The 55,020-nt window shown below is 73.7% G+C and carries 60 protein-coding genes, 1 tRNA gene and 1 pseudogene; 38 read left to right on the top strand and 24 right to left on the bottom strand.

All coding sequences use genetic code 11. The features are described 5' to 3' along the window. From Ae505Ps2_RS32475 to Ae505Ps2_RS05910, 3 genes and pseudogenes are all read right to left on the bottom strand, one after another. Positions 1-390: pseudogene (locus Ae505Ps2_RS32475) on the bottom strand (IS5/IS1182 family transposase); the annotation flags it as partial. 287 nt (positions 391-677) lie between these two features. Continuing rightward, on the bottom strand, positions 678-1,025 hold the full coding sequence (locus tag Ae505Ps2_RS05905) for a hypothetical protein (RefSeq protein WP_020628222.1): 348 nt from the start codon (positions 1,023-1,025) through the stop codon (positions 678-680). Positions 1,026-1,361: 336 nt separating this feature from the next. Then, positions 1,362-1,946, bottom strand: a complete 585-nt coding sequence (locus Ae505Ps2_RS05910; protein WP_233147680.1) for a hypothetical protein — start codon at positions 1,944-1,946, stop codon at positions 1,362-1,364. A gap of 103 nt (positions 1,947-2,049) precedes the next feature. Between Ae505Ps2_RS05910 and Ae505Ps2_RS05915 the strand changes: the two genes are divergently transcribed. Then, entirely contained in the window at positions 2,050-2,655 is a 606-nt protein-coding gene (locus tag Ae505Ps2_RS05915; RefSeq protein WP_075309531.1) for a TetR/AcrR family transcriptional regulator, read from the top strand. A 139-nt stretch (positions 2,656-2,794) separates the two neighbouring features. Here the strand turns inward: Ae505Ps2_RS05915 and Ae505Ps2_RS05920 are convergent, their stop codons facing one another. Then, a complete protein-coding gene (locus tag Ae505Ps2_RS05920; protein WP_337819457.1) occupies positions 2,795-3,643 on the bottom strand; it encodes an alpha/beta hydrolase in 849 nt (282 codons plus the stop codon). Positions 3,644-3,658: 15 nt separating this feature from the next. On the opposite strand from Ae505Ps2_RS05920, the gene Ae505Ps2_RS05925 reads away from it, so the two are divergent. After that, positions 3,659-4,084: a helix-turn-helix domain-containing protein gene (locus Ae505Ps2_RS05925; protein WP_075309527.1), complete on the top strand. Its 426-nt coding sequence runs from the start codon at positions 3,659-3,661 to the stop codon at positions 4,082-4,084. A 16-nt stretch (positions 4,085-4,100) separates the two neighbouring features. Here the strand turns inward: Ae505Ps2_RS05925 and Ae505Ps2_RS30955 are convergent, their stop codons facing one another. Then, a complete protein-coding gene (locus Ae505Ps2_RS30955; RefSeq protein ID WP_139320136.1) occupies positions 4,101-4,487 on the bottom strand; it encodes a hypothetical protein in 387 nt (128 codons plus the stop codon). A 75-nt stretch (positions 4,488-4,562) separates the two neighbouring features. On the opposite strand from Ae505Ps2_RS30955, the gene Ae505Ps2_RS05935 reads away from it, so the two are divergent. Both Ae505Ps2_RS05935 and Ae505Ps2_RS05940 read left to right on the top strand, forming a co-directional pair. Next, positions 4,563-5,111 (top strand): hypothetical protein, encoded by a 549-nt coding sequence (locus Ae505Ps2_RS05935; RefSeq protein ID WP_139318894.1) that lies wholly within the window; start codon positions 4,563-4,565, stop codon positions 5,109-5,111. Next, a complete protein-coding gene (locus Ae505Ps2_RS05940) occupies positions 5,108-6,133 on the top strand; it encodes an amidohydrolase family protein (protein WP_075309521.1) in 1,026 nt (341 codons plus the stop codon). Before Ae505Ps2_RS05935 ends, Ae505Ps2_RS05940 begins: the two co-directional genes overlap by 4 nt. A 124-nt stretch (positions 6,134-6,257) precedes the next feature. Here the strand turns inward: Ae505Ps2_RS05940 and Ae505Ps2_RS05945 are convergent, their stop codons facing one another. Then, positions 6,258-6,812, bottom strand: a complete 555-nt coding sequence (locus tag Ae505Ps2_RS05945; RefSeq protein WP_198932231.1) for a TetR/AcrR family transcriptional regulator — start codon at positions 6,810-6,812, stop codon at positions 6,258-6,260. Between the two features lie 63 nt (positions 6,813-6,875). Here Ae505Ps2_RS05945 and Ae505Ps2_RS05950 point away from each other — a divergent pair, with 63 nt between their 5' ends. Continuing rightward, complete coding sequence (locus tag Ae505Ps2_RS05950) at positions 6,876-7,844, top strand: SDR family NAD(P)-dependent oxidoreductase (RefSeq protein WP_075312656.1); 969 nt, start codon at positions 6,876-6,878, stop codon at positions 7,842-7,844. A gap of 16 nt (positions 7,845-7,860) precedes the next feature. Here Ae505Ps2_RS05950 and Ae505Ps2_RS05955 read toward each other — a convergent pair whose 3' ends face one another. Further along, positions 7,861-9,558: an FAD-dependent monooxygenase gene (locus Ae505Ps2_RS05955; protein ID WP_212567611.1), complete on the bottom strand. Its 1,698-nt coding sequence runs from the start codon at positions 9,556-9,558 to the stop codon at positions 7,861-7,863. Positions 9,559-9,692: 134 nt separating this feature from the next. On the opposite strand from Ae505Ps2_RS05955, the gene Ae505Ps2_RS05960 reads away from it, so the two are divergent. From Ae505Ps2_RS05960 to Ae505Ps2_RS05970, 3 genes are all read left to right on the top strand, one after another. Beyond that, complete coding sequence (locus tag Ae505Ps2_RS05960) at positions 9,693-10,115, top strand: nuclear transport factor 2 family protein (protein ID WP_075309517.1); 423 nt, start codon at positions 9,693-9,695, stop codon at positions 10,113-10,115. Next, a complete protein-coding gene (locus Ae505Ps2_RS05965; RefSeq protein ID WP_075309515.1) occupies positions 10,112-10,738 on the top strand; it encodes a VOC family protein in 627 nt (208 codons plus the stop codon). Before Ae505Ps2_RS05960 ends, Ae505Ps2_RS05965 begins: the two co-directional genes overlap by 4 nt. Before the next feature lie 70 nt (positions 10,739-10,808). Beyond that, positions 10,809-11,642 (top strand): fumarylacetoacetate hydrolase family protein, encoded by an 834-nt coding sequence (locus tag Ae505Ps2_RS05970; protein WP_075333989.1) that lies wholly within the window; start codon positions 10,809-10,811, stop codon positions 11,640-11,642. A gap of 147 nt (positions 11,643-11,789) precedes the next feature. Here the strand turns inward: Ae505Ps2_RS05970 and Ae505Ps2_RS05975 are convergent, their stop codons facing one another. Beyond that, entirely contained in the window at positions 11,790-12,377 is a 588-nt protein-coding gene (locus Ae505Ps2_RS05975; protein WP_075309513.1) for a TetR/AcrR family transcriptional regulator, read from the bottom strand. Between the two features lie 337 nt (positions 12,378-12,714). Here Ae505Ps2_RS05975 and Ae505Ps2_RS33150 point away from each other — a divergent pair, with 337 nt between their 5' ends. The 12 genes from Ae505Ps2_RS33150 (at position 12,715) to Ae505Ps2_RS06030 (ending at position 23,898) form a co-directional block, all read left to right on the top strand. Further along, positions 12,715-13,542, top strand: a complete 828-nt coding sequence (locus tag Ae505Ps2_RS33150; RefSeq protein ID WP_233147681.1) for an MFS transporter — start codon at positions 12,715-12,717, stop codon at positions 13,540-13,542. Then, a complete protein-coding gene (locus Ae505Ps2_RS33155; protein WP_139318892.1) occupies positions 13,543-14,052 on the top strand; it encodes an MFS transporter in 510 nt (169 codons plus the stop codon). After that, positions 14,042-15,769, top strand: a complete 1,728-nt coding sequence (locus Ae505Ps2_RS05985; protein ID WP_075553473.1) for an FAD-dependent oxidoreductase — start codon at positions 14,042-14,044, stop codon at positions 15,767-15,769. Before Ae505Ps2_RS33155 ends, Ae505Ps2_RS05985 begins: the two co-directional genes overlap by 11 nt. Next, positions 15,766-16,362 (top strand): VOC family protein, encoded by a 597-nt coding sequence (locus Ae505Ps2_RS05990; RefSeq protein WP_075309509.1) that lies wholly within the window; start codon positions 15,766-15,768, stop codon positions 16,360-16,362. The genes Ae505Ps2_RS05985 and Ae505Ps2_RS05990 overlap by 4 nt, the downstream gene beginning before the upstream one ends. Positions 16,363-16,998: 636 nt before the next feature. Continuing rightward, positions 16,999-17,820 carry an ABC transporter ATP-binding protein gene (locus tag Ae505Ps2_RS05995; protein ID WP_060713942.1) on the top strand — a complete coding sequence of 274 codons (822 nt, stop codon included), beginning with the start codon at positions 16,999-17,001 and terminating at the stop codon, positions 17,818-17,820. Beyond that, entirely contained in the window at positions 17,817-18,572 is a 756-nt protein-coding gene (locus Ae505Ps2_RS06000) for an ABC transporter permease subunit (RefSeq protein ID WP_075553474.1), read from the top strand. The genes Ae505Ps2_RS05995 and Ae505Ps2_RS06000 overlap by 4 nt, the downstream gene beginning before the upstream one ends. Continuing rightward, positions 18,569-19,426 carry an ABC transporter permease subunit gene (locus Ae505Ps2_RS06005; protein ID WP_139318891.1) on the top strand — a complete coding sequence of 286 codons (858 nt, stop codon included), beginning with the start codon at positions 18,569-18,571 and terminating at the stop codon, positions 19,424-19,426. The genes Ae505Ps2_RS06000 and Ae505Ps2_RS06005 overlap by 4 nt, the downstream gene beginning before the upstream one ends. A 32-nt stretch (positions 19,427-19,458) precedes the next feature. Next, complete coding sequence (locus tag Ae505Ps2_RS06010) at positions 19,459-20,508, top strand: ABC transporter substrate-binding protein (protein WP_075309505.1); 1,050 nt, start codon at positions 19,459-19,461, stop codon at positions 20,506-20,508. 24 nt (positions 20,509-20,532) lie between these two features. Continuing rightward, positions 20,533-21,957, top strand: coding sequence for an allantoinase AllB (gene allB / locus Ae505Ps2_RS06015; RefSeq protein WP_083695380.1), 1,425 nt, complete (start codon positions 20,533-20,535; stop codon positions 21,955-21,957). Continuing rightward, the gene (locus Ae505Ps2_RS06020; RefSeq protein WP_075309501.1) at positions 21,954-22,829 is read left to right on the top strand and encodes a hypothetical protein; all 876 of its coding nucleotides are present in this window, start codon (positions 21,954-21,956) and stop codon (positions 22,827-22,829) included. Before allB ends, Ae505Ps2_RS06020 begins: the two co-directional genes overlap by 4 nt. Beyond that, positions 22,826-23,473 (top strand): GntR family transcriptional regulator, encoded by a 648-nt coding sequence (locus Ae505Ps2_RS06025; RefSeq protein WP_075309499.1) that lies wholly within the window; start codon positions 22,826-22,828, stop codon positions 23,471-23,473. Before Ae505Ps2_RS06020 ends, Ae505Ps2_RS06025 begins: the two co-directional genes overlap by 4 nt. A 74-nt stretch (positions 23,474-23,547) precedes the next feature. Beyond that, on the top strand, positions 23,548-23,898 hold the full coding sequence (locus tag Ae505Ps2_RS06030) for a gamma-glutamylcyclotransferase (RefSeq protein ID WP_249265222.1): 351 nt from the start codon (positions 23,548-23,550) through the stop codon (positions 23,896-23,898). Between the two features lie 223 nt (positions 23,899-24,121). On the opposite strand, the gene Ae505Ps2_RS06035 is transcribed toward Ae505Ps2_RS06030, so the two are convergent. From Ae505Ps2_RS06035 to Ae505Ps2_RS06060, 6 genes are all read right to left on the bottom strand, one after another. Next, positions 24,122-24,198, bottom strand: a tRNA-Thr gene (locus tag Ae505Ps2_RS06035). 54 nt (positions 24,199-24,252) lie between these two features. Beyond that, entirely contained in the window at positions 24,253-24,759 is a 507-nt protein-coding gene (locus tag Ae505Ps2_RS06040; RefSeq protein ID WP_075309495.1) for a 2'-5' RNA ligase family protein, read from the bottom strand. Next, positions 24,752-25,903, bottom strand: coding sequence for a DNA polymerase III subunit delta' (locus Ae505Ps2_RS06045; protein WP_083695382.1), 1,152 nt, complete (start codon positions 25,901-25,903; stop codon positions 24,752-24,754). The genes Ae505Ps2_RS06040 and Ae505Ps2_RS06045 overlap by 8 nt, the downstream gene beginning before the upstream one ends. Then, a complete protein-coding gene (locus Ae505Ps2_RS06050; protein WP_083695383.1) occupies positions 25,900-27,225 on the bottom strand; it encodes an MFS transporter in 1,326 nt (441 codons plus the stop codon). Before Ae505Ps2_RS06050 ends, Ae505Ps2_RS06045 begins: the two co-directional genes overlap by 4 nt. Positions 27,226-27,301: 76 nt before the next feature. Further along, positions 27,302-27,928 (bottom strand): hypothetical protein, encoded by a 627-nt coding sequence (locus Ae505Ps2_RS30965; RefSeq protein WP_139318890.1) that lies wholly within the window; start codon positions 27,926-27,928, stop codon positions 27,302-27,304. Between the two features lie 95 nt (positions 27,929-28,023). Further along, positions 28,024-30,414: a penicillin-binding protein gene (locus Ae505Ps2_RS06060; RefSeq protein ID WP_249265223.1), complete on the bottom strand. Its 2,391-nt coding sequence runs from the start codon at positions 30,412-30,414 to the stop codon at positions 28,024-28,026. A gap of 155 nt (positions 30,415-30,569) precedes the next feature. Between Ae505Ps2_RS06060 and Ae505Ps2_RS06065 the strand changes: the two genes are divergently transcribed. Both Ae505Ps2_RS06065 and Ae505Ps2_RS06070 read left to right on the top strand, forming a co-directional pair. Next, positions 30,570-30,932 (top strand): WhiB family transcriptional regulator, encoded by a 363-nt coding sequence (locus Ae505Ps2_RS06065; RefSeq protein ID WP_082375646.1) that lies wholly within the window; start codon positions 30,570-30,572, stop codon positions 30,930-30,932. 18 nt (positions 30,933-30,950) lie between these two features. Further along, the gene (locus tag Ae505Ps2_RS06070; RefSeq protein WP_075309489.1) at positions 30,951-31,628 is read left to right on the top strand and encodes a class I SAM-dependent methyltransferase; all 678 of its coding nucleotides are present in this window, start codon (positions 30,951-30,953) and stop codon (positions 31,626-31,628) included. Positions 31,629-31,630: 2 nt separating this feature from the next. On the opposite strand, the gene Ae505Ps2_RS06075 is transcribed toward Ae505Ps2_RS06070, so the two are convergent. Next, a complete protein-coding gene (locus Ae505Ps2_RS06075) occupies positions 31,631-32,074 on the bottom strand; it encodes a MarR family transcriptional regulator (protein ID WP_020626607.1) in 444 nt (147 codons plus the stop codon). Between the two features lie 92 nt (positions 32,075-32,166). Here Ae505Ps2_RS06075 and Ae505Ps2_RS06080 point away from each other — a divergent pair, with 92 nt between their 5' ends. Further along, the gene (locus tag Ae505Ps2_RS06080; RefSeq protein ID WP_043280967.1) at positions 32,167-32,430 is read left to right on the top strand and encodes a hypothetical protein; all 264 of its coding nucleotides are present in this window, start codon (positions 32,167-32,169) and stop codon (positions 32,428-32,430) included. Positions 32,431-32,432: 2 nt separating this feature from the next. On the opposite strand, the gene Ae505Ps2_RS06085 is transcribed toward Ae505Ps2_RS06080, so the two are convergent. Then, complete coding sequence (locus Ae505Ps2_RS06085; RefSeq protein ID WP_075333994.1) at positions 32,433-33,596, bottom strand: ArsA family ATPase; 1,164 nt, start codon at positions 33,594-33,596, stop codon at positions 32,433-32,435. Further along, positions 33,593-34,645: an ArsA-related P-loop ATPase gene (locus Ae505Ps2_RS06090; RefSeq protein WP_075554188.1), complete on the bottom strand. Its 1,053-nt coding sequence runs from the start codon at positions 34,643-34,645 to the stop codon at positions 33,593-33,595. Before Ae505Ps2_RS06090 ends, Ae505Ps2_RS06085 begins: the two co-directional genes overlap by 4 nt. A 165-nt stretch (positions 34,646-34,810) precedes the next feature. Here Ae505Ps2_RS06090 and Ae505Ps2_RS30970 point away from each other — a divergent pair, with 165 nt between their 5' ends. From Ae505Ps2_RS30970 to Ae505Ps2_RS06110, 4 genes are all read left to right on the top strand, one after another. After that, positions 34,811-34,981, top strand: a complete 171-nt coding sequence (locus Ae505Ps2_RS30970; RefSeq protein WP_020626603.1) for a DUF4177 domain-containing protein — start codon at positions 34,811-34,813, stop codon at positions 34,979-34,981. Further along, complete coding sequence (locus Ae505Ps2_RS06095; RefSeq protein ID WP_075309485.1) at positions 34,978-35,436, top strand: RidA family protein; 459 nt, start codon at positions 34,978-34,980, stop codon at positions 35,434-35,436. Before Ae505Ps2_RS30970 ends, Ae505Ps2_RS06095 begins: the two co-directional genes overlap by 4 nt. A 12-nt stretch (positions 35,437-35,448) precedes the next feature. Further along, positions 35,449-36,012, top strand: coding sequence for a hypothetical protein (locus Ae505Ps2_RS06100; protein WP_075309483.1), 564 nt, complete (start codon positions 35,449-35,451; stop codon positions 36,010-36,012). A 1,146-nt stretch (positions 36,013-37,158) separates the two neighbouring features. Beyond that, on the top strand, positions 37,159-38,871 hold the full coding sequence (locus Ae505Ps2_RS06110) for a hypothetical protein (RefSeq protein ID WP_075553475.1): 1,713 nt from the start codon (positions 37,159-37,161) through the stop codon (positions 38,869-38,871). 220 nt (positions 38,872-39,091) lie between these two features. Here Ae505Ps2_RS06110 and Ae505Ps2_RS06115 read toward each other — a convergent pair whose 3' ends face one another. Then, positions 39,092-39,985, bottom strand: a complete 894-nt coding sequence (locus Ae505Ps2_RS06115) for a Gfo/Idh/MocA family oxidoreductase (RefSeq protein WP_075333997.1) — start codon at positions 39,983-39,985, stop codon at positions 39,092-39,094. A 52-nt stretch (positions 39,986-40,037) separates the two neighbouring features. Here Ae505Ps2_RS06115 and Ae505Ps2_RS06120 point away from each other — a divergent pair, with 52 nt between their 5' ends. The 5 genes from Ae505Ps2_RS06120 to Ae505Ps2_RS06140 all read left to right on the top strand — a co-directional run bounded on the left by Ae505Ps2_RS06120 (position 40,038) and on the right by Ae505Ps2_RS06140 (position 43,907). Then, the gene (locus tag Ae505Ps2_RS06120; protein ID WP_212567612.1) at positions 40,038-40,844 is read left to right on the top strand and encodes an NUDIX hydrolase; all 807 of its coding nucleotides are present in this window, start codon (positions 40,038-40,040) and stop codon (positions 40,842-40,844) included. Then, positions 40,841-41,629 carry an MBL fold metallo-hydrolase gene (locus Ae505Ps2_RS06125; protein ID WP_075333999.1) on the top strand — a complete coding sequence of 263 codons (789 nt, stop codon included), beginning with the start codon at positions 40,841-40,843 and terminating at the stop codon, positions 41,627-41,629. The genes Ae505Ps2_RS06120 and Ae505Ps2_RS06125 overlap by 4 nt, the downstream gene beginning before the upstream one ends. Positions 41,630-41,736: 107 nt before the next feature. After that, positions 41,737-42,489 (top strand): amino acid ABC transporter substrate-binding protein, encoded by a 753-nt coding sequence (locus Ae505Ps2_RS06130; protein ID WP_020628206.1) that lies wholly within the window; start codon positions 41,737-41,739, stop codon positions 42,487-42,489. Beyond that, positions 42,490-43,158, top strand: coding sequence for an amino acid ABC transporter permease (locus Ae505Ps2_RS06135; protein WP_020628207.1), 669 nt, complete (start codon positions 42,490-42,492; stop codon positions 43,156-43,158). Continuing rightward, positions 43,155-43,907 (top strand): amino acid ABC transporter ATP-binding protein, encoded by a 753-nt coding sequence (locus tag Ae505Ps2_RS06140; RefSeq protein WP_020628208.1) that lies wholly within the window; start codon positions 43,155-43,157, stop codon positions 43,905-43,907. The genes Ae505Ps2_RS06135 and Ae505Ps2_RS06140 overlap by 4 nt, the downstream gene beginning before the upstream one ends. Here the strand turns inward: Ae505Ps2_RS06140 and Ae505Ps2_RS06145 are convergent. From Ae505Ps2_RS06145 to Ae505Ps2_RS06160, 4 genes are all read right to left on the bottom strand, one after another. Next, positions 43,904-44,596 carry an HD domain-containing protein gene (locus Ae505Ps2_RS06145; protein WP_075309469.1) on the bottom strand — a complete coding sequence of 231 codons (693 nt, stop codon included), beginning with the start codon at positions 44,594-44,596 and terminating at the stop codon, positions 43,904-43,906. The genes Ae505Ps2_RS06140 and Ae505Ps2_RS06145 overlap by 4 nt on opposite strands. Next, complete coding sequence (locus Ae505Ps2_RS06150; RefSeq protein WP_075309467.1) at positions 44,593-45,855, bottom strand: MFS transporter; 1,263 nt, start codon at positions 45,853-45,855, stop codon at positions 44,593-44,595. Before Ae505Ps2_RS06150 ends, Ae505Ps2_RS06145 begins: the two co-directional genes overlap by 4 nt. A 41-nt stretch (positions 45,856-45,896) precedes the next feature. Continuing rightward, on the bottom strand, positions 45,897-46,571 hold the full coding sequence (locus tag Ae505Ps2_RS06155) for a Crp/Fnr family transcriptional regulator (RefSeq protein ID WP_020628211.1): 675 nt from the start codon (positions 46,569-46,571) through the stop codon (positions 45,897-45,899). A gap of 163 nt (positions 46,572-46,734) precedes the next feature. After that, positions 46,735-46,983, bottom strand: coding sequence for a hypothetical protein (locus tag Ae505Ps2_RS06160; RefSeq protein WP_043282623.1), 249 nt, complete (start codon positions 46,981-46,983; stop codon positions 46,735-46,737). Positions 46,984-47,335: 352 nt separating this feature from the next. On the opposite strand from Ae505Ps2_RS06160, the gene nth reads away from it, so the two are divergent. The 5 genes from nth (at position 47,336) to Ae505Ps2_RS06185 (ending at position 51,957) form a co-directional block, all read left to right on the top strand. Next, a complete protein-coding gene (nth, locus tag Ae505Ps2_RS06165) occupies positions 47,336-48,067 on the top strand; it encodes an endonuclease III (RefSeq protein WP_075312644.1) in 732 nt (243 codons plus the stop codon). Continuing rightward, entirely contained in the window at positions 48,064-48,735 is a 672-nt protein-coding gene (locus Ae505Ps2_RS06170; protein WP_075334000.1) for a TlpA disulfide reductase family protein, read from the top strand. Before nth ends, Ae505Ps2_RS06170 begins: the two co-directional genes overlap by 4 nt. After that, on the top strand, positions 48,732-49,478 hold the full coding sequence (locus Ae505Ps2_RS06175; RefSeq protein WP_233147684.1) for a CoA pyrophosphatase: 747 nt from the start codon (positions 48,732-48,734) through the stop codon (positions 49,476-49,478). Before Ae505Ps2_RS06170 ends, Ae505Ps2_RS06175 begins: the two co-directional genes overlap by 4 nt. Before the next feature lie 2 nt (positions 49,479-49,480). After that, positions 49,481-50,680, top strand: a complete 1,200-nt coding sequence (locus Ae505Ps2_RS06180; protein WP_075312640.1) for a MarP family serine protease — start codon at positions 49,481-49,483, stop codon at positions 50,678-50,680. Positions 50,681-50,751: 71 nt separating this feature from the next. After that, positions 50,752-51,957: an MFS transporter gene (locus Ae505Ps2_RS06185; RefSeq protein WP_075553476.1), complete on the top strand. Its 1,206-nt coding sequence runs from the start codon at positions 50,752-50,754 to the stop codon at positions 51,955-51,957. Here Ae505Ps2_RS06185 and Ae505Ps2_RS06190 read toward each other — a convergent pair. Next, positions 51,939-52,775: an MBL fold metallo-hydrolase gene (locus tag Ae505Ps2_RS06190; RefSeq protein WP_075553477.1), complete on the bottom strand. Its 837-nt coding sequence runs from the start codon at positions 52,773-52,775 to the stop codon at positions 51,939-51,941. The two genes, Ae505Ps2_RS06185 and Ae505Ps2_RS06190, sit on opposite strands and share 19 nt — an antisense overlap. A gap of 100 nt (positions 52,776-52,875) precedes the next feature. Between Ae505Ps2_RS06190 and Ae505Ps2_RS06195 the strand changes: the two genes are divergently transcribed. Further along, positions 52,876-53,718: a helix-turn-helix domain-containing protein gene (locus Ae505Ps2_RS06195; RefSeq protein ID WP_075309462.1), complete on the top strand. Its 843-nt coding sequence runs from the start codon at positions 52,876-52,878 to the stop codon at positions 53,716-53,718. Here the strand turns inward: Ae505Ps2_RS06195 and Ae505Ps2_RS06200 are convergent. After that, positions 53,708-54,982 carry an adenylosuccinate synthase gene (locus Ae505Ps2_RS06200; protein ID WP_075309460.1) on the bottom strand — a complete coding sequence of 425 codons (1,275 nt, stop codon included), beginning with the start codon at positions 54,980-54,982 and terminating at the stop codon, positions 53,708-53,710. The genes Ae505Ps2_RS06195 and Ae505Ps2_RS06200 overlap by 11 nt on opposite strands. Positions 54,983-55,020 lie beyond the last annotated feature (38 nt).

Raw genomic sequence — 55,020 nt, forward strand, 5'->3', positions numbered from 1 at the left:
CCACCACAGGTCGACCCCGGGGGTGAGGCCGAGCGCGCGGCACCGGTCGGTGGCGATCAGGGTGCCGTCGAGATTCACGTGGGTGTGCCCGGCTGTGCGGGCGGCGAGCAGGGCTCCGTGCAGGCCGGGTGCGGCCGCGGCGAGGACGTCGATGCCTTCGTGCAGGTAACGGTAGGCCGTTGCAGTGCTGATCGCGTTGTCACCGGCCGAACATCGGACCCGGGTAGCATCACAGAACCAGCGGATCACCAGCACTGCCTGGGCGAACGGGGTCAACGCCCGCCGCCGGGTGCCACGTCGACGGCGTTGAAGGACCAGGAGCCGCGCCAGATAGGCCACGGTGCGCTCCCCGATCGGGAGGACAGCGGTGTAGGTGACAGGATCAGACATGCAGGACCTCGGTGACGGTGTCGATCTGTGCTGGACCGAACCGATCTACCGGGGTCCTGCCCCGTTCCCGCTCATCTCACCACCCTCGGCGTGTCGCCACGACCTGCCACCCCGCTACTGAGAACACCTCACTCCCACGATGGGGTCGGATGTGATCGAGGCGAATCGCCCGGAACGCCACCCGAACCGGCGACGACGACCACGGCGGGTGCCCGCGGGCCCCACTCCGGACACGGACGTGCCCCGGAGCCGCGAAGGCCCCGGGGCACGTCAGCGAGAGGATCCGGTCAGTTGACCGAGTCGCCCGCGCCGGCCTCCTGGCCGCAGTTGTCCGACTGGTCGGTGACGGAGTCGCCCGACTTGGCCTTGCCCTCGCCCAGGATGCCGGCGCCACCGGTGAGGCCGTTGGCCGCAGCCGCGTCCTCGACCGGAACCTGGACACCCAGGACGTTGACCGGGATGTTGTTGTTGCACGCCTGGACCGGAACCTGGGCGTTGTTGCCGTTCAGGCCGGCAACGAGGCCCTTCGCGTCCTTGTCGATGACGCTGTCCGAGCCGGCGAACGCCAGCGGCGACAGGCCGATCAGGGCGACGGCGGACACGGCGGCGACGAAACCGGCCTTCTTCTTCTGCACAGTCTTCTCCTGGTGAGTCACGGATCCATGCGGATCCGGGCACGTGCCGGTCCGACGACAAAGGGGGGAGCCCGAACCGGCTGAGGAGAACGATAGGGGGCGGAAAGCGCACGGATCAACCCGGGAAACACCATCGTGGGGAACAATCACCGAGGGTCAGTTATTCACACGATACGGTTTCGTCGCCGAGTCGGCCGTTCTGCACGACGACGGTACGAAACCCGGCGCCCCGGCCTCCCGGCCGACGCCGACCGGCGGGTCGGGAACCGACGACACGTCCTGGACCCTGACACGGACGGCCGGCCCGTCGACCGTGTCACCGTCACCGTGTCACCGTCACGCGGACGCGACCCGGCCGAGCCTCAGCGCCGACACCAGGAAGAAGACACCACCGAGCAGGGCGTAGCCGGCGACCCCGGTCAGGGACGCCTCGCCGCCCGAGGCCATCAGCACGAACGAAGCGCCCGCGACGACCGAGAGGGACCCGCTCGCGATCATGGCCCCCTGGCCGCCCGCCGCGCGACGCCGCAGGGCGACGACGAGCTGGGCGACCCCGGCGACGACGGCCCAGGCACCCCAGACCCGCAGCACCGCCGGCACGCCCGAGCCGAGGACGACGACGAGCCCGACGGCCGCGAACCCGCCCAGGACGATCGTGGCGTACAGGCCCGGAGCCACCCCGGTCGCACGCGAGGAGCGGGCGTCGATCACGGCGGCGGCCACGTCCACCAGCGGGTAGAGCACCAGCAGCGCCGCGGTCAGCGGGCCGACCTCCGCCGCGTTCGGCAGCAGCAGCGCCGCCCAGAGCAGCGCGAACGCGAACCGCGCGAGGTACAGGCGCCGTAGGGCGACGGTGCCGTCGACCGGCCCCGGGCGGGGGGTCCGCACGGTGCGCCGACCGGTGGTGGGCGAGCTCGACATGATGCCTCCTGGAGGGAGAAAGACCGTTCTTCCTATGAACCCGAGCATGCACGCCTGACTCGCCATAAGCAAGACCGATCGTTCTTTCTGCTAACGTGGGGCCGTGGCTGCACCGACACGCACGACGTCCGGGGCCGGGCGCTCCGAGGCCCGCGAGCGGCTGCTCGCGACGGCGAGCGGGCTGTTCTACCGCGAGGGCATCCGGGCGGTCGGTGTGGAGCGGATCCTCGCCGAGACCCCCACCACGCGCGCCACGTTCTACCGGCACTTCCCCTCGAAGGAGGCGCTGGTCGTCGCCTACCTGCGCGGCGTCGACGCCCACACCCGCGCCGCCCTCCAGGACGCCGTCGCCTCGGCCGCCACCCCCGACGACGCCGTCCGCGCCGTCGGCGCCGCGCTGGTGGACGACCTGACCGGTGCGGACTTCCGGGGGTGCGCGTTCCTCAAGGCCGCGGCCGAGTTCCCCGACCCGGAGGACCCCGTGCGCCGGGTCGTCGCCGAGCACCGCAGCTGGTACGTCGCCAGCCTCACCGAACTGTTCGCCAGGGTCTTCGGGTCCGCACCGGGGCGCGGGCGACCCGAGCACGCGGCCCAGCACTTCCTGATGATGCGCGACGGGGCCATGGCCGGTGCCGACATCGACGGGGCGGGCCACGTCGGCGCCGCGTTCCGGCGCGGGCTGGAGGGGCTGCTCACGCTGACCCACTGAGGCGGCGATCGCGGGCCTGCTGCACCCCGAAGTCCGTGCACTCCGCCGGGCCGGAAGGACGGCGATCCGACGCCAGGCAGGGCGATGTGCGGCCGCCGGCGCGGCTCGTCGACAGGGCCGGGACGACAGCGCCCCGGCATCACGTGCGCAGAAGTGCCACGAGCGCGTCGGGCCGGTCGAGGGGCACGATGTGCCCGCAGTCGTCGAGCAGGTGCCCGTCGAGGACGTCGGCGACCCCGCGCAGCTGGTTCTCCAGCGCGCGACCGACCGACGCGGCGCCGACCGCGGTCGTGGGCACCGTCAACCGGGCCTCGGCCACCGCCGCGGCGAGCTGCCGTCCCGTCTCGGGCAGCGCCCGGTAGACGGCGAGCGCGCAGCGGAGGGCGTCCGGGCGCGCGAACGCGTCGGCCATCGCGGCCCGCAGCGCCGGACGGATCCCGCGCCCGCGGGTGCCCTGGTCGAGGAACCACCCGGCGTAGGCGGCCTCGTTCCCGCGCAGCACGCTCTCCGCCAGCCCCGGAACCCGGTGGAAACCGAACCACCACGGGGGTCCGCCCTCGAAGAACTCCTCGGCGCCGGGGAGTGTCCCCAGGGTCGACTCGACCAGCACGAGCCGCGCGACGAGGTCCGGGCGGCGCAGGGCGAGCAGGAACGCGGCGGGGACACCGGCGTCGATCGCCACCACGACCGCCGGCGCGGCTCCGAGGGCCACGACCAGCTCCTCGAGGTCGCGCGACAGGGTTCCCGCGTCGAGCCCCTCGGCCGTGCGGGTGCTCGCCCCGAACCCGCGCAGGTCCGGCACGACGACCCGGTGGTCCTCCCGCAGCGCGTCGCGCACCTCGGACCACACCAGGCCGGTGTGCGGGAAGCCGTGCACGAGCACCATCGGCGGCCCCTGCCCCACCTCGTCGACGGCCAGCTCGACCCCGTTGACGGCGACCATCCGCACGACGACCTCCCAGTCGGTAACTTCTGGTGACCAGATCACCTAAGCTCACCGACCATGGAGACGGAAGACGGCACGTCGACGGCACCTGGTGAGCCCGGGGTGACCGACCCCCGTCGCGGGGACCTGTTCTCCCCGGACTGCCCCACCCGTCGCCTGCTCGACCGGCTCGGCACGAAGTGGACCTCGATGGTGGTCGGATCGCTGGCCGACGGCGGAGAGCTGCGGTTCACCGAGCTGCGACGACGCGCACCGGGGATCTCCCAGAAGATGCTGTCCACGACGCTGCAGAACCTCGTGCTCGACGGCCTGGTCGCCCGGCGCGTCGAGGACACCGTCCCGCCACGCGTGCACTACCGGCTCACCGAGCTCGGTGCCTCCCTCGAGATCCCGCTCTCCGCGCTGCGCGAGTGGGCGCAGCAGAACATGGCCCGCATCGACGACCACCGCACACGGACCGAGGCGTCCCGCACGGGCCGATGAGCACGGGCGCCCGCCGTCAGGGACCCGCCGGGACCAGGGACACCGCACAGGAGCGGATCCGGTCGAGGTCGACGTCGTCCGCGAGCGTGACCGGATCCGGTCGACGAGGGAGGGGCGGGCGAACCCCGAGCAGGCAGCTCATCACCTCCGGGTACACGGTCCGTGCCACGAGAGCCCGGGCAGTGGCGCCGGCCGCCTCGGGCGCGAGACCCGTGCGCTGTTCGAGATACGCCGCCAGCCGCGCGGTCGGGATCTCGACCACGGACTCGTAGTCGCGCTGCGCGGCGTCGACGCCCTGTTCTGGCTCATGCCTCCCGACCTCACCGCACCCGATCCCGTCACCGCCTCCCGCGACGCGAGACGCCCCGGCGCGGAGGCCGTCGCCACACACGGCGTCGGCCACGTCGTCGGGGTCTCCGCCCTCGGTCGTGGCACCCCGCTCGCCCACCGGGCCGGCCACGTCACCGGATCGCTGGCCATGGACGACCTCTTCGCCGCCACCAGCCACTACCGCGCGCTGGCCAACCCCACCTTCATGGACAACACCCTGCGTGCAGCCGGCGCCCTCCACGACACCGCGACACTGACGTCGACCACGGCTCCCGACCACCGGCTGCCCCTCGTCGCGACCCGCGACATCGCCGACGCCGCCGCCCACCTCCTGCTCGACCGCTCCTGGAGCGGGTTCGCCGAGACACCGTTGCTGGGCCCCGAGGACCTCTCCGGCAACGACATGGCAGCCGTGCTCTCCGACGTACTCGCCGACCTCCTCGGTCGACCGGTGCGCTACACGCAGACGGACCCGGAACTCGCCGGCCGCGCGATGCTCGACCACGGCGCATCCCCCGGCATGGCACGTGCCATGGCCGACATGGCCACCGCGAAGAACGAGGGCCTCGACGAAGGCGTCACCCGCACTCCCGCCACGACCACTCCGACCACCTACCGCGACTGGTGCACCGAGAACCTCAGGCCGGTCATCGCCGCCCTCGGGCCCGCCCGGGACGCCCGACAGGAGACGGCATGACCCTCATCTGCATCGAGGAACACGCCCTGCACGGCCCGACCGACACCGCGGCCGGCCCCACGCTCGGGCAGCAGGCTCCGTATATGTCCGGGCAGAGCAGGAGCGACGCGCCCGTGCCCCGCGTCGACGGACGGCATCCCGCCGTCGACATGGACACCGCCCGACGGCTCGGCGCCGACCTCGGGGCCGGCCGCATCGACGACATGGACCGGCACGGCATCGACATGGCCGTCGTGTCCTGGACGAGCCCCACCCAGCTCGCTCCCGGGGACGCCGCGGTAGAGCTGGCCCGCGCGGCCAACGACCGTCTCGCCACCGCGGTCTCCGAGCACCCCGACCGTCTCGCCGGATTCGCGACGCTGCCCTGGCAACGTCCGGCCGAGGCGGTCGCCGAACTCGACCGTGCCGTCGGGGAGCTGGGCCTGCGCGGCGTACTGATCGTCGGACGACCCGGTGCCGGGTTCCTCGACGACCCCGTCCACCGGCCGCTCCTGCGCCGCCTCGCCGACCTCGGCGTGCCGCTCTACCTGCACCCCTTTCCTCCGCTGCTCGAGGTGCAGCAGGCCTACTACTCCGGCTTCAACGACAAGGTCACCGCGGAACTGTCGCTCGGCGGATGGGGCTGGCACCACGAGGCGGGAATCCACGCCCCGCGTCTCGTCCTCGCCGGGATCTTCGACGAGCTCCCCGGCCTGCAGATCATCAGCGGACACTGGGGCGAGATGGTGCCGTTCTTCCTCCCGCGCCTCGACGACGTCCTCTCCCCCGGCGACACCGGACTGTCCAGGACCATCAGCGACACCTACCGGTCCCACGTCTGGGTCACCCCCAGCGGCATGTACCACCGGCCCCAGTTCGACTACGTCCGCGAGGTCGTCGGCATAGACCGCATCATCTGGTCGACCGACTACCCGTTCCTGCACCTCGACGGCACCCAGGAGTTCCTGAGCGGACTCGATCTCTCCCACGGGGAACGCGAGCAGATCACCCACGGCAACGCCGCCCGACTCCTGGGTCTCTGACGACGCGGCGGCGCCGACGGCCCGTGGCGCGGCGGACGGGAACGGTCGGCGGGCCTCGGGGAGGGGCATCGAGGCCGCTCTCCGTCGGACGCCCGTCGCGCTCGGCCACCGGACGCTGTTCGGGCTAGTCGGGCTGTTCGGGCACCAGGAGGTGGACCGCGACGGCGATGCGCCGGCGATAGGCGTCACGGGTCTCCACCTGGTGCTTCACGCCCACCGATGTGCTGATCAGGGTGTCGGCGATGTCGACGGCCCTACGGCGGTCGACCGTCCGGGCGAGTGCGTCGACGATCAGCTGCCGGAACCTGGCGGGCGCGGTCTCGACGATCTCACCGAGCAGGTCCGGGTTGGTGGCGACGACGTCCTCGACGTCGCGCGCGGGGCCGACGTAGCGGCCCGCCCAGTGGTCGAACGCGTCCACGATCCGGTGGCGCAGCGGTTCGGCGGTCGACGCGAGCGAACGTTCCGCGGCTGCGAGGTCGCGGTCCAGAGCGTGGGTCGCCGCGGCGCGGAACAGCTCCTGCTTCGAGGAGAACAGGAAGTAGAGACCGGGCCGGGAGATCTCCGCCGCGCGCGCGACCTCGTCCATGGACGTCTTCCGGTAGCCGAAACGGGCGAAGCTCAGCAGCGCCGACTCCAGCACGCGCTCACGACGGCCGACCGCCTCCGACGCTGTCACGGGCCGAGTCTAGCTGCCGCTGATCGCACTAGGCAGAAAGTGTTCATCTTGTACAGTGTGGGCATGCGTCGCGGCCTCCGCTCCACACCCTTCTCCGCCACCAGCACCGCCGACGACGTCCTGTCGGGGCACGACCTGACCGGCGTGCGCGCCGTCGTGACCGGGGCGTCGTCCGGGCTCGGGGCCGAGTCCGCCCGCGCCCTGGCCGCCGCGGGGGCCGAGGTGACCCTGGCCGTCCGCAACACCGTCGCCGGTGCGGCCGTGGCCGCCGACATCGCCAGGTCGACCGGGAGGCCGGCGCCCGCGGTGGCACCGCTCGACCTCGCCGACCGTTCGTCGGTCGAGGGGTTCGTCGCGGCGTGGCGCGGCCCGCTCCACCTCCTGCTCGCCAACGCCGGGGTGGTCACCGGGGGTCTCGAGCGCACCCCCGAGGGCTGGGAGCTGCAGTTCGCGACCAACCACCTGGGCCACGTCGCCCTGGCGACGGGCCTGCGCCGCGGGCTCGTCGCCGGCGCCGCGGATCAGGGCGGAGCGCGGATCGTCGTGGTGAGCTCGACCGCGCACATGCGAGCGGACGTGGACTTCGACGACCTCCACTTCGACCGCCGCGCCTACGACCCCCAGATCGCCTACGCACAGTCGAAGACCGCGAACTCCCTCTTCGCGGTGGGGGCGACCCGACGATGGGCCCGGGACGGCGTCGTCGCGAACACCGTCAACCCCGGCGGGGTCGCCACCGGGTTGCAGCGGAACTTCACCCGTCGTCAGAAGGACTCCCTGGCCGCCGCGGAAGCAGCAGGAGTGTTCACCTACAAGACCGTCGAGCAGGGAGCGGCGACGAGCATGGTGGCCGCGGTCGACCCGCAGTTCGCGACGTCCGGAGGCCACTACCTCGACGACTGCCAGGAGGCCTACGAGGTCCCGAACGACGCCGACCTCGCCGACCACCCCCACGGCGTGAAGGCCTGGGCGCTCGACCCCGACCGCGCCGACCGGCTGTGGACGGTGTCGGAGCAGCTCCTCCGTCCATGAGCTCGTAGGTGCCCGCTCAGCGTTCTCCCTGCGCAGCTGCGCGGACTCCTCGAGCTCCTCGGTCGTCGAGCGGGCCGGCGCCACGGACGCGGTCCAGCAGCGCGACCGGGTCGTCGGGCGCACTCGCTCCGCGCCACGCCACGTGGCCGTCAGGTCGGACGAGCACCATCGGCGCCGCATAGAGCCGGACGACGGCAGGACGGTCGATGCGCAGCACCCTCAGCGGCACCCCGAGGGCGCTCGCGGCACGGACCATCGGAGCCGGGTCGGCGGTGGCCGTGGCGACCAGCACGAAGCCGTGGCCGAAGTGATCGAGGGTGGAGCTGCCGTCGGGGAGCCAGGCGTGCGGCGCGCGGCACCCGGGCCAGGTCGAGGGAACATAGGCGTCCGGCTCGTCCGGCGGCTCGGGGGTGCCGTCCGGCAGGCAGATCGGCGAGCCGGCGTAGCGGTGGCCGAGCTGCACCCCGATGCTGCGGAACTCACGTCCACGCAGCCGTTGGATGAGATCGCCGGTCACTCTGCGCGCCTGCGCGCCGACGTCGTCCGGGCGATCGAGGAGCGGGTCGGGGGTCAGCCGGGCGTCCGAGGTCCAGTTGCTCGACGCCTCGGAGACGTTGCGCACCGCCACCGGGCGTCGCTCGATCTCGTAGCTGTCCAGCAGGTCGGAGCCGCCCCAGCCGTGCAGCACGGCCGCGAGCTTCCAGCCGAGGTCCACGGCGTCACCGATCCCGGTGTTGGCGCCGAAGCCGCCCTTGGGCCACAGCAGGTGCGCGGCGTCGCCCGCCAGGAACACCCGGCCGTCCCGGTAGCGGTCGGCCACGACCCGGTGCCCGCTCCACGGCTGGGCCCGCAGGATCTCGGTCTCGATCGGCTCTCCGACGGCCTCGTGCACCCAGCGGACGGCGTCCCCGTCGGCCGGCTCGTGGTCGAGGTAGACCGACAGACGCCACTCGTCGACGCCGTCGACGACCGTGATGTAGGGCCGCTTCTCCGAGGCGAGGGTCTGGATCTGTGCCGCCCGCCCGCCGGCGCGCTCGATCAGCAGCTCCCGCAGTCGCGGGGCCCGGAAGTGCACGGCGAAGTTGTGGCCCTGGGCGAAGTCGCCGGCGAGCTCGATCCCGAGCGCGCGCCGGATCCCGCTGCGGCCGCCCTCGCAGCTGACGAGGTAGGCCGCCGCCTCGGTCCGTTCGACGCCGGTGACGACGTCCCGGACGCGGGCGGTCACCCCGTCGGCGTCCTGGGTGAAGTCCTCCAGCCGGTTCCCGTGGGCGATCTCGACGGCCGGCAGTCCGGCCGCGATCCGCTGCAGCAGCGGCAGGAGGGAGAACTTCGAGATGAATGCGGGGCCCTCGGGGGTCACGTCGGCGTACTCGCCGGGGCTAGAGTTGGTGACCCCGTAGTCGAACTCGGCGAGCACGTGCCCGACCACCTGGGTCATGAACAGGATGCGGTGCGGGTGGTCCGGGCCCGGCAGGCACTCGCGACGCGCCTCGGCCGCATGGCCCCATCGCCGCAGGTGCTCCATGGAGCGGGAGAAGATCGCCTCCCCGGCCGGGAAGACCACCGACCCGTCCGTCTCGTCGACGAGCAGCACCGGCACGTTCCGCCAGCCGAGCTCGATGGCCGTGCAGAGGCCCACCGGGCCGCCGCCCACCACGATCACGCGCCCCGGCCCGGTCGTCCGGTGCGCGCTGTCCGCTGCAGGTCGTGTCACTCCGGCACCTCACACGTCGTCGGCGATCGAGCTGGGCACTGCCGCCACCGGGAGCGGCGGGAGCGCCGCCGCCGTGCGTTGACACCCGCCATGGAAGCACTACTCTTGAGTCATACTCAAGAGAGGAGCTGCCCATGGGTCTCATGCTCGACGACGACGTCAGCCAGTGCCGGCAGCACGTGATCGGCTACCACCTCGCGATCGACCGGGGACGGGCCACCACGGGGATCGACGCCTTCACCGACGACGCGGAGTTCGAGATCCGCGGCGAACGGCTCCACGGGCGCGACGCGATCCTCGAGTTCCTGACCCGCCGGGAAGCCATGCCGGACCGGCAGACGGCCCACCTGATCAGCAACGAGCACCTCGTCGAGCGCAGCGCCGACGAGATCACGCTCGGCTGCCTGGTGCTGCTCCACCTGCGCGGTGCCGACGGCACCTACGACCTCGAGAAGATCCTCGACACCACCCACACCCTGCGCCGCACGGCCGAGGGATGGCGCATCGCGCGACGGACCTCGCGTCCGTTGCACGGACCCACCGGAGGTGCGGCATGACCGCCGCGACCGACCGGCCCGCACCGGGGCAGACCTCGACGCGGGCCGTCCCGCTGCAGATGGCGGAGCTGGTGCTGAAGACCGGGCGCTTCGAGCAGATGCACGCCTGGTACTCGCACGTCCTGGGCGCCGGCCCGTTCTTCGAACGCACCCCCGCCCCGGACGCCCCGCCCCGCCCCGCGGGCATGCCCGAGCGCGCGGTGGACGTCCGCCTCGCCTTCTTCCCCGTCCGGGACGGTCAGGTCCTCGCCCTGTTCGGGATCGACTCCCTCGCGGGCGTCGATCCCGCCGGGCCGGGCCTGCACCACTTCCAGTTCGGCGTCGCGTCCCTCGCCGACCTGATCGCCCAGTTCGAGCACCTGCGGGCCGCCGGAACCCATCCGCACCGCGCGGCCAACCACGGTCAGGCCACGAGCTTCTACTTCCGCGATCCGGACGGCAACGTCGTCGAGTTCTCCTGCTCGAACTTCGACACCCCGGAACAGGAACGGGAGTTCATGGCGAGCCCGGAGTTCGCCGCGAACCCGTCCGGACTGGAGCTCGATCCCGACCGGTTCGCCGAGCACTTCCACGCGGGCGATCCGGACATCCTCGACCTCGACAACCAGGCGGTGGCCCGATGAGCGAGCCCGCGAGCGAATCATCGACACAGCGCCTCGCGCAGCGCCGACCGAGCGTCAGCGAGGGAGTGCGATGAGCAGGCTCGTCAGCACCACGAAGGGCATCGGCAGCCACGACGGCGAGACCGTCGCCCTGCTCGACGTCGACGCCCCCGACCTGGGCGAGGCCCTGCGCGCGGGGTACGACGTCGCGGACATCGCCGCGGCCACCGTGCGCGAGCGGATCCCCCTCGCGCAGGTCGAGCTGCTCCCGACGATCCCCAGGCCCTCGAAGATCTGGGCCGTCGGCTTCGCCTACGCCGCGCACCGCAGCGAGGTCGGGCGCACCGAGCACCCGGACGAGCCGCACATCTTCCTGAAGGCGCCCTCGTCGGTCATCGCCTCGGGGCAGGCGATCCGGTTCCCGCGGGTGGCGCCCGAGCACGTGGACTACGAGGGCGAACTGGCCGTCGTCGTCGGGCGGCGCGCCACGGACGTCGAGGTCGGCGACGCGATGAGCCACGTCGCGGGCTACACCATCTGCAACGACGTGAGCGCCCGGGACGTGCAGAAGGGCCTCGTCCCGGGACGCGGCGCGGACGTGAGCGCGGCCAAGAGCTTCGACACCTTCACCCCCATGGGGCCGTGCCTGGCCACCCTGGACGAGTTCGACGATCCCGGAGACCTGCACCTGCAGACCTGGGTCGACGGCGAGCTGCGCCAGGACGCGCGCACCTCCGATCTGATCCACCCGGTCGGACCCCTGATCTCCTACCTGTCACGGCAGACGACGCTGGAGCCCGGCGACGTCGTGATGACCGGGACCCCGGCGGGCGTCGGGCATCCACAGGGGCGCTACCTGCGGTCCGGCTCGGAGGTGCGGATCGCGATCGAGGGGATCGGCACCCTGGTCAACCGCTGCGCCTGATCGACCGCTGCGCCTGATCGACCGCTGCGCCTGATCGACCGCTGCGTCTGATCGACCACTGCGTCTGATCGACCACTGCGTCTGATCGACCACTGCGTCTGATCGACCACTGCGCCCGAGTCGCGCGGCCGCCGCGGTCGGGCGGGCTCAGTCCGACGGGACCGGCGCCGGCAGGTCGCGGGCGCGGGCGGAACCCAGGACCGACTCGAGGAGGAACCGCATGAGCTGAGCACCCGGGCGCGGCGGCGCGCCCTCCACGTTGAAGCCCTCGAAGAGGGTGACGGCGGTGTCGGCGACGAGCTCACGATCCACCGACGGGTCGTCGAGGTCGTCGACCATCTTCCGGACGAGGTCACGGATCCAGTCGAGGAAGCGGTCGTGGGCCTCGCGCACGGCTTCGGACTGCAGGAGCCTGCCGTGCATGGCCTGGTGCAGCGGCCGGAACACGCGCATGTCGTTGAGACCCCGGACCAGGTGCGACATCGGGTCGTCGTCCGCGTGGTCCTCGTCGAGGATGCGGATCTCCCGGCTGAGCATGCGGTCCATGACCGCGGCGAAGACGTCGTCCTTGGAGGGGAAGTACCAGTAGACCGCCGCCGGCGCGACGCCGGCGGCGCGGCTGATGTCGGCCATCGTGGTGCCGGCGTACCCGTTGCTGAGGAACAGCTCGGTGGCGACCGCCAGCACCTCGGCCTTCCGCTCCTCGCGCGGGATGTGCTGCCTGTTCCGGGGCACGGCCGATCGCCTCCTTCGGGTGCTCCGCGCGGCGCAGAGGCGGCTCCAGCTTAGCCATCCGCGGCGAGACGGTCGGAGGTACCTCTTGATCGATCCTCATCCTCTTCGCCGAGATGCCGCCGATCCCGCAGCCAACCGCACCACAGCGACATCCTTGACACTGCTCTTGATCGCCATTCATCATTCGTCCCCATCGCAGCGGCACGGCCTGGCGCGTCCCTCCGCCCGCCGGTTTCCCGACCCCACCGTGATCACGCCGAGCACGGCAGGTCTCACGCACGAACACTCACGACAGAGGAGTCCAGTGTTCCCGCAGAGCGAATCCTCACCCGTCCCCGTGAGGTCGGGCACGCGCCACACCCGTCGGGTCGCCACGGCGAGCTTCGTCGGCACCGCGATCGAGATCTACGACTTCAACATCTACGGCCTGACGGCGGCGCTGATCTTCGGTCCGCAGTTCTTCCCGACCTTCTCGCCCGTCGCGGGCACCCTGGCCGCCTTCGTGACCTTCGGCGCCGGGTTCATCGCCCGGCCGCTGGGCAGCGTCGTCCTCAGCCACCTCGGTGACCGGGTCGGCCGCAAGTCCACGCTGGTCGCGTCGCTGGTCATCATGGGTGCGGCCACGTTCCTCACCGGGCTGCTGCCCACCTACGCGGTGATCGGCGTCTGGGCACCCGTCCTGCTGGTCGTGCTGCGCCTGGTGCAGGGCTTCGCGGTCGGCGGGGAGTGGGGCGGTGCGGTGGTGCTGGGGGTCGAGCACGCCCCGACGCACCGGCGCGCCTTCTTCGGTTCGTTCACCCAGATGGGCAACCCGGTCGGCATCGTCCTGGCCTCGCTGACCTTCGTCCTGCTGACGACGTACCTGCCCGCCGACGTGTTCAGCTCCTGGGGCTGGCGGATCCCGTTCCTGGCGAGCATCGTGCTGATCGGCCTCGGCATGTGGGTGCGGCTCGGTGTCGCGGAGAGCCCCGACTTCACCGCCGTGCAGCGCTCCGGCGCCATCAGCCGCTCGCCGGTCCGGGACCTGATCATTGACAACTGGCGGGAGATGCTCCTGGGCGGTCTGTCGTCCACCGCCGCGCCCACCCTGGGCTACCTGATGTTCGTGTACATGCTCGCGTACTCCAGGCAGGCCCTCGGGCTGCCCCCGACGTACGTGCTCTGACTGACCGTCGCCGCCGGTGTGGTGTGGATCCCGCTGGTGCTGGTCACCGCGCGGCTCGCGGACCGCATCGGCCGCAGACCGGTCCTCCTCGGCGGGCTGATCGGCATCGTCGTGTGGGCCCTGCCGTTCTTCGCCCTGGTCAACACCGGGTCACTGGCCGCGATGATCGTCGCCTACCTGGGCGGCGTGATCGCCGTCTCGTTCGCCACCGGCGCACAGGCCGCCTTCATCGCGGAGCTCTTCCCGGCCCCGGTGCGCTACAGCGGGACCTCGATGGCCTATCAGATCGGCTCCATCCTCGGCGGTGGCGTGGCGCCGATCGTCTTCGCCCTGCTCTACGCCAGGAGCGGCTCCTCGACCCCGATCGCCGGCTACCTGCTGGCCACCGCCGCGGTCAGCCTCGTCGCCACCTTCGTGCTGTTCATCAGGGGCAGTGCCCGCAACGGCGGGACCGCGTCGACGCGCCCCGAACCCACACCCGCAGTGGAGGGAACTGCCGATGCGCACTGACCACGATCCGACACCCGCCCCCGACCACCACGACGTCGTGGTGGTCGGGGGCGGCCCGACCGGCCTGAGTGCGGCCATCGGTCTCGGCCGCCTCGGGGTGCGGACGCTGCTCGTCGAACGGCGGGCGACGACCTCGTACCACCCGCGAGGGCACGTGGTGAACGGGCGCTCCCTCGAGATCTTCCGCAGCTGGGGGGTCGCCGAGGAGGTGCTGGCGGCGGGTCTGCCGCGGGAGCGCAACCGCGGCAGCGCATTCGTCACCCGGCTCGCCCACCCCGAGTTCGGCGCGCTGGTCACCCACGGCCACTCCCCCGAGTTCGACCGTGAGGTGGCCGGTTACGCGCCGCACGTCAAGAGCTCCTGCCCGCAGGACGTGTTGGAGCCGATCCTGCTCCGGGCCGCCTCGGCCCTCCCGGCCGTGGACGTCCGGTTCGGCACCACGGTGCTCGGTGTCGATGACATCGACGACGCCGAGGCCGCCGACGACGCCGTCACCGTCCGCCTGTCCGCGGACGGAGGATCCGAGTCGGAGGTCAGGGCCCGGTTCGTGATCGCGGCCGACGGAGCGGCCAGCCCACTGCGCGACCAGCTCGGCGTGCGGCTGGAGGGCCCGGAGCGCCTGGGCGCGCAGATGGGCATCTACTTCCACGCCGACCTGTCGCGCTACGTCGCCGACCGCCCCTACCTGCTGTGGTGGGTCTACAACCCCGAGACCACCGGCGTGCTCATCACCCTCGACGGCCGCCACCGGTGGACCTACAACTTCGCCTACGACCCGGCCACGACCGAACCCGCCTCGTTCACCCCCGAGCGCTGCGTGGAGATCGTCCGCGCCCTCGTCGGCGACCCCGATCTCGACGTCGACGTCCGCAGCGCCCGGCCCTGGCAGATGCAGGCGCGCGTCGCCACCCGGATGCGCGTCGGGAACGTCTTTCTCGCGGGCGACGCCGCGCACCCGCTGCCGCCCACCGGCGGGCAGGGGATGAACACCGGTGTCGGCGACGTGCACAACCTCGCGTGGAAGATCGCCGCGGTGTTGCGGGGGCGGGCCGGCCGGCACCTCCTGGACACCTACGAGGAGGAACGCCGTCCGGTCGCCCGGTTCAACGTCGACCAGAGCCTCGCCAACGCCGAGCGGATGGCGCGCGCCGGGCTCGGCGGGATGCTGGAGAACGACCTCGACTTCGTGGCCCGTGTCGAGACGCTCGACGACGCCGAGCTCGGGCCGGTCCGGGCGGCGATCGCCGAGCAGCGCGAGCACTTCGAGTACTACGGCCAGGTGTTCGGCATCTCCTACGAGTCACCCGGGATCCGGCCGGACGGGACCGAACCCGTCCCCAGCCCCGTCGGCCGCTACCTCCCGGTCGGGCGGCCCGGCGCGCGTGCCCCCCACCTGTGGCTCGACCCCGAGCACACCCGCTCCCTGCAGGACCTGTTCGGCGCCGGTTTCGTGCTGCTCACCACTGCGGCCGGGAAACAGCGGTGGACGGCACCGGACGAGGTCGACGTCGTCGCGGTGGGAGCCGAGGCGCGGCACGCCGGCGTCGAGGACGACTTCCGCACCGTCTACGGCATCGGCGCCGACGGGGCCGTGCTCGTCCGCCCGGACGGGCACATCGCCTGGCGCGCACCCGCGTTCGATCCCCCGATCGACCTGAGCGACGTGCTCGACCACCTGCTGCTCCGCCAGCCCGACCTCATGGAGGCAACCGCATGACCTCGACCGACCAGCACACAGGGGCGGCGCGCACGCTGCCGGACCCGACCGTCGCCCGGCCCCCGGTGGGGCTCGCCCACGTGGTGTTCCGCACCAACGACCTGCCGCGGATGCGGGAGTGGTACTGCACGGTGCTGGGCGCGCACCCGGTCTTCGACAACGGCAAGCTCGCGTTCCTGACCTACGACGAGGAGCACCACCGGGTGGCCCTCATCGCCACCGGGCCGTACCCCGTTCCGAGCGACGAACCACAGGTCGGCTTCTACCACTCCGCCTTCACCCATCCCGATCTCGGCGCGCTCCTGGCCACCTACCGCCGGCTGCGGGACGCGGAGATCCTCCCCGTGCGCGCCATCCGCCACGGTCCGACCGTGTCGCTGTACTACCGGGATCCGGACGGCAACCACGTGGAGCTGCAGGTCGACAGCTTCGCGACCGCCGACGAGGCGACGGAGTGGATGAAGGGGCCGGTGTTCTCGGCGAACCCGATCGGCACCCTGTTCGACCCGGAGGAGATGGTCGCCGACTACGAGCGCGGCGTCCCGTTCGAGGTCCTCGTCCGGCGCGACGACGACCCCGTGCCGACCTCCTGACCGCGTCCAGGGCGCCGGGCCGACGCCAGGCGGCGATGTCGGGGACCGTGGGGAGGAGGTCACCCGCGGCAGGCTCACCGCCCGTCGGGAACGCGAACAGATCACCCGCGGCGATGCCGCACGGCTGCTGGGCCTGCCGGCACGGCTCCCCTGACGACTCGCGTGCGGTGCGCGCGCGGGTCGGCCCCCTCGTAGCGGGCCTGACCGAAGCCGGGAAGCACCCCACCGAGCGCAAGCCTCCCCGCCAGCACCTCCGCGACCCGTCGCAACCGCCGGAACCTCCGTCGGACCGGCGTCGGCAGCGCTCCGGGTCCTCCTCGGCCTGCTCGGCAAGGACCTCGGCGAGTTCCAGCGCTTCGCCCTCCTGCAGGTCGCTCTGGTGGCGCTGGCGATGACCGGCGTCGTGGCCGCGACGGGAGTCGTCTCCTCGTCCTCGTGACGACCGGTGAGCCGGCCGGTTCCTCGTCGCGCCCTCTCCGCGAGCCGGATCGGGCCCGCGTGGCACGAGGCCCGAGTGACGTAACCGGACAGACGCATCGATTTACGCCTCCGCAACGCCGCGCGCCTATCTTCGCATCCGAGCTTGGATCCAAACTCGGATGCAAACAGCGCAGAGCGTGAAGGAGGAGAACGCACATGGTCGAACCGACTGCTCCTGGCATCCACATCGCGGGCCTCGGCAAATCGTTCCGCGTCGGCCGCGGGGAGGTGACCGCCCTCGACGGCGTCGACCTGCAGTCCCGTGCGGGCGAGTTCGTCACCCTGCTCGGCCCCTCGGGCTGCGGGAAGAGCACGATCCTCCGGATCCTCGCGGGTCTCGAACACCAGTCCACCGGGGTCGCCCTCGTCCACGGTGAGACCCCCGCGGACATGCGCCGTCACCACCATCTCGGGATCGCCTTCCAGGAGCCGGCTCTGTTGCCGTGGCGGACGGTGCGCACCAACATCGGCCTCCCGTTCGAGCTGACGCGGCGTCCGACCGACGATGCCCTCGTCGATGACCTGATCGAGCTCGTCGGGTTGACGGGGTTCGAGGACGCCAGGCCCGCGCAGCTGTCGGGCGGGATGCGGCAGCGCGTCGCGATCGCCCGCGCGCTCGTGGTCGAGCCGCGGGTGCTGTTGCTCGACGAGCCCTTCGGCGCCTTGGACGACATGACGCGGCAGAACCTCAACGTCGAGCTCCTGCGCATCTGGACCGAGCGGCCGGCGACCACGCTGATGGTCACGCACGGCATCTCCGAGGCGGTGTTCCTGTCCGACACCGTCGTGGTGATGAGCGCCCGCCCGGGACGGGTCCAGCAGGTGGTGCCGATCGACCTGCCGCGGCCACGGACCCCGGAGCTGCTGCGCACGCCCGAGTTCCACTCCTACGTCGACCGGCTGTCGTCGCTGCTGTTCGGACTCGACACCCCCGGTCAGGACCTGATCGGCGCGGCGACGAGGGAGACCGAGCGATGAGAAGCCGTGCCCTGGGCACCGCCGGGACCGTGGCCGTGTTGCTGGTGTGGCAGCTCGTCGGCATGACCGGGCTCCTCGGCCCGGCGATCGCCCCGCCACTGGAGATCGTCGCGGGTATCGTCGACGACGGGGTCGCGTTCTACGCCCTGCACGTCCCGGTGACGCTCGCCTCCGCTGTCGTCGGCTACCTCTGGGGCAACCTGGCAGCGATCTGCTGCGCCGCGGTGGTGATGACCGTCCCGGCCGTCGAACGGTTCGTGCTGCAGATCGGCATCGCGTCGGTCTGCATCCCCCTCGTGGCCATCGCCCCGATCCTCGCCGCGTGCTTCAACGGACCGGTCACCTCAGCCGTGATGGCCGCCGTGTCGGTGTTCTTCACGACGCTGGTCGGCACGATCAACGGCCTGCGCCGGACCGATCCGGCTGCTCTCGACCTGGTCCGCGCCTACGGCGGGGGCCGGTACCTCGTCCTCCGCAAGGTCCAGCTCCGCTCCGCGCTGCCCGGCGTCCTGACCGCGCTGAAGATCGCGGTCCCGGCCGCGCTCCTCGGCACCGTCATCGGCGAGTTCATGGGACAGGAACGCGGTCTCGGAGCAGCCCTGGTCGTGGCGCAGCAGTCCAGCGACGTCGTTCGCACCAGCGGCATCACCCTCGTCACCGGCGTGATCGCCGGTCTCGCCTTCGCCGTCGTCGGCTGGATCGAACGGGCGACGACGCCGTGGGCCCCCAGCACCGCGGGAGCCTCCGCATGACCGCGACCAGCGCCCCCGCGCGCTCCTGGGCCCGGGTCGGCACCGGCACCCCCGACACCCGCACACGGCGCGCCCTGGTCGCCGGTCTCGCCCGGACGACGTCGACGCTGGTCGGAGCGACCGTCGCGATCCTGGTGGTCTGGACGGCCTTCGTCAGCCTCGTCGACGTGAGCCCGTTCGTGGCCAAGACCCCGCTCGACGTCTGGCGCTACCTGTTCACCGACCCCACGGCCGCGGCGAGCCGGGCCGGCATCGGCGCAGCGCTCGTCGTCACCCTCGGCGACGCCGCCCTCGGGTTCGGACTCGGTCTGGTCCTCGCCGCCGCCGTGACCGTGCTGTTCCACTTCTTCCGCACGGCCGAGAAGATGCTCACGCCCACGATCTCGGCGCTGCATGCCATCCCGATGGTCACCGTCGCACCGATCCTCGTCCTGATCTTCGGACGCGGACCGTTCGGGGTCGCGGTCATCGGCGCCGCCATCGTGTTCGTGCCGGCGATGCTCACGATGCTGCAGGGCATCCGCTCCGCACCCCGGACCGACCTCGACATGTGCGCGGCCTTCGGGGGATCCAGCTGGTCCGCGTTCGCCCGGGTCGCCCTGCCCCACGCCGTGCCGACCTGGTTCGCCGCCGCCCGTGTGGCCGTGACCAGCTCGGTGGTGGGTGCGCTCCTGGCCGAGTGGCTCGCCAGCGGCGAAGGCCTCGGCGGACAGATGCTCCGCGACGCGAACGAGTTCGAGTTCGCCCGGCTCTGGGCGTCGGTCGTCGTCCTCACCGTGGTCTGCGTCCTGATCTACCAGCTCGTCGGTCTGCTCGAGACGTTCGTGACCGCACAGATGGGGGTCACCCGGTGAACCCCTCCCACCCCATCAGGAATGGATCCCTCATGTCCTCCCAGCTCGGCCGCCGTGCATTCCTCCGTCACGGTCTCACCGTCGGAGGACTGGCCCTCGCCGCTCCCGCCGTCCTCACCGCCTGCGTCTCCGGTGGCGACGGCGACGGCTCCCGCTTCGGAATCGCCTCGCAGCGCCTCGCCTGGGTCAAGAACACCCAGTTCGCCGGCAGCTATCTCGCCGACCGCAACGGCTACTACGTGCAGGAAGGCTTCTCCGGCGCCGATCTGGTGTCCGGTGGCCCGACCGCGCCGCCCATCGAGTCGGACGTGCTGAGCCGCACCTTCACCGGGGTGTCCCAGGTCCCCATCGTCGGGTCCGCGGTTGCCAAGGGTGCCCCGCTGAAGATCATCGGCGCGGTCTACGCCCGGAACGCGAACTGCATCATGTCGATGGGAGCCAGCCCGATCGAGACCCCGCAGGACCTCTACGGAAGGACCATCGGCTGCTCCTCGTCGAGCGAACCGGTCTGGCGCAACTTCGTCGCCGCGCTCGGTCTCGACGCCTCACGCATCACCACCGTCCCCGTGCAGGGCGATCCCATCGGGATGACGACCGGGGAGATCGACGGCTACGTCGGGTTCGTCAACAACCAGGTCGTCGACCTGCGGGGCAAGGGTTTCGACATCCACGCGATGCTGCTCGCCGACGTGGGGTTCCCGCTCGTCGGCCAGACCTACATCACCACCCAGGACGTACTCGACAACGACCGGGAGAAGGTCAAGGCCTTCCTGCGCGCCGAGGTCCGCGGCTGGAAGGACGTCCTCGCCGACCCTCAGCACGCCACCGACCTGACCGTGAACGACTACGGCCGGACCCTCGGCCTGGACCCGAGGACCACCCTCGAGGCCTGCATCGCCGGCAACGAGCTCATCCGCACCGGCGAGCCCGGCCAGCGCGTCATCGACATCTCCGACGCCACCGTCGAGGCGAACGTGCGGGCCATCGCCGCGGGCGGGCTCGATCTGAGCCCCGACACCCTGTTCGACCTCGGTCCGATCCGCGAGGTCCACCAGGAGGACCCCGCTCTCGCCCTCGCCTGACCCACCCGAGAAGGAGATCAGCACATGTCTGTGCCCCACGACCTGGTCGTCACCGGTGGGACCGTCGTCCACCACGACGGCCGCCACCGCCACGACGTCGCCGTGCGCGACGGCCGCATCGTCGCCGTCGGCACCGACCTCGACACCACCGGCGCCACCGTCGTCGACGCCCGCGGCCTGCTCGTGCTGCCCGGCCTGATCGACATGCACGTGCACCTGCGCGAGCCGGGTATGACGGAGAAGGAGGACTTCGCCAGCGGCACCAGTGCCGCCGCCGCCGGGGGCGTCACCACCGTGGTCGACATGCCCAACACCTTCCCGCCCGTCGCGACCGCCCAGCGCTACCGCGACAAGCTCGACCTGGTGCGCGGCAAGGCCTACGTCGACTTCGGGCTGTACGGCATGATCGACCACGACAACGCGGGTGAGATCGCCGGTATGGCCGAGCTCGGTGCCATGGGGCTCAAGCTGTTCATGGGACAGACGACCGGCGACAACCGCTGCCCGGACGACGCCGCCATCTTCCGCGGGCTCGAGGCCGCCGCCGCCGCCGACCTGGTCGTCGGTGTGCACGCCGAGAACGACCACCTCCTACGGCTGTTCGGCGAGCGGCTCCGCGAGTCCGGCCGTACCGACCCCCGCGCCCACCTGGAGTCCCGGCCCGCGTTCATCGAGGTCGAGGCGATCACCCGCATCGTCACCATGGCCACCGAGGCCCGCACCAAGCTGCACATCCACCACCTCTCGACCCGCGCCGGCCTGCAACGGATCGTCGACCTGCGCGCCGAGGGCCACCGCGTCACCGTCGAGAGCCTCGTCTCACACCTGGTGCTCGACGACGGCGCCTACGACACCCACGGCAACCTGGTGAAGCTCAACCCCCCGATCCGGCCCGCCGCCGACGTCGAGGCGCTCTGGGCCGGCATCACCCGCGGCGACATCGACATCATCGCCACCGACCACGCCCCGCACACCGCAGCCGAGCAGGCCGAGACCGACGTGTGGAAGGCCTACGGGGGCTTCATCGGTGTCGAGACCATGCTCCCGCTGCTGCTCACCGCCACCACGCGGGGAGCCCTCGACGTCGAGGACATCGTGCGTCTGTGCGCGTACACCCCGGCCCAGCGCTGGTCGATCCCGTACAAGGGGCAGATCGCCCCCGGCTTCGACGCCGACCTCGTCCTCGTCGACCCGACCGAGGAGAAGCCCCTCGACGGGGCGAGCCTGCACTCCCGGCATCCCGTGACCCCCTACGACGGGTGGGTCCTCACCGGCTCCGTCGTCGCCACCTACCTGCGTGGCGGACTCGTCCACGACCGGGGAGAGGTCGTCGGCCCGCCGAGCGGACGCCAGGTCGTGCCCCGCCGGGGGTCCGGCCTGCGGCCGGTGGACGCCCCGGTCCCCGCCCTGGGCACAATGCTCACCGTGCCGACCCGGGAGCTGGTGTGACGTCCCCGCCGATCACGCTGCTGGGCCACGACGGTGCCGCGACCCTGCGGGCCACCGTCGCGCACTGTCTCGACGAGAGCCCCACGCCCCACCGGCCGCCGGGCCCCGTCACGATCGCCGGTATCGGCACCACCGCACCGCACGCCCTGCAGGGCCGGCTGCTCCTCGACGCCCTCGCGGCCCGCGGACTCGTCGTCTCCGCCACCACCCCCGTCGACGGCCCACAGTCCCTGCTCACTGCCCCGGGCTGGGATCTCGCCCTCGTACTCAGCCCGTGGAAGCGCGACGTGGCCACGGCGGTAGCTGCACTGAGCCCGTCGGCCGAGGCCACCGGCGTCGTGGACACCGTCGTACGCGGCGGCGCGGGCGAGGCACTGGGGGTCAACACCAACAGCTGGGCCGCCCAGGCCGCGATGGAGACCGTGACCGGCGGGGCCGTCCCCCGGACGGTCCTGGTGCTCGGCTCCGGCGGGTCCACGCACTCGGTCGCGCTGGGGGTGCGGCGGGCGTGGCCCGGGACCCGACTCGTCGGTACCGCCCGCCGCCCCGAGGCCCTCACCGGGTGGGCCACACAGTTCGACGCCGAGGTCCTCGCCCCGGCCCGGCTCCGGACGGCGTTCGCGGACGACGCGCCGACCCTGGTCGTCAACACCACCACCTGGGGCGAGACCGACGCCTCCGAGAAGGACCCCTTCGCGTTCCCGTTCGCCGAGCTCCTCGCCCCCGGCAACGCCTTCTTCGACCTCAACAACCGGGTCTCGACACTGCAGACCGACGCCCTCCGGGCCGGGATGAGCGTGATGTCGGGGACCTTCATGCAGCGCGCCACCAACTCGTGCCGGGCCGCACTCCTCGCCGGGGCCACACCATGACCGGCGCGCACCGGAACAGCAGCGCTCCGAGCGCCCGCGAGCGCGTGTACCTCTACCTGCGCCAGCAGATCACCACGGGCGAGTACGGGCCCGGCATCCGCCTCGTCGAGGAGCAGATCGCCGAGGAGCTCGGCGTGAGTCGGACCCCCATCCGGGAAGCACTGCAGCGCCTCACCAGCGAGGGCCTCGTCGAACGGGTCCGTCGGGGCCAGCTCGTCGTCGTCCGGATCGACGACACCGCCCGCGCCGAGCTGCACGAGCTGCGCATCGCCTTCGACCAGGTCGCCGCGAGCCTGCTCACGCAGAAGGTCGGCAGCGTCGACTGGGAGAGCCTGCACGCGCTGCTCGACCCCCTCGGCCACGCCGCCCGCGAGTACGGCATCGGCAGCCCGCAGTACGGCATCGCCCACCTGGACCTGCACGTCGCGATCAACCGGGCCGCATTCTCCCCGGTCACCTCGGCCTTCCTCGAACGACAGGCCTTCCTCCACCCGACCGACGACTACGTGCAGCAGAGCGGCCACGAACCGGTCGCCCAGCACCGCGACCTGCTCGACGACCTCGCCAGTGGTGACCTCGACAGGGCGCAGACCGCGATGCGCGTCCACGCACTGCGCGGCCACGGCAACACCACGCTCTCCTGAGCGCCCCGCACCGTCGAAAGGCACCTCCATGTCCGACAGCGTCCGCATGTTCGTCAACGGCCAGGCCATGAGTGGTGGCCCGCTGCACGACGCCCTCGCCGGCGCCCACTTCCTGGGCCCCGTCCGCACCGCCCCCCGACTACCGCTTCTTCTCCTTCGACGACGTGTTCCCCGGTATCGCGCCCGTCCCCGACGGTGGCTGGTCGGTCCCCGGCGAGATCTACGAGATCTCCTACACCCAGCTCCGCCGAGACCTGCTACCCCGCGAACCGGCCGAGCTGGAGCTGTCCGTGATCGAGCTGGAGGACGGGACCGGCTCCCTGAGCATGGTCTGCCGCACCCTGCCCGGCGCCACCGACGCCGTCGAGATCACCGCGGCCGGTGGGTGGCGGGAGCACCTCGGCGCCGTGTCCACCGCGCGCTGACCGCGATGCTCGTCGCCGGGGCCGATCCCGGCCTGGCCACCCACTCCCTGTGGTGCACCCCGGACACCGTCACCTCGACCCCGTGGGCGCCGAAGTGGCCCGCCGACGGGGACACGATCGCTTCGAGAAGGCGATGCTCCGAAGCCAGAGCGACCGGGAGGTCACACACCGCGTTCAGGGAGTTCAGAGGACTTGTCAGATGCCGGACCGGGCCCCTGACCTGTGGAGCCGCCTTGGGGAGTCGAACCCCAGACCTACGCATTACGAGTGCGTCGCTCTAACCGACTGAGCTAAGGCGGCGTGGTGCATACCCAGTGTACCGATCGGCCCCCGACGCTCCCGCAGCCCCCCGGGTCACCCCGAGAAGGGGAACCGGGGCCCCGGGTCCCACGGCCCACCGTCGTAGCGCCACAGCGCCACGCCGGGGACGCCGGCGTCCCACGGTTCGAATCCGGCGACCAGGTCGTCGTACAGCGCGCGGGCCGCGATCGGGTCGACCTTGTTCTGGACGGTGACGTGCAGGTCGGACTTCCCGGCGTCCTGCCGGGTGAGACGGGATCGCCACCGCTCGGCGACATCGCGGCGCAGCGACGTCAGCTCGGGGCAGTCGAGGGTGAACGCGACACCGCGGCCGAGCAGGCGCAGCCCGGTGACACGGGCGGTCATCGGGGGACGGTCGGTCGCGGCGGTCAGGTCCGCGGTCAGCTCGACGACGGCGTCGCCGGGCAGGGCGTGGAACAGCGTCAGGTGCGCGGCCAGGTGGTTGCGTCCGGCCGGGAAGTGCCGTTCCCGCAGGTCGTCGAAGCGGGTCCGGGTGGTGTCGTCGAGCTGGGCCGTGAGGATCAGCGGCCGGTCATCCACGGTGCAGCGCGGTCATCATCGCCTCGACGGCGATCCGCGGCTTCACGTTCTGCTCCAGCGCGTCGCGGCAGGCGAGCACCGCCTCCAGCCGGCGCAGGCTCGACTCCGGGCCCCACTCGGCGGCGGCCACCCGGATCTCGCGGTCGCGGTCCGGGTTGGTCAGCGGCACCGTCGCACCGGTCGCGGCGACGATCGCGTCCCGGTAGAAGCCGGCGAGGTCGACCAGGGCCCGGTCGAGCGCGTCCCGCTGCGTACGGGTGGCGCGGCTCTTCTGCCGCTTCTCCAGATCCCGCTCGGCCGCCTTCGCCGAGCGGGCCGCCGCGGCGGCGCCCTTGCCGGTGCCGCCGGCCCCCATCGCGACCGCGAGCTCCTCGCGCTCGGACTCGTCGCGGGAGGAGCGCAGCTCGTCGGCCTCGGCCTCGGCCGCGCGGATCAGCACGTCGGCGTGGAAGAACGCGTCGCCGAGGCGACGGAGCTTCGTCGGTACGCCGAGGATCTCCTCGCGACGGGCACGGGCCTGCGGGTCGCGGGCGAGGCGCCGCGCCCGGCCGACGTGGCCGCCGCACACCGACGCGGCCCACCGGGCCTGCTCGGGATCGATGCCGTCGCGGTCGCGCAGCACCCCGGCGACGGCGTCGGGCGCCGGGCTGCGCAGGTGCACCATCCGGCAGCGCGACCGGATCGTGACGGGCACGTCGTCGGGATGGTCGGACGGCGCGCAGAGCAGGAACACCGTCTCCGGGGCCGGCTCCTCGACCGCCTTGAGCAGCGCGTTCGACGCGCCCTCGGTGAGCCGGTCGGCGTCGGCGATGATCACGATCTGCCATGTCCCGGTGGCGGGCTTGCGTGCGGCGAGCTGCACGAGCGAGCGCATCTCGGCGACCGAGATGGACAGTCCCTCGGGGACGATCTCCCGGACGTCGGAGTGCGTGCCCGCCATGACGGTCCGGCAGGCCGCGCACTCGCCGCAGCCGTGGTAGCGGCACTGCAGGGCGGCCGCGAAGGCGCGCGCGGCGTTGGACCGGCCGGAGCCGGGCGGGCCGGTGAACAGCCAGGCGTGGGTCATCGCCGACGGGTCGGATGCCGCCGCGTCCAGCTCGGCGACGGCGGCGGGCTGGCCCACCACGTCGTCCCACACACTCACGACGATCCCTCCTCCGTCATCTGCCGGCGCGCGACGACGCCGACCGCCGCCGCCAGGACGCCCGCTCCGGCGAGCACGAACCGCGTGCCGTCGACCAGCAGCGCGGTGTCGCCGACGGTGACCGTCCGGGTCGCGACGACGCCGACGACGACCGGCACCACCGACATCGCCCCCAGCAGCACCAGCCGGACCAGGGACTGCACGAACGCGTTGACCCGGCCGCGGATCCCGTCGGCGACCTCGGTGCCGATGATCGTGAGCCCGGTCAGGAAGGCGATCCCGGCGAACGCGCCGACGACCAGCACCGCGGCGATCGCCATGAACAGGTGCACCGCCACTGCCACGACGACGAGCGACACCCCGGCCCCGACGATCGCGCTGCCGAACAGCCGCCGGTGCGGCACCTGCCGGGCCAGCACCGGGCCGACGGCCATGCCCGCGGCGAGTCCGGCGAAGACCGACGCGAACAGGATCGAGTACGCCGCGTCCCCGCCGCCGAGGCTCGACGCGTAGAGCTTGGCCGTCGCGATCACGGTGCCGCCCGCGGTGAACGCGCCGACGACCCCGACGACCAGCCCACGCACGAGCGGGGTGCGGACGACATAGGTGTAGCCGTCGCGCAGCAGGTACAGCAGCGACGGCGGGGCCTGCTGCCGCTCGGCCTCGGTGGCCCGGCCGGAGATCTCGGGGATCGCGAAGTACACGACCAGCGCCGAGAGCAGGAACGCGAACCCGTTGAGGCACAGCGCCGCGTAGACGGTGGTCTCCTGGTCCGCCCCGAACATCGGGCCGGCCTTGCTGACCAGCGCGAACAGCCCCGCACCGCCGACGACCGCGACGCCGTAGGTCACCAGCAGGCCCAGCTGCGCGGCGCTCTCCATCTGCGCCGGGCTGCGCAGCAGGTTCGGGACGGCCGCGTCCTTCGCCGGGATCCAGAACATGGTGCACAGCTCGAGTAGCAGGGTCACGACCAGCAGCCACCACAGCTGCCCGACGAACGGGATCGACAGCAGCAGCACGAACTTCGCGAGATCGCAGGTCACCATGACCTTGCGCCGGTCGAAGCGGTCGGCGAGCACGCCGGCGAGCGGCCCGAACAGCAGCGACGGCACCAGCTTGGTCGCGACGACCCCGCCGAGCGCGAAGCTCTGCGCGGTGAACCCGGCGCCCGCGGTGAGGTGGGTCGCCAGCGAGGTGAGTGCCAGCAGCGCCAACCACTCGCCGGTCGCGGTGACCGCGGTGACCGACCAGAGCCTGCGGAAGGCGGGGATCGCGAGGACCGACGTCAGGCGGTGCGACGACGTCGACGACGGGGTCGTGATCGCGGCTCACCTCCTCGCCCGGTGCGGCGTGCGGATCTTCAGGCTAGACGGGGCCACCGACGGCGACCGAGGGACCTCAGACGATCGTCGACAGTGTCTGGACCAGGATCACCAGGTAGATCAGCACGAAGACGATCGTGAACACCCGCGCTCCGACCCGGCCGCGGGTGAGCCGGGAGAAGCCGAGCAGGCCCTCGTCGAGGTCGACCGGGGGCCGGGCGGACACCGCGGGCGGCCGGTAGACCGTCCCGACGGGTTCCTCGCCGCCGGAACGGGGTCGGCGCGGTGCGGGCAGCCGGGGCACCGGGCCGGTCGGGGACCGCCGGGGCACGGGCGGGACCGGCGACGACGGGGCGGGCGTCACCGGGCGGCGGGGCCCGGGGACCGAGTCGTCCGCGTCCTCGTCCGGGGTGGGGATGGCGGCGGGGCCCGGCCTGCGGCGCCGGACCGCGGTCAGGGTCCGCCGGGTGGGGCCGTCGATGTCGGGTCCGCCCGCAGCGGGCTGCTCACCGTCCGAGGACGGGTCGGGGTCCGGCCGGTCCGCGGGCGCGTCCTGCGCCGCCCCGGCGGGGCCCGCGGGGTGGGCACCTTGCTCCCGGGCCCGCCGGTCCGCCTCGCGCTCGGCGACCAGCCGCGCCACGCCCCAACGCCCGTCGTCGGCGGGGGCCGGCGCGGGGCGGCTGTTCCTCCACCGCACGGCCATGACGGCATGCTAGGCCGCGACCAGCGGTGACGCCTGCTTCCGACGGGGTATGGCGCGCGGTGCCGCCCGGCCGGGTGACCCGGCCGGGCGGAGCGTCACCCGCCGTCGGGCGGGCGGTTCCCCTCGTCCGGCCGGCCCGGCGGCGGGCCGGAGTCCGGCGCGGGCGCCGGAGCCGGGCTGCCCGGGGGCGGCGGCGGAGCGGGCACCGACCCGCTGCTGACCTGCAGGGTCACCTGCTCACCCGGGAGCGCGGCACCGCGGGGCTCCTGCCCGACGACCGTCCCCTCGGGAGCGTTGTTGTCGACGGTGCGGGTGGTGACCTGCCATCCGGCGCCCTCCAGCTCACCGCGGGCGTCGCTCACCGACCGGCCGACGACGTCCGGGATGCGCGACTCGGCGCCGCCGTCGAGGTAGCGCGGGTCGGTCGGCGGCAACGGGGTCGGCGGGGTGTTCGCGACGAGCGGGCCCACCGCGCCGTACCAGGTGCGGGCCGGGGTCTTGCCGCCGAAGATGTTGCCGTTCCCGCAGGCGAAGGGGGCGCCGCCGCCGTCGCAGAGGGGTCGCGGCCGGTTGGAGTTGTCGAAGGTGATGACCGCGCCGGCCATCTCTGGGATCGCACCCATGAACGCGGCCGACTTGTGCTGCTGGGTCGTCCCCGTCTTGCCCGCCATCGGCCGGGTCCAGCCCGCGGCCCTCGCCGCGGCGGCGGAGGTGCCGGCGACGTCGTCCTTGCTCAGGCCGGTGACCAGGGTGTTCGCCAGCGCGGGATCGACGGCCTGCTGGCAGGGCTCCTCGGTGATCGGGACGGGCTTGCCCTCGGCGTCGGTGATCGAGTCGATCGGCGTCGGCGGGCACCACTTGCCCTGGGAGAACAGGGTGGCGCCGACGTTGGCCAGCTCCAGCACCGACGTCGGGGTGACGCCGAGCGTGAACGACGCGAGCCGCTGGTCCTTGATCACCTCGGCGATCGAGCGGTCGGTGCGCTTGCCGGTGCCCGGGTCGACGAACGGCGTCGTGGCCAGCGACTTCATGCCGAGCCGGACGGCCATGTCGACCACGTCCGGCACCCCGGTGAACTCCTCGAGCTTGATGAACGCGGTGTTCGGCGACTGCGCGAGCGCATCGGTGAGGCTCATCCGGCCGGGGTAGTTGCCGGCGTTCGCGACGGGGACGGGGCGGCCGCTGCCGTCGACGTAGATCGGGGAGGCGTAGCCCGAGGGCGGCACCTGCATCGAGTAGTTGATGCCGAGGCCCTTCTCCAGCGCGGTGGCCGCGGTGAAGATCTTGTACGTCGACCCGGCACCGAGGTTGACCGGCTGGTACGGCAGGCCGTAGCTGGTCTCCTCGGCGTCGGCGTTCAGGCCGAACGTGCGGCTCGACCCCATCGCGAGCACCCGGTGCTTGTCCTGGCCGGGCTGCACCAGCGACATCACGTTCGCGACGTTGGGGGTGTCCGGCGGCACCTCCTTGTCCAGGGAGCGCTTGACCTCGGTCATCGCGCGGCGGTCCAGGGTGGTGCGGATGGTGTAGCCGCCGCGCTGGATCTGCTCCTCGGTGAAGCCGGCCTCGGTCAGGTACTGCGTCACGTACTTGCAGAAGAAGCCCATGTCGCCGGCACCGATGCAGCCGTTCGGCACCCGCACCAGCGGGTTCGCGACGCCGAGCGGAGCGGCCATGGCCTGCTTCGCCTGGGCGTCGTCGATCATCTGCTGCTGGCGCATCTGGTCGATCACGACGTTGCGCCGCTGCAGCGCGGTCTGCGGGTTCTGCACCGGGTCGAACTGGGTGGTCGAGCGGACCATCCCGGCGAGCATCGCGGCCTGCGGGACGGTCAGCTTGTCCGGCGTGGTGTTGAAGTACGTGCGCGCCCCGGCGGCGACGCCGTAGGAGCCGTCGCCCAGGAAGACGATGTTGAGGTAGCGGTTGAGGATCTCGTCCTTGGACAGCTGGCGTTCCAGCTGCAGGGCGATCCGCGCCTCCTTGAGCTTGCGGGCCGGTGTCTGCTCGGTGGCCTTGAGCCGCTCGGCCTCGCTCGTCGCGTCGACGTAGAGCATGTAGTTCTTGACGTACTGCTGGGTGATCGTCGAGGCACCCTGGACGACGTCGCCGGACGCCGAGTTCGCGACGACCGCGCGCAGCGTGCCCTGCCAGTCGACGCCGTCGTGCTCGTAGAACCGGCGGTCCTCGATGGCCAGCATCGCGCCCTTCATCGCGGTCGAGATCTGGTCGTTCGTGACCTCGGTGCGGTTCTGGTCGAACAGGTAGGCGATCGGGCGGCCGTCGGAGTCGGTGAGCGTCGTCGTCAGCGGCGGGCGGGTGCCGACCAGGTCCGCCGAGCTCGAGGTGACGCTGTCACCCGCCTCGTTGGACAGCATGCCGAGGCCGCCGACCAGTGGGAAGGCCATGCCCGCCGTGATCACACCGAGCAGGACGCACAGGCCGGCGAGGACGCCGAGCGGGCGGAGCAGACGCCGGGGGAACCTCACGGGACCAGCCTACGGGCCACGGCGTCAGGAACCGGTCAGGCCGACACCCCCCGGGTTGCGTAGTTTTGCGCGCTGACCCGGACACCCTCCGCGGTCGAGGATCGACGCATCACGTCGCGGGCCACCGGGCCCGCACCGGCCCGAGAGGCGACCCGATGCTCGACACCCTGCGTCCCGTCACCGGCAGGCCCCGCCTGCGCCCCGCCGTCGTCGTCCGCGCCTGCACCGCGGTCTGGAACTGGCGGTCGGCCGCACGCTGCCGCACCGAGGACGCCGAGAACCTGTTCGTCACCGGCGCCGACCAGCGCGAGGCACGCGAGTTCTGCCTGTCCTGCCCGGTCCGCACCGAGTGCCTCGCGCACGCACTGGACCACCAGGTCGAGTTCGGTGTGTGGGGCGGGATGACCGAGCGGGAGCGCCGGGCGCTCCTGCGGCGGCGCCCGGACGTGCGCGACTGGGCCGCGCTGCTCGGACGCGCGCGCTCCGACCACTACGCCGGACGCAGCAGGAGCGCCTGACCCGATAGCGTCAGCGGCGTGCTGGAGTTCCTGGCCGGTCTCTACCGGACGCACGCCGACGATCTCGCCGCGGTGATCGACCAGCAGCGGGGGCTCCTCGCCGGCGGCACGATCACTCCGCAGCTCGACGACGTCGAGGCCGAGCTGACCTACCTGCTGCTGCGCCACCACCGGCCGTCGCAGGTGGTGGAGGTCGGCACCTACTACGGCTGGTCCACCACCTGGATCCTGTCCGCGCTGCGCGACAACGGGGCGGGTCACCTGCAGTCGTTCGACCTGGTCGACCACGTGTGCGGCACCGTGCCCGAGGAGCTGTCTGCCGGGCGCTGGACGTTCCACCGCGGGGACCTGCGCGAGACCGTCGAGAAGGTCCCTGCCGGCACCGGCTACCTGTTCGTCGACGCCGACCACGGACGCCGCTTCGCCCGCTGGTACCTGGAGCACCTGTTCGGGCGGATCGCGACGGGCACCCCGACCAGCGTGCACGACGTGTTCCACCTGCCCCGGGCACGGCCGTTCACCGAGGGGGCCGAGGTGCTGCGGCACCTGGCGCCCAGCGGCACCGGCTGGTTCACCCCCTCGCGGGCCGCGGCACCGCGGAACCTGCGTGCGCTCGACGCCGTCCGGGCCGAGCTGGGGATCACCGGGGCACGCGGGACCTCGCGCAACCCGATGATCTTCTTCTCGATGCCCTGAGCTCAGCGGGCGGGATCGCGCAGCCCCTCGACGACGCCCTCCAGCACCGTCGCGAACCGGTCGGCCTCGGCCCGGTCCAGCCCGGACAGCAGGCGTTCCAGACGCGCGTCGAGCCGTCCACGGGTGCGGTCCACCGCGGCTCGGCCCGCGTCGGTGAGCGCGACGGCGACCGCCCGACGGTCGGTCCCGTGCGGACGGCGGAGCAGCAGTCCGTGCGCCTCGAGGGTGCTGACGTGCCGGCTGGCGACACTGCGCTCCAGTCCGACGGCGGCGGCCAGCTCGGTGGTGCTGACCCCGTCGCCGAGCCGGGCCAGCCCGGACAGCACCGGGTAGGTGGTCGCGTCGAGACCGTCGATGCCGCCGGTCAGTGCCGCGTGCAGCCCGGTGCGGGTGTCACGCAGCAGTAGCCGGCCGAGGGCGTCCGCACAGCGTCGTTCGGGGGTCACACCGCCCCACGATACGTGCAGCTTGCACGCTCCCCACCGTCCGGCGTACCGTCCGAATGCGTGCACAGTGCACGCTCATGGAGGGAGTGGTCATGACCGGAGCGGTGGATCCCGAGGACGTCCTGCCGGACGGGGTCGAGTACGCGGAGCTGGGCGGGACGCCGGTGCGCAAGGGCACGGTCGCCGCGTTCGTCGCGACGGCGCGGTCCCTGGAGGCGCTGCCCGCGGGCGACCCGGCCGAGGCCGGTCTGGCTGCGCACCTGCGTGACCTGCTGCCGGGCCTGCGCGCGGTCGGGGTGCTGGAGGTGTTCGCGCCCCGCTCGGCCCGGCTGCGGGCCGCGCTCGGCGTGTCCTGAGCTCACCCCGCCGACGCCGCGGCGCCGGACTCGGTCTCGCCGGCCAGCAGCGCGCCGACCCGACGCAGCCCGTCGAGGTCGGCGATGTCACCGGCCAGCGCGGGCACCCGCGTCACCGCCACGCCGGGGTGCGCGGCGGAGAACCGGGTGAGCAGGTGCTCCTCCCGTTCGTGCAGGTCGACGCGGTCGGCGTGCAGCCGCAGCACCGCGGCCGCGATCTGCGACCCCGGTCCGCCGACCTGCTCGGCCGCGGCCCGCGCGCGGGCCGCGGAGACCGGCGCGAGCACCGGGTGGGTCCGGTTCAGCACGAGCCCGGCCAGCGGCATGTCCTCCGACGACAGCCGCTCGGTGAAGTACGCCGCCTCGCGCAGCGCGTCCGGCTCCGGTGCGGCGACGACGAGGAACGCCGTGCCCTCCGAGCGCAGCAACGCGTAGGTCTTGTCGGCCCGCTCGGCGAAGCCGCCGAACAGGGTGTCGAAGGCCTGCACGAACGCCGACGCGTCCTGCAGCATCTGCCCGCCGATGATCGAGCCGACGGCCTTGGCGAACAGCCCGAACCCGGCCTCGACGATCCGACGCAGCCCGCGGCCGCCCGCCCGGGCGGGCGCGGCGAGCAGCTTGATCATGCGGCCGTCGAGGAAGCGGGACATGCGCTGCGGGGCGTCGAGGAAGTCCAGCGCCGAGCGCGAGGGCGGCGTGTCGACGACGACGAGGTCCCACGTCCCGGCGCCGGCGAGCTGACCCAGCTTCTCCATCGCCATGTACTCCTGCGTCCCGGAGAACGAGGAGGAGACCGTCTGGTAGAAGGGGTTCTCGATGATCTTCTGGGCCCGCTCGGGCGGGGCGTGCGACTCCACCATCTCGTCGAAGGTGCGCCGCATGTCCAGCATCATCGCGGCGAGCTCGCCGTCGACCGCCTTCACCGGGGCGGGGTCGTTCGACAGCTCGTCCACCCCGAGTGCCTGGGCCAGGCGCCGCGCCGGGTCGATGGTGAGCACGACGACCTGACGGCCGCGATCGGCGGCGCGCACCGCGAGCGCCGCGGAGGTGGTCGTCTTCCCGACGCCCCCCGAGCCGCAGCACACGATGACCCGGGTGGCCGGGTCGTCGATCAGGGCGTCGACGTCCAGCACCCCGTCCGGCGCCGGGTCGGTCCTGCTGGTCATCGGCGGGCCTCCAGGTGCACTCCCTGCGCGGTCATCGACTCGGCGAGCTCGTAGAGCGAGCCGAGGTCCACACCGCCCAGCAGCGCGGGCAGGGTGATCCGCGGCAGCGGTGGGGTCGGCTCGGTCTCCAGCCGGCGCAGCGCGGCGGTCTCCCCCTCGACGGCGACGGCGTGCTCCACGGTCTCGGCGACCAGGCCGTCGATCTCGGCGGGGGCCAGCTCGATCCCGGCGCTCTGCAGGCCGTTGCGGATCCGGGTCGCGTCGACCCGGCCGCCCGCGGCGGCGGTGACCGAGCGGTCGGGCAGCCACTGCTCGCGCATCCGGTTCACCACGACCGAGCCCAGCGGGATCCCGGCGGCGTCGAGCTCGGCGACGGCGTCGAGCGTCTCGGTGACCGGCAGGTCCGACAGCAGCGTGACCAGGTGCACCGCGGTGAGCGGGGAGTGGATCAGCGCCTCGACGCCCTTGGCCTGCCCGTGGATCGGCCCGACCTTGGCCAGGTCCGCCATCGCCCTGGTGACGTCGAGGAACGACACGAGACGACCGGTGGGCGGCGCGTCGAGGACCACCGCGTCGTAGGCGGGGAGGCCGTCGGACTCCGTGCGGGTGACGCACTCCTTGGCCTTGCCGGTGAGCAGCACGTCACGCAGGCCGGGGGCGAGCGTGGTCGCGAACTCGATCGCGCCCATCCGGCGCAGGGTCCGCCCGGCCACGCCCAGCCGGTAGAACATCTCGAAGTACTCCAGCAGCGCGGCCTCGGCGTCGACGGCCAGCGCCCGCACCTCGCCCCCGCCGGGCGCGACGGCGATCCGCCGCTCCTCGTACGGCAACGGCGCGGTGTCGAAGACCTGGGCGATGCCCTGGCGGCCCTCGACCTCGACGAGCAGCACCCGCTTCCCACCGCCGGCCAGGGCCAGCGCGAGGGCGGCGGCCACGGTGGTCTTGCCGGTTCCCCCCTTGCCGGACACCACGTGGAACCGCACGCGGGAGAGCGCATCGGGCCACGGATCGGAGCGGGTTCCGGGCTCGGGCCGGACGGTCGTGCTCACGACGACCAGCGTACGAGCGCCCACCGACAGCGGCCCGTCGGCGAGGTGCGTCCCACAACGGACGGGCGCGTCCCACGCTCCGGCGGTGGGCGTCCGTCGCAGCGGGACGGCCATCCGTCGCGCCACGGCGGTTCGGTGTCGGGTGCCCGGGTTACAGTCCCGCCCATGAGCTCCCCGGTCGTGAAGTGGGAATACCTGACCGCCCCCCTGCTGATCCACAACACCAAGGCGATCCTGGACAACTTCGGCCGCGACGGCTGGGAACTGGTCACGGTGACCAGCGGCGCGAACGCCGAGCAGCTGGTGGCGTTCTTCAAGCGGCCGGTGCAGCAGTGAGCGCACTCGCCCGGCTGACGGAACTGGGGTTGACCCTGCCTGCCGTGGCCGCACCGGCCGGCGCCTACATCCCGGCCCGGCGCAGCGGGAACCTGGTGTTCACCGCGGGCCAGGTCCCGTTCGTGGACGGCAAGGTCGCCGCGACCGGCAAGGTCGGCGGCACCGTCACCCCCGAGCAGGCCTACGACCTGGCCCGGATCTGCACGCTGAACGCGCTCGCCGCGATCGACGGGCTGGTCGGCCTCGACAGCGTCACCGGCGTGGTGAAGGTCGTCGGGTTCGTCGCGTCGGACCCGTCGTTCACCGGCCAGCCCGGCGTGATCAACGGTGCGTCGGACCTGCTCGGTGAGGTGTTCGGCGAGGCCGGGGCGCACGCCCGGTCGGCCGTCGGCGTCGCGGTGCTGCCGCTGGACGTACCGGTCGAGGTGGAACTGACCGTGGAGATCAAGGACTGAGGTCGGGTCGACATGGGTGTGTCCGTCGGGGTCCCGGCCGGTCACGAGCTGCTGCTGCGGCTCGCCGGCCGGGTTCCCGACGAGCTGCTCTGGCGGCTGCGCGACTGGCTGGCCGCCGGGGACACCACGGCGCTCGGCGCGGTCCTGCCGCGCACACTGCTGCGGCACCGGATCGGGCTGACCGGGCACGAGCGCACCCTGCTGGCCGAGGTCGTCGGGCCGGACGCGCCGTCGCGGCGCCTGGTCGACGCGGTGCTGCCCGGCACACCCCCCGCCCCGCCCACGTTCACGGCGGGCGAGCCGGACCTGGCCGCGTGGTCGGCCCTGTCGGTGGTGCGCGACGAGGCGTCCGCGCTGCTGCTGGCCGTGCGTGACGACGGAGCCCGCGTACTGCTCGTGCGTGACGCGCAGCGGCCGCACCTGCTCGCCGCCGCGGTCGCGCGGCTGCTGCGTGTCCACGGTGACCGTGTCCCGCGCGTCGAGGCCCTCACCGGCGACGCCCCGACCGAGTACCACGAGGCCGCGTGCACCGCGGCGGCGTCGTTGTGGAGCCGCGAGCCGGTCCCCACCGGCTGACGCGGACCGCGAAGGAGGCCCCATGTCCGACCCCACGTACCGCCTGCTGCGGGAACTGGCCGGCCGGGTGGACGACGACCTGCTCGCCACCGGACGTGAGCTCGTCGCCGTCGGCGAGGAGGGGCACGCGCTGGAGCTGCTGGTCGCCGAGCTCGTCGCGGGGCGGGCGGTGCTGCCGCACGCGGTGCGCTCCGAGCTGGTCACCGAGGCGGCCGCCCGCCGGGTGCAGCCCGACGCCGACGCCTGCCTGCCGCCCGCCGCGGACGTCGCCGCGGGTCCGCACCGGTTCGACGGCGACGGTCCGCCCGGTGCCGCGGAGGCGGTGGCCGCCGCACTTGCCGGCGTCCCGGACCCGGAGTCGGGCTGGACGCTGGCCTGGCGCACGACGCCCGCCGGTGCCGCCCCCGGCCCGCTGCCGCAGCCGGTGCTGCTGGCCCGCACCGGACCGCACGACGCACCTGAGGTCCTGACCTACCAGGCGCAGGCGGCGCTGGCCCGCGCCGGGCTGGTCGTGTCGGTCGAGGTCGGCGACGACAGCCCGGATCCCGACTACCACCGCGCCGCCCGCGAGGTCGCGCGGCCGCTCCCCGCCGCTGCACCGCTCCCCGCCGCGCCACCACCCGCGGCACCACTCACCGCCGCACCACTCTCCGCCGCACCGCCGCTCCCCGCGGCCGCCTCCTCTGCGCCGTCCCACGACACTCCGTCCCACGACGCCCCGTCCCGTGACGACGTGTCGGCGGAGGGCGCCCTGCCCACCGGCGACCGGCCGGCCCCACCCACCTCGGCCCACTCGTCCGACCGGGCTCTCGGCGACCGTCCCGACGACCGGCCGTCCCACCGGGCCGGACTCGTGTCCGCGGCGGCCCCCCGGACCCGCGGCCCGACCGGGACGCGCCCTCCATCGACCCGGACCCCGAGCCCGGCGCACTCGGCGGCCTGGACAGCGACGCGGCGCCGGCGTTCGATGCCGTACCGGCCCGGGACCGCGCCGACGGCTCCCCCGTCCGCCCCGCCGTCGATGCGGAGGTCCCCGACCCGGGGCGATCGCCCGCACCGATCCCCGACGACCGCCCCGCGCCCCGCACCGACGGCCCCTCCACGCAGGTTCCGGAACCGGCGGACCGACCCGGCCACGTCGATCCGGTGTCGACGAGGAGGACCACCACCTCGCCGGGAACGAGCGGGCCCGGCGACCGGCCGGTCCGGTCCTCCGACGCTGCCGCCTCCCGCACCGGCGCGGACCCGGGCACCCCCGCGACCGGCTCCGCGACGAGCCCGTCCGACGCGACCGGTCCGGGCCCGGACACCGGCACCTCGGCCGGCACCGCACACGGTCCGGAGACGGCCACCGCCGACCCGGCCGTTCACGGCCCGGAGGCGGGCACCGCCGATCCGACCGGCACGACAGTGCGCCCTGCGACCCGCGGCCCGCGGGCCGGCACCCCCGACAGCGCCGATCCAGGTTCGGCCGGGTCGCGCGGCCCCGCGGCCCGACCGGTCGCGGTACCCGCCGAGGGCGAGGACACCGCGCATCCGGCACCGCGGCCGTCGCCGCCGATCCGGGCGTTGCGGCAGGCCACCGGGGGCGACTGGTTCGACTCGCCCCCGGAGGCCGGCAGCCCGAACCCGACGCCGGCGAGCGGCGTCGGCGAGGTCTCCGACGTCCCCCGGCACCGCTTCGTCGCCGAATCCGCCGGTCCCGGCAACGGCCACTCCCCGGACCACAACGGGGCACACCCCGCGACCGCGGACCGCGGGCCCGTGGCGGGGCCGCCGGAGCGTCCGGTCGCGCCCGACACGTCGCCGTCCGGCCGGCCACCGCGCCCCTCCGACGGACCGCCGACACCACCGGTCAACCGGGCACGTCCCGGGCCCCCGGCGTATCCGACTGCGCCGGAGACCCGGACCACGCCGGATACCCCGACCACGCCTGAGTCCCCGACCACGCCCGTTCCACCGGTCGCCGCCGCGGATCCGTCCCCGGTCGGCCGCCGGTCGACCCGGCGTGACCTCGACGTACCGCCCCACGGGGCGGCCGGGCGGGCGCCCGCGGGTGACGGGCCCGCCCCGGTCGTCGTGCGTCCGCCCGTCGGAGCACCCGCGGCGCCGGGCCCCGACGAGGCGTCCTGGCTCGCGGACTGGGCCTCGGGCGCCTGGGTCGGGGAGATCGGGCCGCCGGAGGAGCCGGCGCGGACCGACCGGACCGATGTCGACCGGACCGTTCCGGGCACGCCGCGCGTCGTCCCCGCTGTGAACGGCACCGCGCCGGCCTCGCGGGAGACCCCGGCGGACGCAGACCACGCCGTCCCCGCCCCGCACGCACGCGCCGGACTGCCCGACACCGGTCCGGCCCCGGACGAGGCAGGGACCGACCCCGTCGACGAGGCGCCCACCCCACCTCCGGGCGCCCCGATCCGGCGCGCCCCGGCTCCCCCGGCGCCGGCCGACCGGGACCGCCGCCCCCGCCACCTTCTGCTCACCGACGACGAGCCGGACGAGCCGCGGGAGCCGGACGGGCCCGTCGCGGACGCCACCGAACCGGCCGACGTCGTGGGGCCCGCACCGGCGACGGACCAGCTCGCGCCGCGCCCGCCGGAGGAGACGGCGACGGGTCTCGCGGCAGGGCCCGCGGAGGCACCCGCCCCGAGGCCTCGACCGCGACCACGTCCCGCCGGGGGCCTGGCCGACCGGCTCACCCCCACCGAACAGGACCTGCTGCAACGGCTGCACGAGGAGCTCGCGGCCCGCGAGAACGGCGGCGAACCGACCCCCCCGCAACGGCACCGCCCGCACCGACCGGGGCTGATCCGGCCGGGTTCCGGGGGACCGTCACCCGCGAACTCGCTTACCCGGTAAGCGAGTTCGCGGAACAGCGTCCCCCCGGCGAGAGCGGGAACTCGGCCAGGCGGGGCGGGAACACTCCGCCAGGCGGGGCGTGAACTCAGCCAGGCGGCGGGAACTCGGCCGAGCGGGAGCCGGAGCGCAGCAGCCGGGCCGGAGCAGGAGCGCAGCAGCCGGGCGGGAGCCGGAACTCAGCCGGGCCGGAGCAGCAGCTCGGCCGCTCCGGAGCGGGCACTCAACCGACCGCGCGCACGATCCGGTCGATCACCCGCTGCAGGTGCAGCGCCCGGGCGGCGTCCACCGGGAGGTCTGCGCCCGAGCCGATCGCGTCCGCGAGGTCGTCGAGCAGCGCGCCGAAGCAGGCGACCGCGTCGGCCGGGCGTCGGTCGAGCACGTACCGGCCGCGGCCGTCCGCCCCGAGCCCCCCGACCAGCGCCACCTCGAACTCGGTCGGGTCCACCGGGACGCGCAGCGACAGCACCACCGAGCTGCGGGCGCCGCCGTCGTGGACGAGGCCGATCCGCCACAGGTCGGGCTCGTCGCGGTGGGCGTGGTCGACGTCGACGACCGGGCCCACCGCCGCGTCCAGCAGGTCCACGACGTGCGGGCCGACGTCGAGCAGCGCCCCGTGCTCGGCCCGCCACGACGACGCCGCGAACGGCCCGCCCAGCAGAGCCCCGGACAGCCAGCGCGCGGTCGCGGTCGTCCCCGGTCCGCCGGCGCCGGTCGGGACCGCGTCGAGCCAGGCCCGGATCGCCGGGTCGAACCGCAGGGTCAGCATCGTCGCCGACCGGACGCCCGACGCCGCGACCGCGGCCGCGGCCCGTTCGGCGGCGGGCAGGTCCGCGGCCAGCGGCTTCTCCAGCACCACGTGCTTTCCGGCGGCCACGACCCGCTCCAGCAGGTCGGCCTGGACGGCGGGCGGGACGGCGAACGCGACGGCGTCGCACGCGTCGAGCAGGTCCTCGACCGACGCGTGCACGGGACCGCCGGAGACCGCGGCGATCTCGGCGGCCGCCTCCGGTCGTCGCGCCCACACCCCGGCCGCCGACCAGCGGGGATGCGCCGCGATGGCGGGGGCGTGCACCTGTCGCGCCCACGGCCCGGCGCCGAGCAGTCCGATACGCATGCGGGCATTCTCACCGCCGACCGGCCCCGATCATGACCTAGGGTCGGCGGCCATGAGCGATGATCCGGCGACGCAGCCGGTCGAGCCGAGGGCCGCCGCGACCGTCCTGCTGGTCCGCGACGAGCCTGCCGGCGGTGACCTGCAGGTCTTCCTGCAGCGACGAGTGGCCGGGATGGCGTTCGCCGGCGGCATGACCGTGTTCCCCGGCGGCGGTGTCTCCGCCGGGGACGAGCCGGACCCCGGCCGCTGGCGCGGCCCGGACCCGGCCCTCTTTGGCGCCCGGCTCGCCCAGCCGGCGGTCCTGGCCGCCGCGCTGGTGACCGCAGCCGTCCGCGAGACGTTCGAGGAGTGCGGCGTGCTGCTGGCCGCCCCCACCGGCTCCGACCCCGGCCCGCTGGAGGCCGCCGCGGCCTGGCGGGACGACCTCGTCGCCCACCGCACCACGCTGCCGGAGCTGCTGGCGGCCCACGACCTGGAGCTGCGCGCGGACCTGCTGGTCCCGTGGGCCCGCTGGATCACCCCACCACGCAACCCGAAGCGCTACGACACCGCGTTCCTCGTCGCACGGGTGCCGGACGGCCAGGTCGCCGACGACGCCACCACCGAGGCCGTCGAGGCGCGCTGGTGGACCCCGGCCGAGGCGCTGGCCGGCTACGACGACGGCGATCTCAAGCTGATGCCGCCCACCCTGCGGACCCTGCAGGAGCTGGACCGCCACGCCACCGCCGCCGACGTCCTCGCCGCGGCGGCCGAGCGCGACATCGAGCCGATCACGCCCGAGGTGCGGCGCGAGGGCAGGGTCGTCACGATCACCCTGCCCGGCGATCCCGACTGGATCTACGAGGAGGCGCTCCGGTGAGCCACCCGCTCTACGGAACCCTGCGCACCGCGCACCCGCTGGCGTCGGTGCTGCTGCAGCACAACCCAGGCCCGATGACGCTGGAGGGCACCAACACCTGGGTGCTGGCGGCCCCGGACGCGCACGACCGGATCGTCGTCGACCCGGGCGAGGACGACGGCACGCACCTGGAGGCGCTGGCCGACGGCCCACCGGTCGCCGCGGTCGTCCTGACCCACCGCCACCACGACCACGCCGGCGGGATCGGCCGGTTCGTCGAGCTGACCGGCGCACCCGTGTACGCCGCGGACCCCTCGCTTACGTCGGGGACCACCCCGCTGCTCGACGGCGCCGTCGTCACCGGTGGCGGGGTCGAGCTGGAGGTGCTGAGCACCCCCGGTCACACCTCGGACTCGGTGTCGCTGCTGCTGCGCGGCCCCGGCTCCGACGGCGTCGCGCTGCTCTCCGGCGACACCGTGCTCGGCCGCGGCACCACCGTCATCGCCCATCCCGACGGCACCCTCGGCCCCTATCTGGACTCGCTGCGCCGGATCGCGGAGCTCCCCGCGGGCACCCCGGTCCTCCCCGGGCACGGGCCGGAGCTCCCGGACGCCGCCGAGACGGCGCGCCACTACCTCGCCCACCGCGAGCAGCGGCTGGAACAGGTCCGGGCGGCGCTGGAGCGGCTCGGGCCGGACGCGTCGGCCCGCGACGTCGTCGAGGTCGTCTACGCCGATGTCGACACCTCGCTGTGGGACGCCGCCGAACTGTCGGTCCGGGCACAGCTGGATCACCTGCGTGGATGAACGGGGCTCCGCGGAGCGTTGGACCGGCGAGGCCCGATCGGCCTAAGGTCCCCGCATCCGCGGGGGCGTCGCGATCCGTCCGCCCCGTTCCGCCCGAAGGAGACCCCGTGCGTCGCACGATCCTGGCCCTGGCCGCCGCGCTGCTGGCCCTCACCACCCTCGTCGGCTGCAGCAGCGGTGGGTCCGACACGCTGCGCGTCGGCACCGAGGGGACCTACAGCCCGTTCAGCTTCCAGGGCCCCGACGGGCAGCTGACCGGCTACGACGTCGAGGTCGCCCGTGCGGTCGGCGCCAAGCTGGGCAAGGAGGTCGAGTTCGTCCAGACCCCCTGGGACTCGATCTTCGCCGCGCTCGAGTCGCAGCGGATCGACCTCGTCGCCAACCAGGTCACGATCAACGACGAGCGGAAGGCGAAGTACGACCTCTCGACGCCCTACACCGTGTCCGAGGGCGTGATCGTCACCCGCGCCGACGACACCGCGATCCGGAGCCTGGCCGACCTGCGGGGCCGCACCACCGCCCAGTCGGCGACCAGCAACTGGGCCGAGGTCGCCCGCGGCGCCGGGGCGAACGTCGAGGCCGTCGAGGGCTTCGTGCAGGCCGTCCAGCTGCTCAAGGACGGCCGCATCGACGCGACGGTCAACGACACCCTGGCCGTCGGCGAGTACGAGAAGTCGACCGGGGACAAGGGCGTCAAGGTCGCCGCCACCACCGGGGACACCAGCGAGCAGGCCTTCGCCGCCCGCAAGGACAGCGGCCTGATGCCCGACGTGGACCGGGCACTGGCCGAGCTGCGGGCCGACGGCACCCTGGCGCAGCTGTCCGAGAAGTACTTCGGCAGCGACGTCAGCGGGAAGTAGATGGATCCCGCCACCTGGGAGCTGATCGGCCGCAACCTGTGGCCGATGCTGAAGGCGACGGTCACGATGACCATCCCGCTGACGGCGATCAGCTTCGTGATCGGGCTGGCGCTGGCCCTGCTGCTGGCGCTGGCCCGGATCTCGTCGATCGCGGCGTTGTCCTGGCTGGCCCGCGCCTACATCTCGGTCGTGCGCGGCACGCCGCTGCTGGTCCAGCTGTTCATCGTGTTCTACGCGCTGCCACAGCTCGGGCTGGTGATCGACCCGTTCCCGTCGGCGGTGATCGCGTTCAGCCTCAACGTCGGCGGCTACGCGGCCGAGATCATCCGGGCGGCGATCCTGTCCATCCCGAAGGGGCAGTGGGAGGCCGCGCAGACCATCGGCATGGGGTACGCGACGACGCTGCGCCGGGTGATCCTCCCGCAGGCCGCGCGGACCGCCGTCCCGCCGCTGTCGAACACGCTGATCTCCCTGGTCAAGGACACGTCGCTGGCCTCGACCATCCTGGTGACCGAGCTGCTGCGGGTCGCCCAGCTGGCCGCGGCGCCGACGTTCGACTTCTTCGCCCTCTACGGCGTGGCCGCGGTGTACTACTGGATCGTCTGCCTGATCCTCTCGTCCGTGCAGGTGCGGGTGGAGGCGCGGCTGGAGAGGTACGTGGCGCGATGAGCGACCTGCTGACCGTCCGGGGCCTGCGCAAGTCCTTCGGGACGCTGGAGGTCCTGCGTGACATCGGGTTCGACGTCCCCGCCGGGACCGTGACCGCCGTGATCGGGCCGTCCGGCTCGGGCAAGACGACGGTGCTGCGCACCCTGAACGCGCTGGACCGGGCCGACGCCGGGGTGATCACCATCGGCGATCTCGCGGTCGACTTCGGCGCCCCCGTCGACCGGGCCACGCTGGCCCGGTTCCGGTCCCGGACCGCGATGGTGTTCCAGTCGCACAACCTGTTCCCGCACCGCACCGTCCTGGAGAACGTGATCGAGGGCCCGGTGATCGTGCAGAAGCGGCCCCGGGCCGAGGCGACCGCGGACGCCCGGCGGCTGCTGGACCAGGTGGGGCTGGCCGAGAAGGCCGACCAGTACCCGTACCAGCTCTCCGGCGGCCAGCAGCAGCGCGTCGGGATCGCCCGTGCGCTGGCTCTCGACCCGCAGCTGATGCTGTTCGACGAGCCCACCTCGGCGCTGGACCCCGAGCTCGTCGGCGACGTCCTGCGGGTGATCAAGGACCTCGCGACGGCGGGCCGGACGATGGTCATCGTCACCCACGAGATCCGCTTCGCCCAGCAGGTCGCCGACCAGGTCCTCTTCGTCGACGGCGGGGTGGTGGCGGAGTCCGGTCCGCCGTCGCAGGTGCTGGTCGAGCCGGCGCAGCCCCGCACCCGGCAGTTCCTGAAGCGGATCCTGGACCCGCTCTAGACCTCGGGCGGGGCGCCGCCTTCGTCGCCGTGGACCTCGATCCACTCCTCGCGGAACCGGCGCAGGAACTCCACCAGGGCCGCGTGCCGCCGCTCGCCCATCTCCCGGCCGGCGGCGGTACGCAGCTCGCCGCGCAGCCGGAGCAGCTTCTCGTGGAAGTGGGCGACGACCGAGCCGGTCGGCCCGGACCGGTAGCCACCGCTCGCGACGCCCGCCCCCGGGTCCCACAGGGGCTCGCCGATCGCGCCGCCGTAGGCGAACGCGCGGGCGATGCCGGTGGCGCCCATCGCGTCGAGCATGTCGGCGTCGTGCAGGCAGGCGGCGATCCGGTCCGCGGTGGGCGCCGTGGCCGCCTCGGAGAACGAGTAGCGGCCGGTGGCCTCGACGGCGTCGAGCACCGGGTCCCACAGCTGCTCGGCGACCCCGCCGCGGCGCAGTGCGTCCCGGGCGTCGTCGCGGACCTCCGCGGGCGCGACGACCCGGCCGAGCCGGGCCTCGGCCGCCCGGTGGTGGTCGTGCACGTACGCGGCGACGGCGGCGACGAACCCGTCGAGCCCCTCCCGCACCGCCAGCCGGGCCGACAGCCCGGCGACCCGGTCGAGGTGTCCGAGGTCGTGCGCGACGTCCGCACCGGCCATGTCACCGGCGACGACGTCGCGCAGCCGCCGCAGCTCCCCGGCGCCGCTCACGCCGGGCTCCCGGCCGCGACGGCGCGGGGCTCGGTGTCGGCGACCGAGCCGCGACGCAGCCACAGCAACCCGGCGACCAGCAGCCCCAGGGCGCCGCCCGCCGCGTACCCGCCCGGCCCGACGAGGTCGATCATGACGCCGGACAGCGCCTGCCCGACCGAGACACCGAGCACCGCGGCCATCACCATCCAGTTGAACGCCTCGGTCGCCGCCCCGGCCGGAGCGGTCTGCTCGACGCCGAGGGAGTGCGCGGTCACCTGCGGGGTGATCAGCGCGCCTGCCGCCATCATCACCACGGCCAGCAGCACCAGCGAACCGAGCGGGGAGACGAGCCCCATCGCCGTCACCAGGACGGCGAAGCCGGCGAGCAGGACCGGCAGCCGCAGGTGCAGCGGCCGCGGCCAGGGCCGCATCCCGTAGAGCACCCCGGTCAGCACCGAGACCACCGACCAGAGCGAGAGCAGGAGCCCGCCGGCGGCGGGCGAACCGGCGAACGCGGTCGCGGCGATCACGCCGACCTCCGCGGTCCCCGCCACCAGCCCGAACCCGAGCGACGCCAGCGCCACCGTCCGCAGCCCGGGCCGCCGGAACACCCCGAGCAGCCCGGCCTCGACCGGCAGCGACCCGTCGGCGCGCTCGGCGCGGATGCGGGCCGAGCGGCGGCGTACGGCGGCGGTGAGCGCGAACCAGGTGGTGCCGACGATCTCCGCGGTCGCCGCGGCGACGAGCGCGGTGCCCGGCCACGGCGTCGCCACCACCAGCACAGCGGCCAGCGCGGGCCCCATGATGAAGAAGATCTCGAGGCTGATCGCCTCGTAGGTGTAGGCGGCCTCGCGGCGCGGCCCGGGCGGGGTCAGGTCCGACCACAGCGCCCGTGACGACCCCTCGAACGCCGGCGTGACGAGCCCGGTGACGACCGCGACCGCCACGGCGAGCGGCAGCGCCGCCCGGAACTCGATGCTCAGCACCAGCCCGGTGACGCACAGCAGGTACACCCCGACGAGCACCAGCATCGGCCGGGTCGGGCCCAGCCGGTCCAGCACCCTCCCCTGCACGACCGTGCCGACGGCGGTCCCGACGAGCAGCGCCGCGGAGACCGCTCCGGCGACGGCGTAGGAGCCGTGGACCTCGCGGACGTAGAGCAACGTGGCGAGGCTGTGCATCGCGATCGGGAACCGACCGAGGACGGAGGCGCAGACCGGCGCGGCCGCCCCGGGGGTCCCCAGGGCGGCGCGGTAGTCGGAGAGGGCGGCGGGCACGCCCCAGGATCACATGTTCTGGGACGTCCGTACCAGAGAATTCAGCGAGCGCGTCGCGCGAGCCGCTCCGGCTCCAGGATCAGCACGCTCTTGCCCTCCAGCCGCAGCCAGCCGCGGTGCGCGAAGTCGGCGAGCGCCTTGTTCACGGTCTCGCGGGAGGCGCCGACGAGCTGGGCGATCTCCTCCTGCGTGAGGTCGTGGGTGACCCGCAGCAGACCCGACTCCTGGGAGCCGAACTGGCGCGCGAGCTGCAGCAGCGACTTCGCCACCCGGCCCGGCACGTCGGTGAAGATCAGGTCGGCGAGCATGTTGTTGGTGCGGCGCAGGCGGCGGGCCAGCACGCGCAGCAGCTGCTCGGCGATCTCCGGCCGCTTGCCGATCCACTCGCGCAGCGCGCTGCGGTCCATGGTGTAGCAACGCACCTCGGTGACCGCGGTCGCCGAGGACGTGCGCGGGCCCGGGTCGAAGATCGACAGCTCGCCGAACATGTCCGACGGACCGGCCACCATGAGCAGGTTCTCCCGGCCGTCGGGGGACTTCCGGCCGAGCTTCACCTTCCCGCCCGACACGATGTAGAGGCGGTCACCGGGCTCTCCCTCGGAGAAGATGACCTGCCCGCGGGAGAACTCGGCAGTCTCCAGAGCTTCCGCCAGCGCCTCGGCGGCCTGGGGCTCCACACCTTGGAAGATCCCTGCCCGGATCAGAACCTCGTCCACTGCAATGCTCCTCGTTCACCGGCCGTGTCGTCACGGCGGGTCGTCGGCGCGTCAGTGTAGAGGTCTTCGCCACACACGTGCGCACCACTGGCCCGATCGGATTGACATCCGATCGGGTCCGATTCGTCGCGGGGCGCTGTAGCGCCTCCTGCACCCGATCTTGTCAGGCCGACGGGACCTGGCTCCGACGAGCCCCCCGACGGCGCCGGTTGCGCAGCCGGAACAGCTCCAGCGCGCGGCCCGTGCCGGACCGGAACAGGGCACGGACCTCGTCCGGCCGGGGCTGTTCGAGCATCTCGTCCAGCTCGTCCTGGCGCACGGTGGACTCCCGCATGCGGGACTCCACGCGCTCCATGCCGAGCGCGAAGAACATCACGAGCAGCGGGACGAGAACGCTCAACCAGGCAGTCATGGCGGCTCCGATCCTCTCGTACGGGTTCGGAGCCCGGCCGGTCGGGGGTGGTCGCGTCGGGGGCTTCGTGACGCGTTCGTGACCTCGTAGCCCGTTCGGCGCACACTCGACCGGGGGCGGGCACCGCTCGTCGGACGCGTCGCCGCGCCGGACGGTCGACCACGCTCCGACGCGAACCGGACCGCGCGCGGCGACGAGCGGTGCACGGCGCGACACCGTGACACGACTGTCGGTGCCCACCCGTACGCTCGGTCACGTGAGCACCTCCGCCGGACGGACGTCGCGGGCGTCGCGGCCCACCCCCCGCGCCGCAGCCGGTCTGGCCGCGCGCGTCGCGGCCGGGGAGAGCCCGATCGGGCGAGCACGCCGGGTCAACCGCACCCTGCGGGCGTTGGCCGAGGCCTACCCGCACGCGCACTGCGAGCTGGACTTCACCACCCCGCTCGATCTCGCCGTCGCGACGATCCTGTCCGCGCAGTGCACCGACGAGCGGGTCAACCAGGTCACCCCGGCACTGTTCGCCCGGTACCCCACCGCCGCGGACTACGCCGGCGCCGACCGGACCGAGCTCGAGGAGCTGATCCGCTCCACCGGCTTCTACCGGAACAAGGCGACGTCGCTGATCGGGCTGGGGGCCGCCGTCGTCGAGCGGCACGGCGGGGAGCTGCCGTCGACGCTGGACGAGCTGGTGAAGCTGCCGGGCATCGGGCGCAAGACCGCGAACGTCATCCTCGGCAACGCGTTCGGCGTCCCCGGGATCACCGTCGACACCCACTTCGGACGTCTGGTGCGCCGCTGGGGCTGGACGACCGAGGAGGACCCGGTCAAGGTCGAGCACGCCATCGGCGAGCTCGTCCCGCGCCGGGACTGGACGATCGTGTCCCACCACGTGATCTTCCACGGGCGCCGGGTCTGCCACTCCCGCAAACCGGCCTGCGGCGCCTGCACGCTCGCGGCGGACTGCCCCGCCTTCGGCCTCGGCCCCACCGATCCGGGCGAGGCCGCGGCGCTGGTCAAGGGGCCGGAACGGGACCATCTGCTCGCACTCGCGGGGATCGCGGGGCCCTCCGGGGACGGCCGGTGACCAGGACAGGCGCCTCCCGCTCCGAGATCGTGTCGACCGCGGTCGTCGTCGTCCTGGTGGCGATCGCTGTCTGGGCGCTGTGGCCCTCGGGATCCACCACGGGCGGGGGCGCCGGCAGTGGCCCCGCGGCGAGCGCGGCCCCGGCCGACCGGCCCGAGACCGACCTGGCCGCCGCGGACCCCCAGGCGCTGGCCACCGCGCGTGCCTCGGCCCGGCTGGCCCCCTGCCCGGTCCCGTCCGGCGCGGCGCCGGCCGGTCCGCTCGCCGGGATCACCGTGCCGTGCCTGGGCGCCGACGGCCGCACCGACCTGGGCGCGGCCCTGGCCGGGCGTCCGACGCTGGTCAACTTCTGGGCGTCGTGGTGCGTGCCGTGCCGCGAGGAGCTGCCCGCACTGCAGGCCTACGCGCAGCGGCCCGGCGCACTGCCGGTGCTCACCGTCGACGTGCAGGACGACCCGGTGGCCGCGCTGACCCTGTCCGCGCAGCTGGGGGTCACCCTGCCGGCCGTGACCGACCCGCAGCGGGCCGTGCGCCGCGCCCTGGACACCCCGCCGCTGCTGCCGGTCAGCTACGTGACCCGCGCCGACGGCGGCGTCGCGATGGTGGACCCGCCCGTCCCGTTCCGGACCGCCGACGACGTCGCGGCCGCCGTGGAGCGGTTCCGGTGACCGCGCACGCGGACATTCCGCGGGTGCCCGAGCCCGACCCCTCGGCGACGCCGGCGTCGCTGCGCCCGCTCGTCGACGGGGCGCTGGGCCTGGACCCGGCCTGGTTCGGGTGGCGACGCCTGCCGCCCGACAGCGGCGAACCGCGCCGGGCCTCGGTGCTGATGCTGTTCACCGACGCGGAGTCCGGGGGACCGGACGTGCTGCTCACCGAGCGCGCGGCGACGCTGCGCTCGCACGCCGGGCAGGTCGCCTTCCCCGGCGGCAGGCTCGACCCGACCGACACCGGCCCGGTGCACGCCGCCCTGCGGGAGGCCCGGGAGGAGACCGGGCTGGACCCGTCGGGGGTCGTGCCGCTGGCCGTCCTGCCGGACCTGTTCATCCCGCCCACCGGCTTCCTGGTGACCCCGGTGCTGGCGCACTGGGCGTCGCCGTCGCCGGTGCGGGTGGTCGACGCCGCCGAGGTCGCCCGGGTCGTCCGGGTCCCGGTGGCGGTCCTGACCGACCCGGCGAACCGGTTCACCGTGCGCGGCCCCAGGGGGCACACCGGCCCCGCCTTCGACGCCGCGGGCCTGATGGTCTGGGGTTTCACCGCGGGCCTGCTGTCCGCGCTGCTGCAGCGGTCCGGTTGGGAGCGTCCGTGGGACGCCGGCCGGGTCCTCGATCTCGACGACGCCTGGGCCCGGGCCCGGCGGCACGAACCGGAAGGAGTCCGGGTGGACGACCACGGCGTGGTGGACCGGTGAGCATCAGCTGGGTCGACGTCGTCGTCGTGATCCTCGCTCTGCTGGCCGCGGCGTCCGGCTGGCGGCACGGGGTCGCGGTGGCACTGCTGTCGTTCGCCGGTGTGCTGACCGGCGCGGTGCTGGGGCTGCGGCTCGCCCCGTTGCTGGCCGGGCAGGTGGAGTCCCAGCAGGGGAAGGTGCTGCTCGGGATCGGTGTGGTGGTGCTGCTCGTCGCGCTCGGTGAGGCGACGGGCGTCTACCTCGGACGGTTCATCCGCGACCGGATCCGCGGCGAGGGCACCCTGAAGGTCGACTCCACGCTGGGCGCCGGCGTGCAGGCGGTCGCGGTGGTGGTGGCGGCCTGGCTGATCGCGCTGCCGCTGTCCTCGACGAGCTTCTCCACCCTGACCAGCGGCCTGCGCGACTCGCGAGTGCTCGCCGGGGTGGACGACGTGATGCCGGACGCGGCACGCAAGCTCCCCGCCGAGCTGCGCCAGCTCCTCGACGACTCCGGCTTCCCCGACGTCGTCAGCCCGTTCTCGCGGACACCGGTCGCCGCGGTCGGCCCGCCGGACTCCGCGCTCGCGCAGTCCCCGGTGGTCACCGAGGTCCGCGACCGGGTGCTGAAGGTGCGCGGGCGCGCACCGTCCTGCCGTCGCGCGCTGGAGGGGACCGGGTTCGTCGTCGCCCCGCAGCGGGTGATGACCAACGCGCACGTCGTCGCCGGGACCTCCAGCACCACCGTCGAGGTGACGACGTCCAGCGGACGGACCCGCCAGCTCGACGCCCAGGTCGTCTACTACGACCCCGAGGTCGACGTGGCCGTGCTCGACGTGCCCGACCTCGACGAGCAGCCGCTGCAGTTCAGCCCGGACCCGGCCGCCGTCGGCGACGACGTGATCATCCTGGGCTACCCGCTGGACGGCCCGTACACGGTCACCCCCGGCAAGATCCGGGAGCGGATCCGGCTGCGCGGACCGGACATCTACGAGCAGGGCAGCGTGCTGCGCGACGTCTACACCGTCCGCGCGGTGGTGCGCTCCGGGAACTCCGGCGGCCCGATGATCACGCCCGACGGACGGGTGGTCGGCGTCGTGTTCGGCGCCGCGCTGGACGACACCGAGACCGGTTTCGTACTGACCGCCGAGCAGGTCGGGCAGGCGTTGAACGTGGCGGCGAGCGGCGCCTCGTCCCCCGCCGACACCGGGAACTGCGCCTCCTGACCCCACCGCACGTCGTCCCACGATCCGGGAACGAATGGCCGGATCGTGGGACGAATGCTTAGCGTGGGTACATGACCTCCGTCGACGTGACCCGGACCCGGCGTCGCTGGCTGGTGCTCACGGTGGGGGTGTTCGCGCAGACGGCGGCCTGCTCGTTCGTCTACGGGCTGCCGTTCGTGGTGCCGCTGCTGCGCGACTCGGCCGGGCTGACGCTGGCGCAGGCCGGTGCCTACGTCGGGGCCCCGACGGTGGGCCTGCTGTGCACCCTCGTCCTGTGGGGGGCGGCCGCGGACCGGTCCGGCGAACGCGGCGTGATGACGATCGGGCTCGTGCTGTGCGCGCTGGCCGTCGGGGCGGCCGCGCTGCTCCCGCTCGGGCCGGGCCCGGCGCTGCTGGTGCTGCTCGGGCTCGGCGGCGCGGGGGCCGCGTCGGTGTTCGCCGCCAGCGGCCGGATGGTGATGGGGTGGTTCGCCGTCCACGAGCGCGGGACCGCGATGGGCATCCGGCAGACCTCGCGGCCGCTGGGGGTCGCGGTGGCGGGCCTGACGCTGCCGACGCTCGGCGCAGCCGTCGGGCCGTTCCGGGCGCTGGCGCTGCCCGCGCTGCTGTGCCTGGTCGCGGCGGTGCTGGTGCTGACGCTGGCCCCGGATCCGCCCCGACCGCAGCGGCCTGCCGGTGCGGAGCCGGAGCGTTCCCCGTACCGGACGTCCGTACTGTGGCGGGTGCACGGCGCCAGCGCGCTGCTGGTCGTCTCGCAGTTCGCGGTGTCGGCGTTCGGCACCGAGTACCTGGTCCGGGAGCAGGGCTGGCACGTCGCCGCGGCGGGCGCCTTCGTCGCGTGCGGCCAGGTCGCCGGCGCGGCCGGGCGGATCGCGACCGGGGTCTGGTCGGACCGGGTCGGGTCGCGGCTGCGCCCGATGCGCCAGGTCGCGGTGGCCGCGACCCTGGTACTGCTGCTGTTCGCCCTCGGCGACGCCGTCGCCGGGTGGCTGGCGGTGACGATGCTGGCCGTCGGGGCGGTCGTCACCGTCGCCCCGAACGGCCTGGCGTTCACCAGCACCGCCGAGATCGCCGGCCCGGCCTGGTCCGGGCGTGCGCTGGGGGTGCAGAACACGGGGCAGAACGCCGTCGCCTCGGTCGTGCCGGCGGCCCTGGGGCTGCTGGTCGGCACGGCCGGCTACGCGGCGGCCTTCGCGATCGCCGCGGTCGCGCCGCCGGCCGCGGTGCTGGTCACCCCGGTCCGCGAGGAGCGACGGCGTCAGGGCGACGGCGTGTAGGCGAAACCGTCCCCGGCCCGGCGGACACGGCCGGGGGTGAAGTGCGACGGCAGCAGCAGCCCGCCGGAGCGGGCGAGGCGCTCGCACAGGTCGCGTCGGGTACGGGCAGCACGGGCCGGGTCGGCGTCGCCCGCCTGCGCGAGGTCGAGGTCGTCGAACTGCAGCGGGTGGTGCAGGACGTCGCCCCCGATCACCACCTCCGGCCCGTCGGGCGGCCCGATCTCGACGACGAGGTGGCCGGGGGTGTGCCCGGGCGCGGCACGCAGCCGCACCCCGTGACCGAGATCGACATCGACATTGACGCCGTCGCCGTCGCCGACCGGGTCGACCAGACCCGCGTCCAGGACCGGCGCGACGCTGTCCTCCCAGGTCCGGGCCAGTCCCTCGGCGACGCCGGAGCCGGGGGCCGAGCGGTGCACCGCACCCAGCCACGCCAGCTCGGCCCGGGACACCAGGTGCCGCGCCCCGGGGAAGGCCGGGCGGGCGTCGGCGGTGGTCAGCCCGCCGCAGTGGTCCGGGTGCAGGTGGGAGCAGACGACGACATCGATCTCCTCGGGCGCGACCCGTGCGGCGAGCCGGGCCGCGTACCCGGCGTCGAGCAGATGGTGGGCGGGCAGTCCGGGGCGGTGCCGGCCGTCACCGTTGCCGGCATCGACGAGGACGGTCAGGTCCGGGGTGCGGACGAGGTGGGTGGCGATCACCAGGGAGATCGGCCCGTCCGAGGGGTGGGCCGGGAACATCTCGCGGACGCCGAAGGGCCAGTCGTCGAGCTCGGTGATCCGCTCGACCGTCACGGGTCCGCGCAGCTGGATGGTCACGCCGTGATCGTCGGTGCCTCCGGCGCGATGCGGGAGTCCCCGGCCCGGGGTATCCCGCGCAGGGAGTGGCTCGGGTCGCTCCGGTGCGGACAATGGGGTCGTGACGGCTCTCGGCGAGTTCCTGGCGGCGCGACGGGCACGGCTCGATCCCGACGCGTTCGGGCTGCCGACGACCGGCGCGCGGCGGGTCCCCGGGCTCCGCCGGGAGGAGCTGGCCGGTCTCGCCGGGGTCAGCCCGTCGTACTACACGCGGCTCGAACAGGGACACTCCCGCGGTGCCTCCCCCGCGGTGCTCGACGCCATCGCCCGGGTGCTGGCCCTGGACGAGGGCGAGCGGGCCCACCTGCACCGGATCGCCGCGACGGCGGCCCGCCCCGTCTCGCTGCGCAGCGCACCGCCCGAGTGCGTCGACGCCCGTACCGCCGACCTGCTGGCCGCCATGCCGGACGTGCCCGCGCTCGTCCTCGGCCGGTCCGGGGACGTCCTGGCCTGGAACCCGCTCGGGCACGCGCTGCTCGCGGCGCACCTGGATCCGCTCTCCCCGGCCTGCCCGCGGCACCGCCCGAACCTGGTCGCGATGGCGGTGCTGGACCCGCACGTGCGGGCCCTCTACGCCGATCCGGTCGCCCGCACCCGCGCCCTGGTGGCCGCCCTGCGCCTGGCGGCCGGGCGCCGCCCCGACGACGCGCGGCTGTCCGCGCTGGTCGGGGACCTGTCCGTGCGCAGCGACGAGTTCGCCCGGCTGTGGGCCGACCATCGGGCGCACCCCTGCGCACAGGAACGGCACACGCTGCGACATCCGCTGGTCGGCGAGCTGACGCTCGACCACCAGGTGCTCGACGTCGGCCGGACGCCCGACCGGACGGTGCTGGTGCTGACCGCACCGCCCGGCAGCCCGGACCGCGACGCGCTCGGGCTGCTGGCGCGGCAGGTCAGCGGGTGATCGTCTGGTCCCGCCCGGGGCCGACGCCGATCGCGGACACCGGCGCGCCGGTGAGCTCCTCGATCCGCGCCACGTAGGCCTGGGCGGTGGCCGGCAGGTCCTCCCAGGTGCGGGCGGCGGACAGGTCCTCGACCCAGCCGGGCATCTCCTCGTAGACCGGGACGGCGTGGTGGAAGCCGGTCTGGGTCATCGGCATCTCGTCGACGCGGTGGCCGTCGACCTCGTAGCCGACGCAGATCGGCACCGACTCCAGCCCGGACAGCACGTCCAGCTTGGTCAGGAAGAGGTCGGTGATGCCGTTGACCCGCACCGCGTAGCGCCCGATGACGGCGTCGAACCAGCCGCAGCGCCGCGCACGGCCGGTGTTCACACCGACCTCGCCGCCGGTCTTGCGGAGGAACTCGCCCATCTCGTCGTGCAGCTCGGTCGGGAACGGGCCGGAGCCGACGCGGGTGGTGTAGGCCTTCAGGATCCCGATCACGCGGGTGATCTTGTTCGGGCCGATGCCGGACCCGACCGACGCGCCGCCCGCGGTCGGGTTCGAGCTGGTCACGAAGGGGTAGGTGCCGTGGTCGACGTCGAGCAGGGTGCCCTGCGACCCCTCCAGCAGCAGCGTCTCGCCGCGCTCCAGGGCCTCGTTCAGGAGCAGCCGGGTGTCGACGATCTTGTCGGCGAACTCCTTCGACTGCTCCAGGACGGTGTCGACGACCTCGTTGAAGTCCAGCGCGCGCCGGTTGTAGACCTTGACCAGGATCTGGTTCTTCAGCTCGAGGGCGGCCTCGACCTTCTGGTGCAGGATCTTCTCGTCGAGCAGGTCCGCGGCGCGGACGCCGACCCGGGCGACCTTGTCCTGGTACGCCGGGCCGATGCCGCGACCGGTGGTGCCGATCTTGGCCTTGCCCAGGTAGCGCTCGGTGACGCGGTCGATCGCCACGTGGTACGGCATGATCAGGTGCGAGTCGGCCGAGATCAGCAGGCCGGAGGTGTCGACGCCGCGCCGCTCCAGGCCCGCCTTCTCCTCGATCAGCGCCTCGGGGTTCACGACGACCCCGTTGCCGATCACGTTCTTCACGCCCGGCGACAGGATCCCGGACGGGATGAGCTTCAGCGCGAAGTCGCGACCGTCCGGCGTGACGACGGTGTGGCCGGCGTTGTTGCCGCCCTGGTAGCGGACGACCCAGCCGAACTGTCCGCCCAGCAGGTCCGTCGCCTTGCCCTTGCCCTCGTCGCCCCACTGGGCGCCGATCAACACGATTGCGGGCATGTAAGAGACTCCAGTTCACACACGCTCGTCACGGTCGC

The organism is Pseudonocardia sp. Ae505_Ps2 (assembly GCF_001932425.1).
Taxonomy (GTDB): Bacteria; Actinomycetota; Actinomycetes; order Mycobacteriales; family Pseudonocardiaceae; genus Pseudonocardia.

Coding starts and splice junctions, on each gene's coding strand:
- Ae505Ps2_RS06185 (WP_075553476.1), top strand. CDS start 50,752: ATGACCTCCGTCGACGTGACCCGGACCCGGCGTCGCTGGCTGGTGCTC.
- Ae505Ps2_RS06100 (WP_075309483.1), top strand. CDS start 35,449: ATGGGTGTGTCCGTCGGGGTCCCGGCCGGTCACGAGCTGCTGCTGCGG.
- Ae505Ps2_RS06005 (WP_139318891.1), top strand. CDS start 18,569: ATGACCGCGACCAGCGCCCCCGCGCGCTCCTGGGCCCGGGTCGGCACC.
- Ae505Ps2_RS06025 (WP_075309499.1), top strand. CDS start 22,826: ATGACCGGCGCGCACCGGAACAGCAGCGCTCCGAGCGCCCGCGAGCGC.
- Ae505Ps2_RS06115 (WP_075333997.1), bottom strand. CDS start 39,985: ATGCGTATCGGACTGCTCGGCGCCGGGCCGTGGGCGCGACAGGTGCAC.
- Ae505Ps2_RS05940 (WP_075309521.1), top strand. CDS start 5,108: ATGACCCTCATCTGCATCGAGGAACACGCCCTGCACGGCCCGACCGAC.
- Ae505Ps2_RS06135 (WP_020628207.1), top strand. CDS start 42,490: ATGGATCCCGCCACCTGGGAGCTGATCGGCCGCAACCTGTGGCCGATG.
- Ae505Ps2_RS30965 (WP_139318890.1), bottom strand. CDS start 27,928: ATGGCCGTGCGGTGGAGGAACAGCCGCCCCGCGCCGGCCCCCGCCGAC.
- Ae505Ps2_RS05970 (WP_075333989.1), top strand. CDS start 10,809: ATGAGCAGGCTCGTCAGCACCACGAAGGGCATCGGCAGCCACGACGGC.
- allB (WP_083695380.1), top strand. CDS start 20,533: ATGTCTGTGCCCCACGACCTGGTCGTCACCGGTGGGACCGTCGTCCAC.
- Ae505Ps2_RS05985 (WP_075553473.1), top strand. CDS start 14,042: ATGCGCACTGACCACGATCCGACACCCGCCCCCGACCACCACGACGTC.
- Ae505Ps2_RS05960 (WP_075309517.1), top strand. CDS start 9,693: ATGGGTCTCATGCTCGACGACGACGTCAGCCAGTGCCGGCAGCACGTG.
- Ae505Ps2_RS06160 (WP_043282623.1), bottom strand. CDS start 46,983: ATGACTGCCTGGTTGAGCGTTCTCGTCCCGCTGCTCGTGATGTTCTTC.
- Ae505Ps2_RS05995 (WP_060713942.1), top strand. CDS start 16,999: ATGGTCGAACCGACTGCTCCTGGCATCCACATCGCGGGCCTCGGCAAA.
- Ae505Ps2_RS06200 (WP_075309460.1), bottom strand. CDS start 54,982: ATGCCCGCAATCGTGTTGATCGGCGCCCAGTGGGGCGACGAGGGCAAG.
- Ae505Ps2_RS05910 (WP_233147680.1), bottom strand. CDS start 1,946: ATGTCGAGCTCGCCCACCACCGGTCGGCGCACCGTGCGGACCCCCCGC.
- Ae505Ps2_RS05965 (WP_075309515.1), top strand. CDS start 10,112: ATGACCGCCGCGACCGACCGGCCCGCACCGGGGCAGACCTCGACGCGG.
- Ae505Ps2_RS05950 (WP_075312656.1), top strand. CDS start 6,876: ATGCGTCGCGGCCTCCGCTCCACACCCTTCTCCGCCACCAGCACCGCC.
- Ae505Ps2_RS06140 (WP_020628208.1), top strand. CDS start 43,155: ATGAGCGACCTGCTGACCGTCCGGGGCCTGCGCAAGTCCTTCGGGACG.
- Ae505Ps2_RS05925 (WP_075309527.1), top strand. CDS start 3,659: ATGGAGACGGAAGACGGCACGTCGACGGCACCTGGTGAGCCCGGGGTG.
- Ae505Ps2_RS05990 (WP_075309509.1), top strand. CDS start 15,766: ATGACCTCGACCGACCAGCACACAGGGGCGGCGCGCACGCTGCCGGAC.
- Ae505Ps2_RS06000 (WP_075553474.1), top strand. CDS start 17,817: ATGAGAAGCCGTGCCCTGGGCACCGCCGGGACCGTGGCCGTGTTGCTG.
- Ae505Ps2_RS06065 (WP_082375646.1), top strand. CDS start 30,570: ATGCTCGACACCCTGCGTCCCGTCACCGGCAGGCCCCGCCTGCGCCCC.
- Ae505Ps2_RS06085 (WP_075333994.1), bottom strand. CDS start 33,596: ATGACCAGCAGGACCGACCCGGCGCCGGACGGGGTGCTGGACGTCGAC.
- Ae505Ps2_RS06080 (WP_043280967.1), top strand. CDS start 32,167: ATGACCGGAGCGGTGGATCCCGAGGACGTCCTGCCGGACGGGGTCGAG.
- Ae505Ps2_RS06010 (WP_075309505.1), top strand. CDS start 19,459: ATGTCCTCCCAGCTCGGCCGCCGTGCATTCCTCCGTCACGGTCTCACC.
- Ae505Ps2_RS06120 (WP_212567612.1), top strand. CDS start 40,038: ATGAGCGATGATCCGGCGACGCAGCCGGTCGAGCCGAGGGCCGCCGCG.
- Ae505Ps2_RS30970 (WP_020626603.1), top strand. CDS start 34,811: ATGAGCTCCCCGGTCGTGAAGTGGGAATACCTGACCGCCCCCCTGCTG.
- Ae505Ps2_RS05935 (WP_139318894.1), top strand. CDS start 4,563: ATGGACGACCTCTTCGCCGCCACCAGCCACTACCGCGCGCTGGCCAAC.